Source organism: Saccharicrinis sp. GN24d3, assembly GCF_052400645.1.
Classification (GTDB): Bacteria; Bacteroidota; Bacteroidia; order Bacteroidales; family Marinilabiliaceae; genus Saccharicrinis.
This window is the reverse complement of the sequence record NZ_JBQTGI010000015.1, coordinates 1-56,908: the sequence shown is the minus strand read 5'-3', so window position 1 is coordinate 56,908 and position 56,908 is coordinate 1. Positions and strand designations below refer to the sequence as shown.

Genomic DNA, 56,908 nt, shown 5'->3' with positions numbered 1-56,908 from the left:
TCATGGAGTTGGCAACTGTATTGTATTTAATCAATTGGAGAAATATTATCCGGATGGTTACAAACTGTTTAAAGAAATGCAGATTTTACAGGGTGTTGAAATTCCAAGTGGAATAACAGCAGGGTGTTCCGATGATCAATTCGACCAAATGGTTGAAGTGGCTTGGGCGAATGAGCACATGTGGAATAATGCCTTCGGTCCTGAGTGGGAAAAGCATATTTCAAAAGCAGAGTTAAAAGCGTTGTATAAGAAGATGTAAATTTTGGATTAGAGAACTTCAGACATTAGAAAATAGACTTTTTTAGTATCTTATTCTTGTCCCTTATCTCTTATCTCTTATCTAATAATCGAAAATGAACATAGTAGGAATCATTCCAAGTCGTTATGCATCGAGCCGCCTGCCTGGCAAACCATTAGCTATGATTGGTGATAAGCCAATGGTGCAGTGGGTGTACGAAAATTGCCTAAAAGGGCTGGAGCATGTGTTTGTGGCCACCGATGACCAACGTATTGTTGATGCGGTGGAGGCTTTTGGTGGCAAAGCAGTGATGACAAGAGAAGATCATACCAGTGGTACTGATAGATGTGCTGAAGCTGCCGCAAATATTGAAGAGAAGTACGGCGTGAAGGCCGACGTGGTAGTTAATATACAGGGTGACGAACCATTTTTTGAGGCAGCTCAATTGAATGATATCAAATCGGCCTTTGAAAATCCGGATACGCAAATAGCTACCTTGGTGCAAGAAGCAAAAAATTTGGATCAGGTGTTAAGTCAGAGTGAGGTGAAGGTGGTGTTGAATAACTGGGGCGAGGGTATTTATTTTAGTCGTGCTCCTATCCCTTTTTTACGTAATGTGCAACAAAATGAGTGGATGGAGCATCAGACCTTCTATCGTCATTTAGGTATTTATGCTTATCGCATGGATGTTTTAAAGGAGATTGTTAAGCTGGAGCAGTCGACCCTGGAAAAAGCCGAATCGTTGGAGCAGTTGCGATGGATCGAAAATGGTTTCCCGGTTACCTGCGTTATCACCGAACTAGAAGAGACCATGTGTATTGATACGCCTGAGGATTTAGAAAAAGCAAATGAACTGGTAAGAGGCAAGTGATTTGCTAAAAATTGTAAGTATGCTCTGTAACGCCTGTCTCGAATTCATTTTGGGAGGCAAAAGATAACAGCCTAAGGTAACGTCCTGGGTATATTGATGAAATAAATCGGCGCAATTATAAAGTTGTTATTTGTAATAACTTGTCTTGCGCCGAAATTGTATTCGTTTGAATTTAATAACATTTTGTATACGATGAACATTCAAAACCAATTTGAAGATATTGGAGGAACATTTATAACTCCTGTTGATGAGTTAAAACAAAAGCTATCAAAAATAAAAGCTTATATCTTTGATTGGGATGGCGTGTTTAATAATGGTTCAAAGGTAGGTGACGAAGGAAGTAGTTTTGCCGAGCCGGATGCTATGGGTGTTAATATGCTCAAATTGGATTATTGGTTGCGTAATGGTGAATTGCCTGCTACCTTTGTTGTTACGGGTGAGGAAAATCGTAGTGCTCAGTTTCTGGCTAAGCGTGAACATATGAATGCAGCTTTCTATAAGTGTAAATTTAAAGTTCGGGCTTTAGATAGAATTTGTATAGAAAATAACTTGAAGCCAGAAGAGATTGCCTTTTTCTTTGATGATATATTGGATGTTGAGTTGGCCCGTACAGTAGGGGCTAGCTTTCAAATTAATCGTAAAGCCAATCCTATTTTTAATCAATACCTGGTTGATAATAAAAGCTGCGATTACAGAACAGGAAGCACCGGTGGTAATGGTGGAGTTCGAGAAGCATGTGAGTTGATTGTTGGCTTAATAGGTAGTCTGCCCAATGCCATCGAAACCCGGATTGAGTTCACGGGTGATTATACAAAGTATTTAAACGACCGTAATCTTATAGAAACAGTTTGTGAACCGGTGGAGTGATGCACGCCAAAATATAGAAGAAAGTCCTCTTTCGTTTTTTTTGAAAGAGGACTTTCTTGTTGATATATATGTCATTAATAGATGATAGTCTGAATACCGAGGGCATGTTTTTCCAGTTATGTTCCATACTCGCCACAAACATTTTGTATGATATATTTTCCTGGGAGTCATTCATTGTAGCAGTCGCCATTTTACCGTATTCATTCAGAAATGATGGGCCGACCAGGTGACTTCTGCTGGCGGAGGTGCTTACTCTTTTGGCTCCGATGCGGATCAACTTTGAGAAATGACCCATGTAATAATAGGAGGGAGTGTAAATCAAAGAGCCTCGGGCCTGGTGTCGACATGAATAGGAGAGAAGCAGCAATAGCCCCGGTGATTGGGGCCGCCGGTATGATTCAGTAGAATATTCCAGATTGTCCACCTTGCGGTACCGCAGTTAAAATCGGTAATCAATGCTTTGCCATAGCGCTCTCCATTGGACCAGCGTTGTTATTCGGTTTCGTTGAATGTTTGAATACATCCAACTGTGAAAAGAAGGTTTTTGTCCGGGAAAGATTCTTTGATATTGCGTAGGTTGTCCCACATTGACTGGCTGCCTGCCTATCTTTCGTGCCATTGAAAGCCTATGCTCCGGGCGTTTTTTGCTGCTTCTTGATCCCCAAAAATGGTGTTGCCCGCGTGGGAAATCAAATCACGATTATGATCCCATGCCACGATGTTCTTGTCTCCTGATCCCTCACATTTGTAATGTTGGCCCTAAATAGTTTTATCCTGATGATTGAATTTTGTAATCGATCGTAAGTGGAAAGGTAAAACGAAACCTGCGATTCTTCCGGGGTTAAGGGAGGTGGGCTTAGCGTATTACCTGAGTCATCAGAACATTGAATTCCTAATAGACAGGAGATTGTAAATATTACTGAAAAAAATATATCTATTAAAATGTGACGAAAAAAAACAAAAGGCAAAATCCTCATTTATCCAATTATAATTACGCAATTTTAATAATATAGAAACGATGAAGATTGCAACAGGTATAACTATCGTTTGGCAGGAAAGGATTCTACTAACAATTTGTATTCTAGCAACAAGTACTTAAAAGATTCGAAAAAATATTGCAATAAATTGTTCGTTTTTCGTTGAAAATTAGTACTTTTGCATCGCTTTTTTGTCTAAAAATATGAAAAGGTACTGTAAATCAGTGTGTTTTAGTAGAGGAAAAGCGATAGTTATAAGCGGTTTTAAAAGAATTTTATTTAAACAATTTTAGTTATATGCCAACGATTCAACAGTTAGTTCGTAAAGGACGCACCACAATGGTTGAGAAAAGTAAGTCTAGAGCACTAGATTCTTGTCCTCAGCGAAGAGGTGTATGTGTGAGGGTGTACACGACTACACCAAAGAAGCCGAACTCGGCCATGAGAAAGGTAGCAAGGGTTCGTCTAACTAACGGGAAAGAGGTGAATGCCTATATCCCAGGAGAAGGACACAATCTTCAGGAGCACTCTATTGTACTTGTGCGCGGAGGAAGGGTAAAAGATCTTCCAGGTGTACGTTACCACTTAGTACGTGGAGCTTTAGATGCATCAGGAGTTGAAGGACGTACTCAACGTCGTTCTAAATATGGAACTAAGCGTCCTAAGAAGTAATTTAAACAAGTGTTTAACTGATAGTTTTGTTTATTGGTAGTTAAAACAGAAGGTTGAGTAAAAGGCAATACCTTGCATTTGAAGACACAGAAACATTGACAGCCAATAATAAACTGATAAACAAGAAGAAATGAGAAAAGGTAAACCAAAGAAGCGAATATTGCTTCCAGATCCAAAGTTCAACGATACTTTGGTAACACAATTCATCAACAACCTGATGCTCGACGGTAAAAAATCAACTGCTTACGGTATTTTTTATGATGCATTGGACCGCATGGCTGATAAAGCAGAAAAAGAAGGGAAACCAGCTTTGGAAATGTGGAAAAAAGGGTTGGAAAACATCACTCCTGCAGTAGAAGTAAAGAGTCGTAGAGTAGGTGGGGCAACTTTTCAGGTTCCAACCGAAATTCGTCCTTCAAGAAAAGTTTCTGTAGCTATGAAGAACTTGATACTTTTTGCGCGCAAAAGAAGTGGTAAATCAATGGCAGAAAAACTATCTGCTGAAATTGTTGCGGCTTATAACAACGAAGGCGGTGCCTTCAAGAAAAAAGAAGATATGCACAGGATGGCGGAGGCTAACCGAGCATTTGCTCACTTTAGGTTCTAATCATCTAATCTTTTAAGGGAAAAAATAAAATGGGAAATTCAGATTTAAAACACACCAGAAATATCGGTATCATGGCGCATATCGATGCAGGGAAAACCACTACAACAGAGCGTATTCTGTTTTATACTGGTATTACCCATAAAATTGGTGAGGTTCACGATGGTGCTGCTACCATGGACTGGATGGAGCAAGAGCAAGAAAGAGGTATTACCATTACTTCTGCTGCTGTTACAACCAACTGGAACTATAATAACGAATCGTACAAGATAAACATTATCGATACCCCGGGTCACGTTGACTTTACCGTAGAGGTGGAGCGTTCTTTAAGGGTGTTAGATGGTACTGTTGCCTTATTCTGTGCTGTAAGTGGTGTGGAGCCACAGTCAGAAACTGTATGGAGACAAGCCGACAAATATGGTGTGCCCCGTATCGGTTTCGTCAATAAAATGGATCGTTCAGGTGCTAACTTCTTCGAAGTAGTCCGTCAGGTAAGGGAAATGTTAGGTGCCAATCCTATTCCCCTTCAAATTCCTATTGGAGCGGAAGATGATTTCGAAGGGGTTATCGACCTAATTGAAAATAAAGAGGTGGTTTGGTTCGATGATGCGCAAATGGGATCGCGTTACGAATTAAAAGAAATTCGTGAAAGCTTGAAAGCTGAAGCGCAAGAGTGGAGAGACAAGTTAGTGGAAGCTGTGGCCGAATCTGACGAGGAGCTGATGGAGCGTTATTTCGAGGATCCGGAATCGATCACCAAGGAGGAAATGATTGCGGTAATCCGTAAGGCTACCATCAACCAGACTATTACGCCTATGATGTGTGGCTCTGCCTTTAAAAACAAAGGTGTTCAGCGTTTGCTTGACTCTGTGGTGGCTTTCTTGCCTGCACCAACGGATATTCCTGATATTACCGGAATTAATCCAAATACTGGTAACGAAGATTCACGCCCTAACGATGTAAATGCTCCTTTCTCTGCGTTAGCGTTTAAAATTGCTACCGATCCGTTTGTAGGTCGTCTGGCATTTATGCGTATTTACTCAGGTAGATTAGAAGCAGGTTCTTATACTTTAAATACGCGTACAGGTAAAAAAGAACGTATCTCTCGCCTGTACCAAATGAAATCTAACAAGCAGTTACCGCAAGACGTGATCGAGGCAGGTGATATCTGTGCAGGTGTAGGTTTTAAGGATATTCGTACCGGAGATACATTATGTGATGAAAAACACCCAATTACCCTGGAATCTATGGATTTTCCGGATCCGGTAATCGGAGTGGCGGTAGAGCCTAAGTCACAAAAAGACATGGACAAGTTAGGGGTGGCTTTGGCTAAATTGGCCGAGGAAGATCCAACATTCCGTGTTCAAACCGACGAAGATAGCGGGCAGACGGTAATTAGCGGTATGGGTGAACTTCACCTTGAAATTATCGTTGACCGTTTAAAACGTGAGTTTAAAGTAGAATGTAACCAGGGACGTCCTCAGGTAACCTACAAAGAAGCGATCACGCAAACCGTGGATCACAGAGAAGTGTTTAAGAAACAATCTGGAGGTCGCGGTAAGTTTGCCGATGTAATCCTCACTGTTGGTCCTAGAGAAGACGGAAAAGAAGGCCTTGAGTTTATCAACGCGGTAAAAGGTGGTAATATCCCTAAAGAATTTATCCCTTCAGTTGAAAAAGGTATCAAGGATGCTATGCAAAACGGAGTGTTGGCAGGATTTGTTGTCGACAGTCTAAAAGTTGTACTTAATGACGGTTCTTTCCACCCTGTGGATTCTGACCAGTTGTCTTTTGAGATCGCGGGTCGTCAGGCTTTTAAAGCAGCAAGTGCCAAAGCAAAACCGGTTCTTCTGGAGCCTATCATGAAAGTTGAAGTGGTTACTCCCGAAGAATATATGGGAGACATTATCGGTGACTTCAATAAGCGTCGTGGTCAGGTTGAAGGAATGGAATCTAAAGCTGGTGCTCGCGTGGTAAAAGCTAAGGTGCCTCTTGCCGAAATGTTCGGATATGTAACAGTTTTACGTACTATTTCTTCCGGTCGTGCAACTTCTTCTATGGTGTTCTCGCACTTCGAAGAGGTTTCTAAAGCGATTGCTGTGGAAGTAGTAAAAGAAGCTGAAGGTAAAGTAGAATTATTATAATAAGATCTCAAGATGAGTCAGAAAATAAGAATCAAATTAAAATCTTACGATCACAACTTGGTTGACAAGTCAGCCGAGAAAATCGTTAAGACGGTAAAGACAACAGGAGCTGTAGTAAGCGGTCCTATTCCTCTTCCAACTCACAAAAGGGTATTTACAGTGTTGCGTTCAACATTCGTAAACAAGAAGTCGAGAGAGCAATTCCAGCTTTCATCCTACAAGCGCTTGATCGATATCTATAGCTCAACAGCTAAAACTATCGATGCGCTGATGAAGTTAGAATTGCCTAGCGGAGTAGAAGTGGAAATCAAAGTTTGATAAAAGAAAAATAAGTTCACATGGCCCGTAGGTCGAAGCACGGGCGGTGTGAATCGATTATTTAATATTTAATTTTTGTAACAATGCCAGGATTAATTGGAAAAAAAATCGGAATGACTTCCGTTTTCAGTGCCGATGGAAAAAACATTCCATGCACTGTTATCGAAGCTGGCCCATGCTTGGTTACGCAGGTGAAAACTGTGGATACCGACGGTTATGAGGCTGTACAGCTGGCGTTCGACGACAAGAAGGAAAAGAACACTACTAAGGCAGAGCTAGGCCACTTTAAAAAAGCAGGCGTAACTCCCAAAAGAAGTGTTGTTGAGTTCAAAGGGTTCGAACAAGAATTGAGCTTAGGTGATGAGGTAAAAGTTGACATCTTCAAAGAAGATATTTTTGTTGACGTTACCGGAATCTCTAAAGGTAAAGGATTTCAAGGTGTGGTTAAGCGTCATGGTTTTGGTGGTGTAGGTGGTTCAACCCACGGACAGCACAACCGTTTGAGAGCCCCAGGTTCTATCGGTGCAGCATCTTACCCTGCTCGTGTTTTTAAAGGTATGCGCATGGCTGGGCGTACTGGCGGAAACAGAGTGATGGTAGAAAGCCTTAGAGTATTAAAAGTGATTCCTGAAAGCAACCTTATTATTGTGAAAGGTTCGGTTCCAGGAGCTAAAGGTTCATATCTAATTGTTGAAATGTAATGGAACTTAAAGTATTAAGCATAACAGGAGAAGAGACCGGAAAAACTGTTGAGTTAGAAGATGCAGTTTTCGGTATTGAGCCCAACGATCATGCTATTTATCTTGATGTAAAACAGTTCCTAGCAAATCAACGTCAGGGAACCCATAAGTCAAAGGAAAGAGCAGAAATCGTAGGTAGTACACGTAAGATCAAAAAGCAAAAAGGTACCGGTACAGCCCGTGCTGGTAGCATCAAGTCGCCTGTATTCAGAGGTGGTGGTCGTATTTTTGGTCCGCGTCCGCGTAACTACGGATTTAAATTGAACAAAAAGTTAAAAGAGCTTGCCCGCAAGTCGGCTTTATCATATAAAGCTAAAAGCGGAAGCATCATCATTGTTGAAGATTTCAACATGGAAGCTCCAAAAACCAAAGAGTTCGCTCAAATTCGTAAGAGCCTTAAAGTAGAGGGAAAACGTTCATTGGTGGTTTTAAACGAAGCTGACAAAAACGTATACCTTGCTTCAAGAAATATTCCAAAATCGGAAGTAGTAACATTAGCTGAATTGAATACTTATAGTATTATGAAAGCCGGAGCTTTGGTTCTAGTGGAAAGTTCAGTTGAAGGATTAGGTAATCTTTAATTTAAAGCTTAAGGAGATTTTAAAATGCAAATATTAATTAAGCCAATAGTTACTGAAAAACTCAACGAGATAAGTGAAAAGCTAAACCGTTTCGGTTTTGTTGTGAACAAAGACGCTAACAAACTACAGATTAAGAAGGCGGTTGAGGAAATGTACAATGTAACAGTTGAAAAAGTAAACACCATGAATTATGCCGGTAAAGTGAAAAGCCGTTATACAAAAAGTGGTGTGCAAGTAGGTAAAACTGCTGCTTACAAAAAGGCAATTGTTACTTTGACAGAAGGAGATAAGATTGATTTTTATAGCAATATTTAAGTAAAATGGCAGTAAGAAAGCTAAAGCCCACAACACCGGGGCAGAGACACAAAGTTATTGGTGCATTTGATACGATTACCTCAAGTACACCAGAGAAGTCCTTACTGAAACCCATCAAAAAATCCGGCGGTAGAAATAACACTGGAAAAATGACCATGCGTTATAAGGGTGGGGGTCATAAGAGACGTTACAGGGTAATCGATTTCAAGAGAAATAAAGACGGTGTTGCTGCTACAGTTGAGTCTATACAATACGACCCAAACCGTAGTGCACGTATCGCATTGTTGGCGTATGCCGATGGCGAAAAGCGTTACATTCTCGCTCCTAATGGATTAGAAGTCGGTCAAACAGTGAATTCCGGAGAAGGCGTAAGCCCGGATCTAGGAAACACGTTAACCCTAAAAGAGATCCCTCTGGGAACGATCATCCACAATATTGAGTTACGCCCGGGACAGGGTGGAATTATGGCACGTAGTGCTGGTACTTTTGCTCAATTGGCTGCTCGTGACGGAAAATTTGCCGTGATTAAATTACCTTCTGGTGAAACTAGAATGATCCTGACTACTTGTCGTGCCACAATCGGTGCGGTTGGTAACTCAGACCACGCGCTTGAAAGATCTGGTAAAGCAGGTCGCTCACGTTGGTTAGGTCGTCGTCCTCGCGTTCGTGGTGTGGCCATGAACCCGGTAGATCACCCAATGGGTGGTGGTGAAGGACGTCAGTCTGGAGGTCATCCAAGATCACGTACAGGTGTATTAGCTAAAGGCTTTAAAACTCGTGACAAGAAAAAAGCGACAAGCAAGTACATTATTGAAAGACGTAAAAAATAACGTGTAATCAGAAGAAATTATGAGCAGATCATTAAAAAAAGGCCCATTTATCGATTATAAGCTTGAAGCTAAAGTTCTTAAGATGAACGATTCAGGTAAAAAGACGGTAATTAAAACCTGGGCAAGAGCATCGATGATATCTCCTGATTTTGTGGGACATACTATCGCAGTGCACAACGGAAATAAATTTATTCCTGTTTACGTGACCGAAAATATGGTAGGTCACAAGTTAGGCGAGTTTTCACCAACACGTACCTACAGAGGTCACGGAGGTAATAAGAAAAGGTAACCTAACGGTAAAGTAACTTAATAAAGAGAATTAAAATGGGTGCTAGAAAAAGACTCAGAGCAGAACAAAATAAGGAAGCAAATAAGCAAGTAAGCTTTGCTTCACTTCGCAATGTGCCTACTTCTCCACGTAAAATGCGCCTGGTTGCAGATATGATCAGAGGTAAAGAGGTGAACTTAGCTCTTGACCTGTTGAAGTATTCATCTAAAGAAGCTTCGCGCAGGGTAGAGAAATTACTTCTTTCCGCTATTGCAAACTGGAAAGAGAAGAACGAAGGGGTACGCATGGAAGATGCAAATCTTGTCGTGAAATCAATTAACGTTGATTCAGCAAGGATTTTGAAAAGATTGAGACCGGCTCCGCAAGGGCGTGCTCACCGCATCAGAAAAAGATCGAACCATGTAACCATTTATATTGATAGCAACGTGAATAAACAAGAAGAAATAAAAGTTAGCTAGATGGGACAAAAAGTAAATCCAATAAGTAACAGGTTGGGTATCATCAGAGGATGGGACTCTAACTGGTTTGGCGGAAAGAATTACGGCGACAAGTTATTAGAAGATACTAAAATCCGTAAATATCTTAACGTGCGTCTAGCTAAAGCTAGTATTTCGAGAATTATTATTGAACGTACACTAAAGCTGATAACGATTACTGTACACACGGCTCGTCCGGGTATCATTATCGGTAAAGGCGGCCAGGAGGTTGACAAACTGAAAGAGGAGTTGAAGAAAATCACCGACAAGGAGGTTCAAATCAACATTTTTGAGGTGAAAAGACCCGAATTGGATGCTATTATTGTAGCCAATAACATAGCTCGTCAGTTGGAAGGCCGTATCGCTTTCCGTCGTGCAGTTAAAATGGCTATTGCTTCAACCATGAGAATGGGAGCGGAAGGTATCAAAATTCAAGTTTCAGGTCGTTTGAACGGTGCAGAAATGGCCAGATCGGAAATGTACAAAGAAGGAAGAACCCCGCTACACACATTCCGTGCAAATATCGATTACGCTCAGGCGGAAGCTCTTACCAAAACAGGTTTGCTAGGTATCAAAGTTTGGATTTGTAAAGGAGAGATTTACGGGAAACCGGATCTATCACCAAACTTCGCTGCCAAAGATAGCGGCGGCCGCAAAGGTGGGAGTTTCAAGAAGAGAAGAAAGTAATCATCAGCTAATGTAAATGAGTTAGAAAGATGTTACAACCAAAGAAAGTAAAATACAGAAGAAGGCAAAAAGGCAGAATGAAGGGCGAAGCACAACGTGGTGCAGAGCTGGCATTCGGATCTTTTGGAATTAAATCCTTACAAAGTAAATGGCTTACCGGACGCCAGATTGAGGCGGCTCGTATTGCGGTAACCCGTTACATGCAACGTCAAGGACAAATCTGGATCAGGGTGTTTCCTGACAAACCAATTACCAAGAAACCTGCAGAGGTACGTATGGGTAAAGGTAAAGGTAGCCCAGAAGGATTTGTAGCTCCTGTTACTCCGGGAAGAATCATTATTGAATGTGAAGGAGTACCCTACGAAACAGCAAAAGAAGCATTGCGTTTAGCAGCTCAAAAATTGCCTGTTACTACTAAATTCGTTGTAAGACGAGACTATGTTGAATCTAAAGCATAAGAAGTAAGATGAAAGTATCAGAAATTAATGAAATGGCGATCAGCGAGATCATCGAAAAGATTGATACCGAGCGTGCAGAGCTTATTCGTTTAGAACTCAATCATAGTATATCTCCATTGGAAAACCCTTTGCAGATAAGAGACTTACGTAGAAACATTGCACGATTGCAAACTATTTTGCGTCAAAGGCAATTAACCGAAAAATAGTTTAGTGATGGAAAAAAGAAACTTAAGAAAAGAACGTATCGGTATCGTTGCTAGCAGCAAAATGGATAAATCTATCGTGGTTGCTGTTGAGATTCGTGAAAAACACCCGGTTTACGGTAAATTCGTGAAAAAGACCAAGAAATTTCACGCTCACGATGAAAAAAATGACTGCAATGCTGGTGATACAGTAAAAATTATGGAAACTCGCCCGTTGAGCAAAACTAAACGCTGGCGATTAGTAGAAATTATCGATAGAGCTAAGTAATCATGATACAACAAGAATCCAGATTGGCTGTTGCCGATAATAGTGGTGCCAAAGAAGTACTCTGCATCAGGGTACTTGGCGGCACAAAAAAAAGATACGCCACCATCGGTGACCGTATCGTAGTAACCGTTAAAAGTTCAATGCCTTCTACAGAAATGAAGAAAGGCACAGTTACTAAGGCAGTAGTTGTTCGTACAAAAAAAGAGATCAGACGAGCCGACGGGTCATATATCCGTTTCGACGAAAATGCATGTGTGTTGTTGAACCAAGCAGGTGAAATGCGCGGTACTCGTATCTTTGGCCCTGTTGCCAGAGAATTACGCGACGGCTACATGAAAATCGTTTCATTGGCTCCTGAGGTGCTATAAATTTTTAATAAAAGATAGCAATGGGAAAGTTACATATTAAAAAAGGCGATACAGTAATTGTGAACGCCGGAGAATATAAAGGACAAGAAGGTAAGGTACTTGAAGTCCTTGTGAGTAAAAATAGAGCTATCGTGGAAGGAATCAATATGGTGTCTAAGCATGCCAAGCCAAACGCTGACAACCCGCAAGGGGGTATCGTTAAGCAAGAGGCTCCCATCCACATCTCTAACTTAAACCTTAAAGATCCTTCAAACGGAGAGGCTACCCGTATCGGACGCCGCAAAGACGATGAAGGTAAATTAGTAAGGTTTGCTAAAAAATCAGGGGAGGAGATCAAGTAATGAGCTATACACCTAGTTTAAAAACAATGTACAAGGAGCAAGTTGTTCCTGCATTGATGAAGGAATTTGAGTACAAAACTGTAATGCAGGTTCCGAAATTAGAGAAAATTGTGATCAACCAAGGTGTCGGTCAAGCAGTGGCCGATAAAAAAATGGTTGACATCGCAATTAAGGAGCTTACCGCCATCACCGGTCAAAAAGCTGTTCCTTGTCTTTCAAAGAAGGACGTTTCTAACTTTAAGTTGCGTAAAAAAATGCCTATCGGTGTTCGCGTAACACTTAGAAAAAACAACATGTACGAGTTCTTGGAAAGACTTATTCGTATTTCTTTGCCAAGTATTCGCGACTTTAAAGGGGTAAACAGCAAGCTTGACGGGCGTGGAAACTATACCTTAGGTATTGAGGAACAAATTATTTTTCCCGAAATAAATATTGACGAAGTTAGTAAGATTTTGGGTATGAATATTACCTTTGTGACCTCTGGAAATACCGATGAGGAAGCTTTTGCTTTATTAAAGGCTTTTGGTTTACCATTTAAAAACAAAAAATAGTTAGATATGGCCAAGGAATCAATGAAGGCTCGGGAAGTGAAAAGAGCCAAGCTTGTTGCCAAATACGCTGAAAAAAGAGCGGCATTGAAAGAAGCAGGTGATTATGAAGCATTACAAAAATTGCCTAAAAACGCTTCTCCTGTACGTTTGCACAACCGTTGCAAAATTACAGGTCGTCCAAAAGGATATATGAGACAATTCGGTTTGTCCAGGATTCAATTCCGCGAGATGGCTGCTGCAGGTCTAATACCTGGAGTGAAAAAAGCCAGCTGGTAGAAAATATTAGGTTTCAAGTATAAATATTGTCCCGTTATCGGGATTAATTTAAACTTTTTTAAAATGACAGATCCAATAGCAGATTTTCTGACTCGTATCAGAAATGCCATTATGGCAAAACACAAAGTTGTTGAAATTCCTGCATCAAACTTAAAAAAGGAAATGACCAAAGTTCTTTACGACAAAGGTTATATCCTTAACTTCAAGTTTGTGGAAGACAACAAGCAAGGAATAATTAAAATTGCACTTAAGTACGATACTCAATCGAAACTTTCTGCAATAAAGACGCTTAAGCGCGTAAGTACACCCGGTTTGCGTAAGTACGTTGGCTACAAAACAATGCCAAGGGTGTTAAATGGTTTAGGAATCGCCATCCTTTCTACTTCTAAAGGTGTTATGACCGATAAGGAAGCTAGATCGGCTCAAGTTGGTGGTGAGGTTTTATGTTACGTTTATTAATTAAGGAGGAAACAGTATGTCAAGGATAGGAAAACAACCCATCTCGATACCGGCCGGAGTTACAGTAACAGTTAAGGAAAACCTTGTTACCGTTAAAGGGCCAAAAGGAGAACTTTCGCAAGAAATTAATCCAGAAATGACAGTAGAGGTGAATGATGGGCAGGTTGAGGTGAAAAGACCTTCAGAGTCTAAAAATCACCGTTCTCAGCACGGTTTATGTCGTTCGCTTATCAACAATATGGTTGAAGGAGTATCAAATGGATTCGTTAAGAAAATGGAATTGGTGGGTGTAGGTTACAGAGCCACAAACCAGGGACAGATTCTTGAGCTATCTTTAGGATTCTCTCACCCCATTCATATTCAGTTGCCAGCCGAAATCAAAGTAGAGGCTGTAACCGACAGAAAGAGTAATCCGATTATTACCTTAGAATCTGCAGATAAGCAATTGCTGGGTCAGATTTGCGCTAAAATCCGTTCGCTTCGTAAGCCAGAGCCTTATAAAGGTAAAGGTGTTAAGTTTGTGGGAGAGCAAATCAGACGTAAAGCTGGTAAATCTGCTAAAGTTTAATCTGATTAAAATTTAAAATTATGGCTTTTTCTAAAATAGAGAGAAGACTAAAAATAAAGAAAAGTATCCGGGGTAAGATTTCGGGTACTTCAGAGAAGCCCCGAATGTCGGTTTTCAGAAGTAACAAGCAAATTTCTGTTCAACTAGTAGATGATGTAAACGGGAAAACTGTTTTGGCAGCCTCTTCGCTAGAGAAAGAGATCGCTGCACAAAAAGTTACTAAAACCGAGCAGGCCGCTAAAGTAGGCACATTGATCGCCGAAAAGGCAAAAAGTGCCGGAATAGAAGACGTGGTATTCGACCGTAACGGATTTTTGTACCATGGTAGAGTTAAACAATTAGCCGATGCTGCACGTGAAGCAGGTCTTAAATTTTAATAACTATGGCAGGAGATAATCAAAAAGTAAGAAGCAATAACGACCTTGATTTAAAGGATAGGTTAGTTGCCATTAACCGTGTAACCAAGGTTACAAAGGGTGGTAGAACTTTTAGTTTTTCTGCTATTGTTGTAGTTGGTAACGAAAATGGCATCGTAGGTTGGGGCTTAGGTAAAGCTAACGAAGTAACAACGGCAATCGCTAAAGGTGTTGAAGCCGCCAAGAAAAACCTGGTTAAGGTTCCTGTTTTAAACGGAACCATCCCTCACGAGCAGTATAGCAAGTATGGAGGAGCCAGCGTTTTCATGAAGCCAGCTTCACACGGTACCGGGGTAAAAGCCGGTGGTGCGATGCGTGCTGTACTCGAAAGTGTTGGTGTAACCGACGTTTTGGCAAAGTCGAAAGGTTCATCGAACCCTCACAACCTTGTAAAAGCTACCATTAATGCGCTCAAAGAATTAAGAGACGCACAGACTGTAGCCCAGCTCAGAGGTGTTACGTTAGACAAAGTATTTAACGGATAAGGATAGCAAAAATGGCTAAGATAAAAGTAACTCAAGTGAAGAGCAAAATCGGTTCTACCGAACGTCAAAAAAGAACTTTGACGGCTCTTGGACTAACAAAAATAAATGCAACTAAGGAATTTGAGGCAACTCCTCAAATTCTTGGTATGGTTGAAAAGGTGAGACACCTGGTTAGTGTAGAAAAATAATTGATAACGAATTAAGTTAAATTTAGATATGGACTTAAGTAATTTAAAACCTGCAGAAGGTTCTACCAAAAACAGAAAAAGAATTGGTAGAGGACAAGGTTCTGGCCACGGAGGTACATCCACCCGTGGACATAAGGGTGCCAAGTCCAGATCTGGTTATTCTAAAAAAATTGGTTTCGAGGGTGGTCAAATGCCTTTACAGAGACGTGTTCCTAAATTCGGGTTTAAAAACATCAACCGAGTAGAGTACAAGGCAATTAACATTGACTTGTTGCAACTGCTTGCCGAAAAGAACAATTTGTCTGTAATCGACGTTGACGTTCTTCGCGAAGCCGGGTTTATCAGCAAGAATGACCGGGTGAAGATTCTTGGTAACGGAAACATAACAGCCAAAATTGAAGTGAAAGCTCATGCCTTTTCTAAATCAGCGGTGAGCGCAATCGAAGCGGCTCAAGGAACCGTTGTAAAACTGTAAATCATAATGAAACTGATCGAAACAATTCGCAACATTTGGAAGATTGAGGATCTTAAATCCCGTATTCTTACAACAATCGGCCTGGTATTGATTTACCGCCTGGGCTCGTTTATTGTACTACCGGGAATCGATCCAACTCAATTAAGTGCATTAAAAGACCAAACTGCTGAAGGAGTTATGGGACTGTTAGATATGTTCTCAGGAGGTGCGTTCTCTAATGCATCTGTATTTGGGTTAGGTATTATGCCTTACATATCTGCTTCTATCGTTATTCAACTGTTAGGAATCGCTGTTCCTTATTTTCAAAGATTACAGCGCGAAGGTGAAAGCGGAAGACGTAAGATTAACCAAATTACACGTTATCTGACAGTTATCATACTATTGTTTCAATCACCGGCTTATTTGGCTAACCTTCCCGATGCAGCCATTTCTACTCCAGGATTGATGTTCAAAATTACATCAATCGTTATACTTACGGCAGGTACTATGTTTGTAATGTGGCTGGGAGAAAGAATAACTGAAAAAGGGATTGGTAATGGTATATCGTTGATTATTATGATCGGTATTATTGCGCGATTGCCGTTTGCCGCGGTGGCCGAATTCGTATCTCGTTTAGAAGAAGGTGGTGGATTGGTGATGTTGTTGATTGAGATCGTGGTTCTTTTCTTTGTGTTTGCAGGTACAATTTTGTTGGTACAGGGAACTCGCCGTATTCCGGTACAGTACGCTAAGCGCATTGTGGGAAATAAGCAATACGGAGGAGTTCGTCAATACATACCATTAAAAGTGAACGCTGCTGGTGTAATGCCTATCATTTTTGCCCAGGCAATTATGTTTGTGCCTATTACATTGGCCGGATATGTAGGAGACGGTGGAAATAGTTGGTTTACCGCAATGTTTGCCGATTTTACGGGAGTGGGTTACAATGTAACATTCGCCTTTTTAATCATTGCTTTTACCTATTTTTATACGGCTATTACTATCAATCCAACGCAAATGGCCGAGGATATGAAACGAAACGGTGGTTTTATACCGGGTGTTAAACCAGGTAAAAAAACAGTGGAGTTCTTAGATTCAGTAATGTCAAAGATCACTTTGCCGGGATCGGTATTTTTGGCTTTGGTAGCGATATTGCCTGCTTTTGCAATGATTGCAGGTGTAGATAGAATGTTTGCCCAGTTTTATGGAGGTACTTCTTTATTGATTCTTGTAGGCGTTGTTTTGGATACATTGCAACAAATTGAGAGTCACTTGTTGATGCGTCACTATGACGGATTAATGAAGTCGGGAAGAATCAAAGGTAGAACCGGTGGCGGACCTGCTGTTTACTAATTAATGAGAGGTCGTTCGTACAATGATATATCTTAAGACAGACGAGGAGATTGAGTTACTTCGACAAAGTAACATGTTGGTGGCTAAAACACTAGGTGAAGTTGCAAAACTGATTAAGCCTGGCGTTACCACCTTGGAGTTGGATAAAGTCGCCGAAGAGTTTATAAGGGATAACGGTGGTATTCCTGGTTTTCTTGATTACCAGGGATATCCTAATACCCTTTGTACTTCGGTAAATGAACAAGTTGTACACGGAATACCAAACAATAAACCGCTCGAAAACGGGGATATTGTTTCTGTTGACTGTGGTGTGTTGAAAAATGAATTTTATGGTGATTCTGCCTATACTTTCGAGGTAGGTGAAGTAAGTCAGGAAAAAAAAGATTTGCTGACCACTACCAAAGAATCGCTTTACAAAGGAATTGAAAATGCAGTAGCCGGTAAACGATTAGGTGATATTGGTTATGCGATACAGCAACACAGTGAGGCAAGAGGATATTCAGTGGTGCGCGAAATGGTAGGACATGGAGTGGGAAGAAACTTGCATGAAGCGCCGGAAGTGCCTAATTATGGCAGGAGAGGAAATGGTACATTGTTAAAGCCAGGAATGGTAATCGCCATTGAACCCATGATTAATTTAGGTAAGCGAAATATTGTTCAGGAAAATGATGGGTGGACCATCAGGACCATCGACAAAAAGGTATCTGCTCACTTCGAGCACTCTGTTGCCGTGGGAAAAAATGAAGCAGATATACTATCAAGTTTCAAATTTGTTGAAGAAATATTAACTTTGCAGTCTGAAATTTAAAAAAAGGTAACACATTATGGCTAAACAAGCCTCGATAGAACAAGACGGAACGATAATAGAAGCCCTTTCAAATGCCATGTTTAGAGTGGAATTGGAAAACGGGCATATCATTACAGCGCATATCTCGGGTAAAATGAGAATGCACTATATTAAAATTTTGCCGGGCGATAAAGTGAAGGTGGAGATGTCTCCATACGACCTTACCAAGGGTAGAATTTCATATAGGTATAAAAATTAATTCTATAATAAAATGAAGGTTAGAGCATCTGTTAAGAAGAGAAGCGCCGATTGCAAGATCGTAAAACGCAAAGGACGCTTATACGTGATTAACAAAAAGAATCCAAAGTTTAAACAACGTCAAGGATAATTATTAATATTATGGCTAGAATTGCTGGAGTTGATATACCAACCAACAAGCGTGGTGTGGTATCATTGACATATATTTACGGAATCGGGCAGAGCGCTGCCCAAGGTATCCTTGGCGCTGCTGGGATAGACGTTAACTTAAAAGTTAGCGAATGGACAGACGAACAAACAGCTAAAGTTCGTGAGATTATTGCTGAAGAGTACAAAATAGAAGGTGAACTTCGTTCTGAAATTCAGTTGAACATCAAACGTTTGATGGATATCGGTTGTTACCGTGGAATCCGTCATCGTATCGGTTTACCGTTACGTGGACAAAAAACGAAAAACAACGCTCGTACACGTAAAGGGAAGAAGAAAACTGTTGCAAACAAAAAGAAAGCAACTAAATAATAATTGAAATATGGCAAAGAAGACAGCGAGTCAGAAGAAAAGAGTCGTAAAAGTAGAGGCTCAGGGAGAAGCACATATTCACTCATCTTTCAATAACATTATTATTTCTTTGACCAATAAGAATGGTCAGGTAATTTCTTGGTCAAGTGCGGGTAAAATGGGATTCAGGGGTTCTAAAAAGAACACCCCTTACGCAGCTCAAACTGCAGCATCCGATTGCTCCAAAGTAGCATTTGATCTTGGATTGAGAAAGGTGAAGGTATACGTAAAAGGACCGGGTAACGGTCGCGAGTCTGCAATTCGTTCTATCCACTCCAGTGGAATAGAAGTAACAGAGATTGTGGACATCACGCCAATGCCTCATAATGGATGTCGTCCTCCAAAAAGACGAAGAGTATAATTAATTACTAGTTATTAACCATAAATTGAGCTTTTGGATTTTGAATTATGGATGATTATATATAGAACCTCCTCTCTATAATCTCGCGGCCTTCATATTCATAATTTGAAAACAAAAATTTAAAAACAAAAATTTAGAAGAATGGCTAGATACATTGGACCTAAAACAAGAATTGCCCGTAAATTTGGTGAGGCAATTTATGGTTCGGATAAAAGCTTTGAAAGAAAGAACTATCCTCCAGGACAGCACGGTAACAACCGTCGCAGAAAAACATCGGAATACGGTGTTCAGTTAAAAGAAAAACAAAAAGCTAAATATACTTACGGTGTATTAGAGAAGCAATTTAGTAACCTGTTTAAAAAAGCATCTCGCTCAAAGGGTATTACCGGTGAGGTTTTACTTGGTTTACTAGAGTGTCGATTAGACAACGTAGTATATCGTTTAGGTATTGCGCCTACAAGAGCTGCTGCTCGTCAGCTTGTATCTCACAAGCATATTACAGTGGACGGTGAAATCGTAAACATTCCGTCATACACTGTTAAAGCTGATCAAATCATCGGGGTTCGCCAAAAGTCTAAGTCACTTGAGGCAATCACGGAATCTTTGGCAGCATCTTCAGTGCATAACTTCTCTTGGTTAGAGTGGGACAACGACTCTGTAAGCGGTAAATTTTTAAATGTGCCGGAGAGGGAAGATATTCCTGAAAACATTAAAGAACAATTGATCGTTGAATTGTATTCTAAATAATTTATTCTTATGGCAATATTAGCATTCCAAAAACCAGATAAAGTAATTATGCTAGAGTCGGACAAGCAATTTGGCCGATTCGAATTTCGCCCGCTAGAGCCGGGATATGGTATTACAGTTGGAAATGCCTTAAGAAGAATTTTGTTATCCTCATTAGAAGGTTTCGCTATTACATCTGTAAAAATCGAAGGTGTTGATCATGAGTTTTCAACTATACCTGGCGTAATTAATGATGTAGCCGACATAATTCTTAATCTTAAGCAAATCAGATTCAAACAGATTGTTGAAGAGGTAGATAGTGAAAAAGTAACTATCAGCGTGTCGGGTAAAGATGAATTAAAAGCCGGCGAGTTGAGCAACTTCATGACAGGCTTTGAGGTATTGAATCCTGATAAAACCATCTGCTTGATGAACCCTGATGTAAACCTTAAAATGGAACTAACCATTAATAAGGGTAGGGGCTATATTCCCGCAGAGGAAAACCGTTCGGTAGATGCTGAGTTTGGCGTTATCGCGATCGACTCTATATATACTCCGGTCAGGAATGTAAAATATGCGATTGAAAACTATCGTGTAGAGCAGAAGACTGACTACGAGAAATTAATTATTGAAATAGAAACAGACGGTTCTATCCATCCCAAGGATGCTTTAAAAGAAGCCGCGAAAATTTTGATTTACCACTTTATGCTGTTTTCCGACGAAAGAATCACGCTGGATTCGGACGAGAAGTTTGGTAACGAAGAATTTGATGAAGAAGTACTTCATATGCGTCAGCTTCTTAAAACCAAATTGGTTGATCTGGACCTTTCGGTACGTGCACTTAATTGCCTAAAAGCAGCTGATGTGGAAACACTGGGAGAGTTGGTGCAGTTTAACCGTAACGATTTATTGAAGTTCCGTAACTTCGGTAAAAAGTCATTAACAGAGCTTGATGATTTGTTACAGGTGATGAACTTAACCTTTGGCATGGATATTACTAAGTATAAATTAGACAAGGAATAATTGCGATGAGACATAGAAAAAAGTTCAATCACTTAGGTAGAAAGAGCGCTCACCGTAAGGCAATGCTTGCAAACATGGCTAATTCTCTTATCATGCATAAGAGAATTAAAACCACGGTGGCGAAAGCAAAAGCATTGCGTATGTACGTTGAGCCGCTTATTACTAAATCTAAAGATGATTCAACTGCACAACGAAGAGTTGTTTTTAGTTACCTAAAAAATAAAGAGGCCGTTTCCGAGCTGTTCAGAGAAGTAGCGGGCAAAATTGGCGAAAGACCTGGTGGTTATACCCGTATTTTAAAGTTGGGTAACCGTATTGGTGATAATGCAGATATGTGTTATATCGAGCTGGTAGATTACAACGAAAACATGTTGTCTGCAAGCAAAGCATCTTCTGAGAAGAAAACACGTCGTACACGTCGTAAGAAATCTTCTGATTCAGCAGCAGCAGTGGAAACTGCAGTTGTGGAAAAAGAAGATAAAGCTGCCTCCGCGGATGCGGCTGCCGAATCTGCTGCTCCTGAAGCGAAAGCTGCGGATGAATCGACTGAAGCACCTTCAGATGAAGAAAATGCAAAGGAATAGTGAATTTGTAGTTAAATACATGTATTCATGATAAAATAAAAGGATAATTGCCTCGTGCTATTATCCTTTTTTTATAGAATTGTAAACTCAATTTTTAAATAAGTCAATATTATGGGACAAATTTCAAATGTTCATGCTCGTGAGATTCTTGACTCACGTGGAAATCCTACTATCGAAGTAGAAGTAACACTAGAAAGTGGTTTTGTTGGTCGTGCTGCTGTTCCTTCGGGAGCGTCTACTGGTGAGCACGAAGCTTTAGAGCTTAGAGATGGCGACAAAGGCCGTTACTTAGGTAAAGGTGTTCAAAAAGCGGTTGCCAACGTAAACGATGTAATTGCTCCAGAATTAATCGGTTTTAGCGTGCTAGATCAAGTTGGTGTGGATAGCAAGATGCTTGAAATGGACGGAACTAAAACCAAGAGCAAATTAGGTGCTAACGCTATCTTAGGTGTTTCTTTAGCTACAGCCAGAGCTGCTGCTGAGTACCTGGGTATGCCCCTTTACCGCTACATCGGTGGTACAAACGCCTGTACACTTCCTGTTCCAATGATGAACATTATTAACGGAGGTTCTCACTCTGATGCGACGATCGCTTTCCAAGAGTTCATGATCCGCCCTATCGGCGCTCCTACTTTCAAAGAAGGATTACGTATGGGTGCTGAGGTATTTCATGCGCTTGCCAAAGTTCTTAAAGGAAAAGGTCTTTCTACCGCTGTTGGCGATGAAGGAGGTTTCGCTCCAATGTTAGGTGGTACCGAAGAGGCTATCGACTGTATCCTTACTGCTATTAAAAACGCGGGTTACAAGCCAGGACGTGCAGAAGATGGAGGTGATGTTTCTATCGCTATGGACTGTGCTTCTTCTGAGTTCTTCAAGGATGGTGTTTACGATTATAGCATTTTTGAGCCAAACGGAGTTAAAAGAACTTCTGAGGAGCAAGCTGCTTTCTTAGCTGAATTAGCCGAAAAATTCCCTATCGATTCTATCGAAGACGGAATGGACGAGAACGACTGGGACGGATGGGTTGCATTAAACAACAAAATTGGGGATAAGTGCCAATTGGTAGGTGATGACTTATTTGTAACTAACGTTGATTACCTGAAGAAAGGTATCGAATTAGGAGCTGCTAACTCAATCCTTATTAAAGTAAACCAAATTGGTACTTTAACTGAAACTTTAAATGCAATTGAAATGGCTCACAGAGCAGGTTATACTTCAGTTACTTCTCACCGTTCCGGTGAAACTGAGGATTCTACAATTGCTGACATCGCCGTTGCTACTAACTCAGGTCAAATCAAAACAGGTTCTTTGAGCCGTTCTGACCGTATGGCCAAGTACAACCAATTGCTTCGTATTGAAGAAGAATTAGGCGCAAGCGCTATCTATGGTTATGCTAAAGCGAAAAAAGCTTAACTGTATTTCGTATATAATGATTTAGAGGGTGTCCTGAGGGCACCCTTTTTTGTTTTTTTAAATTAACGAACAAAATTTAACAATGGCTGTTCTTATGATGTTGGGAAACATTCTTCAAATTAGGATAAATAACAATTGATGTTAAGCGGGGATTAATGGTCACTGAGAGAAGGATAGGCTTTGGAAATGTATTCTTTGGTACTTCTTCGTTGTGGCAGAAAAAATTAATTAAGGTGTTATTTGGCTAAGTATATGTTTCGTTATTTCGTATATTTATCAAACATCAAATAATTACTTATGGACTATATAAAACAAAAACTAATCGATATTGCTATCCCTAAGGCAAATATGGTTAAGGAACTTATTAAAGAGCATGGCGATAAAGTTATACAAGAAGTAACCGTTGGACAGGTGCTAACAGGTATGAAAGGCGTAGTTGGCTTATTGACCTGTACATCCAAGCTTGATGCAGAAGAGGGTATCCGATTTCGGGGATATTCAATTCCGGAACTAAAAGAAAAATTACCTAAGATACATGAGGATGGCGAGCCATTGCCCGAAGGCATTTTTTATTTGATGCTTACAGGCGAATTACCTAGCGATGAAGATGTTAAATATATTAGTGAGCAATGGGCATTGCGGGCACAAGGAATTCCCCCTCATGTGTACGATGTGATTGAAGCATTACCAAAGGATGCTCACCCAATGATTCAGTTTAATACGGCTATTTTGGCCATGTCGACAGAATCACAATTCCGCAAAGCTTATTTGGTGGGTATGGATAAAAAAGATTATTGGGACCCTACCTACGAAGGGGTAATGGACCTGATAGCACGATTGCCTATCATTGCAGCATACATTTATCGAAGGGTTTTCCATCAGGGAAGACATATCCCGGTTGATCCCGGTTTGGATTGGGCTGGTAATTTGGCACATATGATGGGGCATGATAGCGAAGAGGTAAAGAGGCTGATGCGCTTGTACATGCTGATCCATTCCGATCACGAAGGAGGCAATGTATCTGCACATGCCACCCATTTGGTGGGGTCAGCATTATCAAACCCATATTATAGTTTTTCGGCGGGTATGAATGGTTTGGCCGGGCCACTACATGGGATGGCCAATCAGGATGTGATGCACTGGTTAAATAAAATGAAGCGGGAGATTGGAAGCGAAGACCCAACGGAAGCTCAAATTAAAGCTTATGCCGAAGAAACATTAAGTAAGGGAAGAGTGATACCCGGATATGGTCATGCGGTATTACGAAAAACAGATCCTCGATTCCAGGTACAACTTGATTTTGCCAATAAATATATTCCGGATGCGCCATACGTTAAGCTGGTGAATAGGATATATAATGTGGTGCCCGATGTGTTGGCGGCAACCGGTAAGGTAAAAAATCCTTGGCCTAATGTGGATGCTATCTCAGGATCGTTACTTACCAGTTACGGAATAGTCGAGTATCCAATTTATACGGTTTTATTTGGAGTTTCAAGGGCACTTGGGGTGTTGACACAACTTATTTGGGACCGACTTTACGGATTGCCCATTGAAAGACCTAAGTCTCAGAATTTGCAATGGTTTATGGATAAGGTCAAATAAATATTTTTCCACAATTCTATCATTTGCCGTGTGTCTGTGTTAAACGGACGGACATGCTGGTTTCGATTAATCATATTTTACATGGTGGCCTCTTGTTATATTGTTAACAAGGGGCTTTTTGCTTCGATTAAGAAGTTATTAATCCCGGTTTTTCATGAAAATTATTTCTTTCGCCTAAAGCCAATAAGTCCCAGATAAGTTTGGATGGCCCAAATGGAGTTGATTCATGTTGGGGTTGATTGGAATTATGTTACATACGCTTTAATGGTGCAACATCATGACTTAATTTGTGTTTTTTTCCTAAACGAATATTAAAATAAAGACATTTTGCTAATTTAGCTGCGCGTATGAAATGTCAATTTTTTCAATGGAAACTTAAAATAATTAATCGGTGCACGTTGTTATTAGCATCTGTTATTCTGTGTGGTTTAGTATCTATGGATGTACTAAAAGCACAGGGAGATGTTAGTATAAGCTCATATTCGATTCATGAAGGGTTATCGGGTAATGGTATCACATCCATTTTTCAGGATAGCAAAGGATTTTTATGGGTGGGTACACAGGATGGTTTAAACAAGTACGATGGGTATTCGTTTAAAGTTTTTCGTCACAACCTTGAGGACAGTACTTCAATATCAGGTAACCATATACAATGTATAAGTGAGGATGTCGACGGTAACCTTTGGATTGGAACTATTGGCAACGGGCTGAACAAATGGGATCGAATAACGGGAACATTTACCTGTTATAATAGTAAATTGGAAGGGGCATATGAATTGCCGGAAGACAATATATATGGACTATCCTTTGATAAGGATTCTTCACTGTGGGTAAAAACAAATAATTATTTGTTGAATTTAAAAATTGATCCTCTTTTAAAATCAACGTATGGTTTATATAGTAGTATTTTCAAATATCAGGAAAAACTGAACATACCTATATTTTACAAAAATCCCCATATACTGTGGATTGGAACAAAAGATGGAATAGCGCAATTTAATACCAGGGAGAAGCTATACGAAAGGGTAATTGTTGATGATGAATATGGAACCTATTCAAACCAACTGGGGGCAATCACCGGGATACTGGAATTATCAGCAAAATCATTTATTCTGGCAGGATCGCAGGGTTTATATCACCTTAACCAACGAGATGAGTCCTATAGCAATAAAAAAATAAATTCACTATCCGGAAAAGAAAATGCTATTAATGCTGTTATCAGGCACTCTTCGGGATCAATTTGGCTTGGTACTAAAGCAGGTTTGCGAATAGCAGAGTATAGCCGTGGCAAGGATGTATTGGATTACAATAAGGATTCGTTTTATAATCAAAAACAAAATTTGATAACTGAGGACGAAGTTACCTTTTTGTTTGAAGATAATTCGGGTTTGTTATGGGTGGGTACACGATATAGCGGACTGTTAAAAGTGGATTTTAAGCCCAAAAAGTTTAAACGCATCATGCGTGGCGATAAAAAATACAGTGATCTGAACAGCTATGATATCAAGAGTATTTATATTGATGAACAAGAATTGATATGGTTGGGTACAGCTGATAAAGGATTAAAAATACTCGACCCTGAAAGAGGTGATGTATATAGTTATCCCGTGAACCGTTCCTTGAATAAAATTGGGGAAGACATGGTATTGGCTTTGTGCAGGGATTCGAAAGATCGGATATGGATTGGTACGGCTAAAGGTATTTATATCTTTTACCTGGAAAGAGGCACAATAAGTGAATTTACCTATACCCAAAGCAAAGAAGTAAAAGCATTGCTCGAGGAAAATAGAATCAATGCCATTGAAGAAGATGCCAGGGGAAATATCTGGTTCGGAACCCAGTTCGGGCTTTACAAATATGACGGCAATTCCATTAATAATTTTTTTGCTGAAAAAGGCAACGAAGAGAGTATATGTAGCGATGAGATTAACGACCTGTTACTCGATTCGGAAGGGATATTATGGATTGGAACCAGTGATGGTGTTAACTTTTTGGACAGTAATGACGATACGGTTAAAAAAATCGGCCATCTTAGAAATTCCGGGGATTCAATATCTGTATTGAGCAACAACTATATTTTGTCTATTGCCGAAGATGATCAGGACAGGATATGGTTCGGGACTAGATCGGGTATCAGCTTTTATAGTAAGAAAGAGGATGTGTCCGGCTTTTATACGCACTCTTCGGGATTAGCAAACGACATGGTTTATGGTGTAATTTGCGATAATAATTCAGGGGTATGGTTGAGTACCAATAAAGGAATATCTTTAATAAAGGCCAACAAACAAATCTATAACTTTGATATTGCCGACGGTTTACCTGGTTATGTATTTAATGTTGGAGCTGTTGAACAGTCTAATTCGGGCATGGCTTATTTTGGAGGTGTAGAAGGGGTGGCATTTATAAATCCTGATTCCATCCATTATAATTTGCATCGGCCGGAAGTCGTATTTACTTCGATCGAATTGTTTCATAAGGGTAAAATCAAAGGTAGTTTTAAGACGGATACCCCCCAGATTAAGCTTAAGTACAGAAAAAGCTCTATGCTTAAGGTAAGGTTTGCTGCGTTGGAATTTTCGGAATCAGCCAAAAACAAGTATCAAGTCTATTTGGAAGGTTTTGACGATGATTGGAGGCCGGTGACATCGGAGAACACGCTTGATATATCTGATTTGCCTGCGGGGGATTATACACTTCACGTTAAAGGGGCCAACAGCGATCATATTTGGACAGAGAAACCGGTTACCTTAGACATATCTGTAGTTCCCCCCATCTGGATGTCGAGCTATGCTTATGCATTTTATCTGATTGCACTGGTGTTTCTTATCCAATCCATTATTAATTTCCGTATCAGAAATTATAAATCAGCCTATAAATCCCTGGAAGAAAAAGCAGGTGACAAAAAGAAAATTGAGGCACAACGGGAATTGCTTTCAAAGATTAACCAAAGCCTGACGGACAGTATCTATTATGCCAAAAGAATTCAGGAATCCATTCTTCCGTCAGAACTTGAAATTAAGAAGGTGCTTCCCGAGTCCTTTGTGTATTATCGGCCTAAAGATTTGGTAAGTGGCGATTTTTACTGGAAACATGAGATCAATGGTAAAATATTTATTGCAGCGGTGGACTGCACGGGACATGGTGTTCCCGGTGCCTTTATGTCCATTATTGCCTACGATATGTTAAAGGGTATTATAAATTCGAAGATTGAGCACTGTCCGGCTTATATTTTAGAAAGGTTAAACAAGGAGGTAATCAATACTTTTAAAAAGAATTCCAGCCCCGAACGGAGCGATACCTTAAGCGTGAACGACGGAATGGACATAGCACTATGTATAATCGATAAAAGCGAAAGAAAACTATCTTTTGCCGGGGCTTACAATCCATTATATTTGATTAGGGATAATGAAATGTTTGTTTATAAAGGCAATCGTTTCCCAATTGGATATAACGGTGAAAAGGAAATGAGATTCTCAAAACATGAAATTGCTCTGGAAGAAAATGATGTTTTTTATATTTTCTCGGATGGGTATGCGGATCAGTTTGGCGGAGATGAAGGTAAGAAATTTAAATATAGGAGGTTCAGGCACCTGCTGTTGAACATCCATAGACTACCGGCAGAAGATCAAAAAGCTATCCTGCATCAAAAAATTGAAGAATGGATGGGTAATTTTGAACAGCTGGATGATATGATTGTGATGGGAATAAAACCTTTAGAAGAGTAGGTTAAATTCGTGTTGTTCAAAATTATAGCCTAAAAATAATATTATAACAATGCTTCATATAATATCTCTACAGGGTGTTTCGCTTCCCTGTCCGATCCATCTTTGATTTGATGCCGGCACGAAGTACCCGAAGCGGCCAACAAAGTACTCTGTTCGGTTTCCCTAATAGCTGGTAATAGCTTCATTTCAGCTATTTTCATGGAGATAGCATAAGAATCTTTTTCAAAACCGAAAGAACCTGCCATTCCGCAACATCCCGAATCGATTTCCTCGGCTTCATAGTTTTCGGGGAACGATAATGCTTGCCTGATGTATTTCGTGTTTGAAAGGGCTTTTTGATAGCAGTGTCCGTGAAAACGGATTTTTCGCTCCTCTGTTGTGAACTGATCCTTTCGTATTCTTCCCTTATTCATTTCATTCGCCAAGAATTCTTCAATGGTAAACGTGCACTTTTTTATTTTCTGTGCCTCGCTTAGCAATGCATCGGTTGCCAAATTCAGGTACTCATCCCTGAAAGTAAGAATGGCCGATGGCTCAATCCCCACGATAGGGCTTAATGACGAAACCATGGGAGCCAACATCTCAATATTTCTATTGGCAATTTTTTTAGCCTTCTTCAATAGGCCTTTTGAAATATAAGTTCTTCCGCTACTTAAGTGCTGAGGCACTACTACCCTATAACCTAACTTCTCCAATAGTAAAATTGCCTTTATGCCAATATCGCTATCCAAATAATTGGTGAACTCATCGGCAAAAAAATAGACCGTTTTTTGTTTTGGGTTTGCTTTTTTATGCCACTTGCTCCAAGTCTTTAGCGTAATATTGTTCATAGTTGGGATTGACCTTTTTGAGCTAAACCCTAACATTTTGGGCAATAATGATTTTAAGCCGGGAGTTGTTACGGCTGTATTATAAATCCAGGGAAAGGATGAGAACATACGATTAATGTCAGGCATGTGCCCAATCAACAGGGCTTTAACCGGAGTACCTTTTTGGCTGTAGTAATGTTGTAAAAACTCTGCCTTAAGCTTGGCAATATCAACGCCGGATGGACATTCGGACTTACAAGCCTTGCAAGAAAGGCAAAGGCTTAAAACCTCCTGCACGTCTTCGAGGTAAAGATTATCGGAATCTAACGTTCCCGTAAAATATTCCCTTAATATATTAGCCCTGCCACGTGTCGTATGTTTTTCGTCGCGGGTAGCCATGTAGCTTGGGCACATGGTGCCTCCAATAATTTCTGATTTTAAACAGTCGCCCGAACCAGAACATTTTTCGGTAGCCCTAACAATGCCTTCAGTATCCTCCCAGCTAAGTATGGTATTAAGGCTTTTTAGCGGATTGGGTTGTCTGTACCTCAATGAAGTATTCATTTGTGGTGTATTGACAATTTTATCAGGGTTAAGCAGACCTTCAGGATCGAATATTTGTTTGATACGTAAGAAGAGCTTGTAGTTTAAATCACCCACCATAAGCGGAATAAATTCTCCTCTTAGCCGGCCGTCGCCATGCTCGCCACTTAACGAACCGTTGTATTTTTTTACAATGAGGGCAGTTTCTTTTGCTATTTTGCGGAAGAGAATCACATCTTGTGGATCCTTTAGGTTTAATACGGGTCTAAGGTGTAATTCACCGCTACCGACGTGGGCGTAAAACACGCAATCCTTTCCAAATCCACCTAACAACTGTTTGATATCCCGTGCAAAAGCAGGTAAATCCTGTGGTCTTAGAGCCGTGTCTTCAATAACGCCAACGGGCAGGTTGTCTCCTTTCATATTCGAAAGAACACCGAGTCCTGCCTTGCGTAATGCCCAAACCCTGTTTATGTTTTTATCTTCAACAATCGGGTAAGCATAACCTAAGTCCTGGCCTTTAAAATCATTGATAAGTCCTTGTATTTTCTTGTCTAGGTTTTTAGAGCTATTTTCTGCAAATTCAATTACCAATAAGGCTTTTGGTTTGCCCGATATAAAAAAACGGTTACTTTGTTGAGCAGCGCTTTTCCCGGTCAGCTCTATTATTTTATCATCAATTAGCTCCACTGCTCTAGGCGAGTGCTTTAGCGCTTCGATGTTGGCATATAATGATTCATCCAATGAATGAAAATGAACACAGACTAATGCCTGTTGTTTTGGTGGAGTTGGAACAAGGTTAAGCTTTATTTTGCTGGCCATCATTAATGTGCCCTCGGAGCCAGCTATTAACTTACACATGTTAAAGTTTTCCCCGTCTTCCTTGAACGGGAGCATTTGCGACAAGTAATCTAAAGCATATCCTGTATTCCTGCGATGAATGTCTTTATGTGGGTATTCTTTCTCTATTTCTCGAATATGTTCCGGTTTGGAGAGAATATTATTGATTTCGCGATAGACATCCCCTTCCAAACCTTCTTGTTGACATTTTTTGTCGAATTCCCACTTCTGGAGTTCCTTAAATACTACTTCGTCCCCGTTGGACAGGAAACCATGAACTTCCAATAAATGGTCGCGGGTACTACCATAAACCAATGAATGTGATCCACATGAGTTGTTTCCAGTCATTCCTCCGATAGTGCAGCGGTTTGCAGTAGACGTCTCAGGTCCAAAAAATAATCCATGTGGAGCCAGATATTTGTTGAGCTCATCCAGCACAACACCAGGTTCTACCATCACCCATCTTTCCTCTGTGTTCAATTCAAGGATATTGTTCATGTATTTGGACATGTTGACCACAAGCCCGCTTCCTACCACTTGTCCCGCAAGCGATGTTCCTGCACCTCTTGGAATAATTTCGATTTTGTTTTTGTAGGCAAAGTCAACGATCAAATGCAAGTCGGAATTGTCCCGCGGCCAAACAACTCCTACGGGTTTTTCACGATAAGCAGAAGCGTCCGTTGCATGTTGGGCCCTATCCAGGTCTTTGAAAGATACTTCGCCTTTAAGTAAAGAAGAAAGTTGTCTGAGGGGTGATTGAGAATCGGGATTATTCATTGATATATTTTATTTAGTGTAAAAATATGAAAAAAAGCGGAATCCACCGAGGATGTCTTTATAAACGAAGTTTCTGGCGGACCAGGGCCTAAAAAAAGGGCATCTCCCAGACCGATACCCATGTTGGTAACTTCAAAACAATTCGTTATGAGCTGCCAGACCGGCTACTCATTACATACCTGCTGCTAGGGCAATAACCGTCAGGATATTTTCTTCAGTAGTGAAAATTACGGTATTTTTCAGGTTATTGCTTAAAGTGGAGCCCTGTGTAGGTCTTACTTTTTCTCGTATGCGTACCAGTATAACGTTCCCACAAAAAAGGCGCCTCCAACAATATTTCCCAGCGTTGCCGGAATCAAGTTGTCAATTACAAAGCTGGGCCACGTTATATCGGCTCCTTGGAAAATGGCCAACGGGATAAAAAACATGTTGGCAATGGAGTGTTCAAAACCCATGGTCACAAAAGCCATCACCGGCCACCAAATGCCCATTATTTTGCCTGTGGTATGTTGCGCCGACATTCCCATCCAAAGGGCCAGACAAACCAGCCAGTTGGCACCTATCCCTTTAAGGAAAGTTTTGTAGAACGGGTTCGAAGTTTTGTCTTCTGCAATTTTAAACACCATATCTAACCAGGGTTCGTGAGAAACTACTTCGGTTAGGTGAGTTAAAAAATAGGCAACAAATACAGAGCCGATGAAGTTGCCGAAATAAACAAATCCCCAGTTCCGTAAAGGAGCTTTCCAAGTTTGTTTCCTGCTTAAAACATTTGGCATAAAATAGGCATTGTTACCGGTGAATAGTTCGGCCCCGGCCATTACTACCATCATCAGTCCCACCGGGAATGCAGCACCGAAAACGAATTTGGTGATTCCCGGGTTTTTAGCAGATATTTCCGGCATTCCACCCGCTATCAGGATAGAAAGCAGCCCTCCGAAGGAAATATATGCCCCGGCCATAAAGCTTAGCGTAAGTATCTTTTTAGCTGAATATTTGTCTTTTGTGATGGCCGCATCACCGGCTATTTTAATTATTTCGGGAGGAGAGTATAAGGACATATCTTTAGTTGAAAGTTTATAACGTTGAAAGTTTATAAAGTCTGTAATGCCGTGGTTGAAAATAACTTTTAACTTTCAACTTTATGGACTTTTAACTTTACGAACTAATTAATTTTGACTTCTTTAAAGTAAGGTTGGAGAATGGTTTTGGCTTGTTCAATTTGTTCGGGAGTATTTTCAAGGGCATCTTTCAGTTGATATTCTTCACCTAAAGCTTCCCATTTGTGCGTGCCCAGTTTGTGATAAGGTTGAATTTCTATTTTTTCGATACATTCAAAGCTTTTGTACCGTTCGCCCATTTTTATTAACTCGTCGGGGTCATCTGTATAACCTGGAATTAGAACGTACCTTAACCATGCCGGCTTTCGGGTCTTTTCGCGGTGTTGAATAAGTTTTAGTGAAGAGCCAAATCCATCTACGCCTGTAAGTTGTTGATAGCCCAAAGCGTGCGTGTGTTTGATGTCAACCATGATTAAATCGGTATACTCGTCCAACAGTTCTTTTACAGAAGAAGTCAAAACAGAGCCGTTAGTATCCACATTGGTATGAATTCCTTTTTCTTTTAAAGCTTTAAAAAATGGAATTAAGGCCTTGCTTTGCAACAAGGGTTCACCACCGGAAACGGTGATACCTCCCAGTTTTCCAAAGTAAGTTTTCATATTTTCGGCTCGTTTTACCAAAGAATCTATCCCATGTTCTGTTCCGTCTTTTAAAGGAATGGTGTCAGGATTGTGACAGTACAAACACTTTAGGTTACAACCTTGTAAAAAGATAACCATTCTGATACCCGGACCGTCGTGAGTGCCAAAGGATTCTATAGAGTGGACTTTTAGTTTTGATGCTGTCATAATATATCCTGTTAGTAGGAAAAACAAAGACCTGTTTGCGCAAAGATACACAAACAAGTCAGTGTTTGAGTATGTGTTTACTTTCCGAAGAAGTGTTTTTACATAGAAAGCTTCAAATACAAGGGCTGGAAAAATAGGCAAAGCACAGTTTAACTTGTGTAAATGAGCATTCCCCTATTGAGCGTAACACAGTATTTGACGTTTTTGGGTAAAAAACTACATCGAATCGTGGAACGAACGAGACAGAACCTCTTGCTGTTGTTCGCGCGATAAACGTGTAAAGTTTACCGCATACCCCGAAACCCTAATGGTCAGCTGGGGATACTCTTCAGGATGTTCCATGGCATCTTTTAAAAGTTCCCTATTCAGAACATTTACGTTAAGGTGTTGGGCGTTTTTTCCAAAATAGCCATCCAAAGCGGCAACCAGGTTCGCAATTCTATCTTTCTCGTTTGAACCTAATGATTTAGGAACGATGGAGAAAGTATTTGAAATGCCATCCTGCGAATCTTCGTAATTTATTTTAGCCACTGAGTTTAACGAAGCTATAGCACCGTGTGTATCGCGTCCATGCATAGGGTTTGCTCCGGGAGCAAAAGCAATACCTTTGGCTCTACCGTCAGGCGTAGCACCTGTTTTTTTACCGTAAACAACATTTGATGTAATGGTTAAAACGGATAATGTTGGGTTGGCATTTTTGTAAACGGGTAACTTTTTCAACTCTTCGCTAAAATGATTTACCAGGCTACGGGCAATTAAATCTACACGGTCGTCATCGTTACCATATTTTGGGAATTCTCCTTCAATTTGGAAATCAACAGTTAATCCATCTTCGTTGCGGATAGGCTTCACCTTGGCATGTTTGATGGCTGAAAGTGAATCGGCTACAATTGATAGTCCTGCGATACCGTATGCCAGGTTAATTTTTGGATTGGTATCGATTAACGACATCTGAGCTTTTTCGTAATAGTATTTGTCGTGCATGTAGTGTATGATGTTCATCGACTCATTATAAACACGGGCAACTTCTCTCATGGCTATGTCAAAATTGGCCATTACCTTGTCAAAATCAAGATACTCGTCGCTGACTATAGAGGGAATGCCATCAACCATTTGGGTGCCTGTATTTTCGCAACGCCCACCATTTAAAGCTAACAACAATGTTTTGGCCAGATTGGTTCGTGCCCCGAAAAACTGAATGTGTTTTCCCAATTCCTGGAACGAAACACAACAAGCGATTCCATAATCGTCACTATCTCTATGGCAACGCATTAGGTCATCATTCTCGTACTGGATAGATGAAGTGTCGATAGAAACCTTTGCACAGAACTCTTTAAATCCTTGTGGCAAGCTGTTCGACCAAAGGATGGTGATGTTGGGCTCAGGGGAAGGTCCCAGGTTATAAAGGGTGTTCAGGAATCGGAACGAAGTTTTGGTTACCTTACTTCTTCCATCGACTAACATACCGCCTATTGATTCCGTTACCCAGGTTGGGTCACCGGCAAAGATCTGCTCGTAAGCTTCCATGCGCAGATGACGGACCATGCGGAGCTTCATCACAAACTGATCGATATATTCCTGGGCTTCCTGCTCGGTGATAATTCCGGCTTGTAGGTCACGCTCAATGAAAATATCCAGGAACGAAGAAACGCTACCCAATGACATGGCAGCACCATCTTGTTCTTTAACGGCAGCCAGATAAGCCATGTAAGTCCATTGCACAGCTTCCCTTCCGTTTTCGGCAGGACGGGATAAGTCTAAGCCGTAATGATTACCCATGTCAATCATTTGATTTAAGGCTTTCAACTGCTCTGCCACTTCTTCTCTCAAACGAATAGTATGGTCGCTCATTGGTCCTGTTATACCCTTTAGATCCTCTTTTTTAGCCTCGATTAATCGATGGATTCCATATAGGGCAACCCTTCTGTAATCGCCAATAATACGGCCGCGGGCGTAATTGTCAGGCAGTCCTGTTAGAAAACCTAACGAACGGAATTTTCTGATTTCGTCGGTATACGCATCAAAAACACCATCGTTGTGCGTTTTCGTATACTTACCAAATGCTTCGGTTACAATGTCGGATGGTTTTAGGCCATGCTCCGAAAGTGCTTTCTGTACCACTTTGAAACCGCCATAGGGTTTCATGGCTCTTTTGAGTAATTCGTCGGTTTGCAGACCAACAATCACTTCGTTATCCCTGTCGATATATCCTGCGGCAAACGAATTTACTGTTGAAACAATTTCAGTGTCAACATTTCTAAGTCCGTTGTTTGCTCTTTCTTCTTTAAGGGCTTGAAGACAAATGTCCCAAAGCTTTTTTGTTTTGGGGCTGGCTCCTTCCAGAAATGAGTAGTCTCCGGTGTATGGAGTTATGTTTTGTTTTACAAAGTCTCTAACGTCAATGGCGTTGTTCCAATTGCCGGGGGCAAAATCTTTCGTTTCCATAGTTGTTTTTAAAATTTGTGCAAAAGTATAGCTAATTTTTTTCATAGAAAATCCCAACTTGTTGTGACAGGGTGCTTTATCCTTCGGATTAATCGGGAGATTTGTTGTATGATATTATCAATCAGGTAAAACAGGTAATGAATTACTTAAAAACTAATGATTGTTAAAAACCGATTTGAACCATCAGTTCAATTGTTTTTCTGATATGTGCGTCAGATTTTTCATCATAAGAGATTCCTCTTCAGCAGTTTTGTATTCTTTCAGGAACATGGATATAAGTATTTTAAGCTCCTTTAAATCCACTTGCGACAATACCATTTTAATAGCAGTATTAGGGAAAGGGATGTGAATTTTTCTGTGATAAAGCGTGTTAAAGTTGATTTTTTCGAACTCATTACCTTCCAGCTTGTTCAGGTAATCGTAAAAGTTATCCAGGATATTTAAGGACGAAAAGTCAATAGCTAATTGATTAAACTCAAAATGAAATTTGTTGCACTTCTCGCAAGTAAATATATGTCCGTGTAATGTTTTAATATCTATCTTTTCCATATTTCTCCTCCTTTTGGGTAATGTTTCTAACTAAAACAGTCCAAACTTATGAAATGTTTTATTTTAATTTAGATTAATTCCATACTGCAAAAATGAGGATTGTAAAAAATACTGGCAATACCTAATTGTGGGGGTTCGCATAAAAAAAGCACCTTCGTTTCCGAAAGTGCTTTTGTGTCTTATTTAATGATTATTCTATCTGACTGAGCGGGTCTAGTCGTGCGGATCATCGGGCTTATAGCTTTCCACATGACGTTCGGTCTTCGTTTGATTAAAGTCTTTAATGGTGATAATGATGCCGGTTTCCTCAACATCACCAAAACGGTCGTTTACTGCTGTTCCAAAGGATCGCATCGAAGGAGATAGATTCATGTAGGCATTCACCAATGGCGGAATGGTTTCGCCAAGTTCTCTTACTCTCCTATTCAGTACTTTATAATCTTCAACAAATGTAGGGCCATGAAAAATCTCATCTATTTTTTCTTGAGAAAGACCTATTTTTACCTTAAAATCGTCTAAAGGATAAACCAATTTATCAGGATCGCTAAAGTATTTGTTCATAAAGCTCAAGATTAAATCACGAGCTTCCTGGTTAAAGTGGGTATACATCGTTACTTTCCCAAAAAAGTATTTCATCTGGGGATTGTTTACAATTAACGAACCCAAGCCATCCCATAGGTTGTCCAACGCAAAAAGACTTTTAGCGCCTTGCTTGCTCGATTGGTATTGAGGTTGAACAAATGATCTTCCCAGCTCTATGGTATACGGGAAAAAATCATTCAGAAACCGGTCGGAAAAATGAAAAAGTCGCGAGGTGGCCAATTTAACGTTGCCATCTTTATCTCGGGGAACTTGGTTGCCCATTATATAACGATAGCCGCCCAGTATCTCCTTTTCTTCAGGGTCCCAAACTATTAATTGGCGGTAAGGTACTTCTGCAGTATCGTAATCGTCAATATCCGCTTCTTTACCGGTTCCTCCCCCTGCCTGACGAAATGATTCCTCTCTTAAACGGCCTACTTCCAACATTAAATTAGGGGCTTCGTCCCCCCTAAAGTCGTATATTTTATTGCCGCCCTTGTTGGTGTGGCGAACAAATCTTTCTTTAGTTAATTCGGCCTCAAGCTTTTCCTTGGCTATTGGCGCAATTATGGGTTTGTTGTTGTCCATGAACTTATACATGTTAGCAAATGCAAAATTAAATTAATTTTGGTAAGCTGTAGACTGTTTCCTTTATTTTTTCGGCCCAAGTTTTCGGCGACTCTCCATTTTTTAGTTCATTCCAGCTTATGGGCGTCCCAAATCTTAGGGTAATATGTTTGTCCTTTTGCTTGAACATCTCATCTACGAGGTAAAGCATTTCAATGTTTGCCTTAAGTCCAAGAAATTTTCTCAAGCGAGCCAGATTATAGAAAAAGTTCGAGTTACGTCCTTCTATATGAACCGGAACAATAGTTCGATGGTGTTTGATTGCCTTTTTAATAAAGTTAGGTTTCCATTCCAGGTCCTTAATGCCTCCTTTTTGTTTGCGCGAAACCAATCCGGCAGGGAAAAACAGTACTTGATTTTCAGATTCAAATGCCTCTTCGATAAGTTTGGCGGCTTGTCGAGAGTGTCCGCCATGTTTATTAATAGGGACGAAAATATCGTTAAAGCGGCCAATTTGTAACAGGATGTCGTTTACGGGAAATTTTATGTTGTCAAAAACACGGCCTACTTCGTTCATGAATATTATTCCGTCCAGACCGCCCAAAGGGTGATTTGATACAAACAGATATCGCCCGTCTTTTGGAATGTTTTCCAATCCAAAACTTTTGCTTTTTACACCGAAATGACTCGTGCAAACTTTTCCGAATTCTACATTATAGCTATCGGGATATTTTTCTAACATCCAATTTAGGCTATCTTGATGAATTACCCTTTTTAGGTAAGAGATAACGAATTTAGGAATCCATTTTAAAATACCGGGGTTTTTATCCCTAAAAACCTTTTCGATATCGATTTTGGTGAATTGTTGTTTTGCTTTCTCCTCCATGTTTTATAAAATGAGGCTCAATTTTATAAAAAAAAAATTAAACATATAGCCCATATGTAAAAAAGTGAATATTTGATTAGACTGTTTTTTGATATGACCCTTAAATTATGGTCTAACAAAACCTGCTATTAAAAAGACCTCTTAATTCTTCGTCCATCCTATTTAATTTGTTATCTTTTAATAGTGAAAGATTTGGTATGGCCTGACTGGAGGATCTTATAAATACTTTTTATTATGAAAGATTTGTTTAAAAAACTTGAAAAGAAAAGAATTAGTCTGCCCGATGATGTTTATGTAGTTCTTGGCGGTTGCAAAACTTTTCAAACTTTTGATACCGTGAAGCAATTGGCGAAAGCTGCTGTGGGAGGCGACAATAGTTGTTACGAGGTGAAATATACAATACCGGGTAAGGGTGAAGTTACCGAAGCGATTGTTCATAGGGTTAGCAATGGCGTGTCGGCTAATTACGTAGAACCATATATGAGGCGCAGAGATCCCGATACCATGTTAATTGCTGATGACCTACCCACAGATAAAGAACGCTTTGAAGATCGGTTGGGGTACGGTTTTGATACTTTGCGTAAAGAAACTTTAGAATGGCTTCAGGACCAGGAATTAGCCATATTCTTTTACTTTGCAGGATTTGAAAATATCGGTTCAGGAGGTATTGCTATAGCGCCTAAAAATGCGGGTTTCTTCGCTATGGGGTTGGCCATGCTTCAGCGTATCATACCCGTTAATGAACTACCCTGGGATTTTGATGTAGAATCGGCTATTTATGTAGCACCTACCTTCCGGCATACGCATTTTGACGGAAAACAAATAGTGGTGCACAAAAGATCTGAGGATCTGCATGAGATATTTTCATACAATCTATATCCCGGGCCTAGTGCCAAAAAAGGACTGTATGGAGCTTTGCTGACAAAAGGCGAAAGGGAGGGTTGGGTTACGGCCCACTGTTCAACAGTGCAGGTGGTAAGTCCATACGATAATGTCACCACCTTTATGCACGAAGGCGCCAGTGGCGGAGGAAAAAGTGAGATGCACCAAAAAATTGTTAGGGAAGAAAACGGACAAGTTTTGATTGGTGAAAATTCCTTGACTGGTGAAAAAAAATTAATCAATATTCCTTTGTTCTGTTCTTTCAATCCAGTGACGGATGATATGGCCTTATGCCATCCATCTGTCCAAAAAAATAACGGTAAGTTAACTGTTTTAGATGCTGAAAATTCCTGGTTTATAAGGGTTGATAGTGTAAATGATTATGGAGACGACCCTTTTCTTGAGAAACTAACGATAAAGACCGAGGAGCCCTTGTTGTTTTTAAATATAAAATCGAACCCGGAATGCACTGCATTAATTTGGAACCATATCGAAGACAGTCCGGGCGTAAGATGCCCGAATCCAAGAGTAGTAGTTCCCAGAAATATTGTCCCCAATGTTATTAAAACGCCGGCAACGGTAGACATCAGGAGCTTTGGTGTCCGGACTCCGCCTTGTACAAAAGAAAATCCAACGTACGGGATTCTTGGGTTATTCCACATTCTGCCGCCTGCATTAGCGTGGCTGTGGAGGCTTGTGTCTCCTCGGGGACATGCTAACCCTAGCATTGTTGGAGGTGGAGGAATGGGAAGTGAAGGGGTTGGTTCCTACTGGCCATTTGCCGCAGGCAAAATGATAACACATGCCAATTTGTTATTGGAGCAAATCATCAATACCCCCCGAATGCGATACACGCTTGTGCCCAATCAGTACATTGGTGCCTGGAAGGTTGGGTTTAGACCCCAATTGTTAATGAGGGAATACTTAACAAGGCGGGGTAACGCCAAACTTAGGAGTGATCAATTTCAAAAAGCGCGCTGTTCGTTATTGGGTTTTGAGTTAAATTATATCACGATTGAGGGAGAAGAAATACCAAAAAGGTTTTTGCAGGTTCATAAACAAGCTGAGGTAGGAGAATCTGCTTTTGATGATGGAGCAGAAATACTTCATGAATTTTTCAGAAGTCAATTGCCAAAGTATTTAAAATCTGAAATATCCGTTACTGGAAAACGGATTATTGAGGCTTGTTTGTCCAACGCGACCGTTGATGAATATTTAGAAATTATGCCCATGGATTTTCAATATTCGTTTTTTAACAGCCACCAAGATTGAGTAATGCTTTCATGAACGGTTTCGATTAGCTAGGCAAAGTGATTAAAAAGAGACAATATAAACTCTCTTTTTATCAAACATATAGGCAGCTGCATTAGAATGTAGCTGTTTTTTTTATATCCGTTTCTCAACGCGGAGTACCCAACTGAATTCCGGCAGATTTCATCCTGAAAAATGATGTTTGCAAGGAAAAGGGAAAAAAGTTATCAACAAAGTGGATTAAAGTGGCGTAAAGTGGTTGATTGTGGTTTGAAAAATTCATACTTTTACCAAAAATAATTATCAATCCTAATGGCCACATTTATAGGTGATTTTGTTTGTAAAGCCGACGCAAAGGGACGCTTCGTGTTGCCTTCGCACTTTAAAAAAGTGATGAATGCCATGGAGGAGAACCGTTTTGTGGTTAGGAAAGATCTGCATACAAACTGCCTGTTTGTGTACCCGTATCCGGCCTGGGAGTTGCATATTGACGACATTCGATCAAAGCTGAATATGCATGACAGGTCTGATAGTTTAGCCTATCGTCAATATGTAAGAACTGCAGCCGAGGTATCTTTTGATGCAAATGGCAGAATGTTATTTCCCAAACGATTAATGCAAATTATTGAATCGCCCAAAGAGGTTGTGATGGCAGGGGTAGACGAGAAAATTGAAGTGTGGAATAGTGCGGATTATGGAGTAGGAGAAATGAGTGAAAGTGAATTGGATGCTTATCTTCAAGCTAAACTTGGAGGAAAGTCAAATAGCGAAGAAAAGGAGGGCGTGTAATGGAGAATGTATACCATGTGCCGGTTCTGTTAAAGGAGTGTGTCGAAGGTCTTAATTTGAAGGAAGGTGGGGTGTATGTTGATGTCACTTTTGGAGGTGGCGGACATACCAAGGAGATATTAAAACACCTGAAAGGCGGTCGTATTGTTGTGTTTGACCAAGATGAGGATGCTTATCTGAATAGACCTGAGGATGAGCGTTTGATTTTTGTCCGTCACAACTTTCGTTATTTAAAACACTTTCTCAGATATATTGGCATAGAAAAAGTGGATGGGATTTTAGCGGACCTGGGTGTTTCGTCTCACCATTTTGATACTCCGGAAAGAGGATTCTCATTTCGCTTTGAAGGCGCGCTGGATATGCGAATGAATAAGCAATCGGGTTTAACAGCTGCGGATGTGCTTAATAATTACGAAGAGGATGGTCTGTATCGGATATTTAAAAATTATGGCGAAATAAAGAATGCGGGTAAGTTAGTACGAGGTATTCTTTCAAAGCGGCAGGGCAGTCATTTTAAAATGATCTCGGATTTATTGGAGATAGCCGAAACCTGCGTTCCTTCCCGTGATAAAAATAAGTTTCTGGCCAAAGTGTTTCAAGCACTTCGGATTGAGGTAAATGGGGAAATGGAAGCATTAAAGGAAATGTTGATGCAGACCAAGGGTGTGTTGGCCGAGGAGGGGCGTTTGGTGGTGATTTCATATCATTCCCTGGAGGATAGGTTGGTGAAGAACTTTATGAAAACCGGTGATTGTGAGCAAACACAGCCCGAAAAGGACTTTTATGGTAAAAGTATTGTCCCGTTTAAGCCGATTAGTCGAAAACCTATTTTGCCATCGGAGGAAGAATTAAAAATCAATACTCGGTCAAGAAGTGCAAAGCTACGAATATGTGAAAAGTTGTAGTTATGGCTAAAAAGAAAAGGAAAGATAAAGAGTTTGTTGGTTCAGGCGACGTTGCTTTTAGAAAGATATCGCTCAGGGATTTTGTTTCGGGCAGGATTTTTACAAGGGAAGTAGTGGTACAGCAGCTGCCCTATTTCCTATTTCTAACAATGTTGGCCTTCGCGTATATATCCAATCATTTTAAAGTTGAAAAGTTGCTCAAGAGAGCGGCAGAATTAAATAAGGAGATTCAGGAATTGCAGATTGAAGCCATTACGACATCATCAGACTTGATGTATTTCAGTAAGCAGTCTGTTATTTTAAACAAGGTAAGAGAGGCGGGGGTAGAGCTGCAAGAGCTAACGGAGCCTCCAAGAAAAATTGTGGTAAAGAAAGCGGATTAGTGCATAGAGGATAATAAACTCCAAGTATTTGGTGCTTTGTTACAAAGACTAAGAGAATGACAATTAAAAGAGACATAACATGGAGAGTTGGTGTCATCTATCTGGCAGTGGTAGTATTGGCGGTCTTTGTCTTTGGTAAGGTGGTGCACTTGCAGGCGTTTGAAGGGGCTGAGTGGCGTGCCTTGGAAGAAAAAATGACCAATAAGGAACGTCAAATTGAAGCAAATAGAGGTAATATTTTAGCCAGTGATGGTCGCAAGCTGGCTTGTTCGGTGCCCAGTTATCGTTTGTATATGGATATGATGGCACACGGACTTACCAATGATATTTTTAATAAAAATATAGATAGTCTGAGCATTTGTTTGTCGAAGTTTTTTAAGGATCGCTCGGCAAATACCTACAAACGCAATCTGACTGCAGCCCGACAGGAGCATAAAAGGTATTACCGGATCCATCGCAGAAGGGTTTCGTTTACCGAACTGAAAAAAATAAAGGAATTTCCAATTTTCCGACTCGGCAAAAACGTCGGTGGCTTCATACCCGAGCAATTAGATCAGCGTAAAAAACCTTTTGGGATTTTGGCTTCCCGTACTATCGGAAAATTGTACGAGGAAAAAGAGAAAGGTGGCATGGTGGGTTTGGAGCGTGCTTTTAACGAAGATTTAAAAGGCAAGAACGGGGTGAGCACGTTTACCCGTATTTCGGGACGATGGGTGCCGGAGGAGGTAATGCCACCCCAGAACGGAATGGATATTCTTACTTCTATAGATATTGAAATTCAGGATGTCGCAGAAAATTCCTTGCGACAACAATTGGTAAAGCATAATGCGCATCATGGGGTGGCTATATTGATGGAGGTTCAAACCGGAGCTATCAAAGCTTTGGTGAATCTGCACAGGAAAAGTGAAGGGGTTTATATTGAGGATTATTTTAATTATGCCATAGGTGAGGCCACCGAACCGGGGTCAACATTTAAACTGGCCAGTATCATGGCTGCTTTGGAGGATGGATATATAAATCTGGATGATTCCATTGATACAGGGCGGGGAGTCCATCGCTTTTACGATCGTAATATGAAGGATAGCCATCATGGTGGCTATGGGAAAATTACATACCGACAGGTTTTTGAGAAATCGTCCAATGTTGGGATATCCAGGATGATATTTGAAAATTATAATTCAAATCCCAGACGATTTATAGATAGGCTTTATGCTATGGGTTTGAATAAGAAACACGGATTGGAAATTAAAGGTGAGGGGGAGCCAATGATTAAGTACCCGGGATCAAAAACTTGGTCTGGTGTTTCTTTGCCTTGGATTTCGATTGGTTATGAATCAAAATTGACGCCCTTGCAAATATTGGCCTTCTATAATGCAGTGGCCAATAACGGGAAAATGATGAAGCCCTATTTTGTGGAAGGGGTTTATCAACATGGTGAGGAAGTGAAATCGTATGAGCCCGTGGTGCTGAATCCGTCTATTTGTTCTTTGGGAACCATTGAAAAGGTTCATGAGTTATTGGTGGGTGTGGTTGAAAACGGCACGGGACGGAATATAAAAAACAAAAATTATAAGATAGCCGGAAAAACAGGTACGGCTCAAATTGCAAAGGGGAGTGGGGGCTACAAGAATGGCGGCGTGCAATATCAGGCTTCGTTTGCCGGATATTTCCCTGCGGATAGACCCCGGTATTCGTGTATCGTGGTAGTTAACGGACCATCGAATAATGTGTATTATGGGAATATCGTAGCCGGATCGGTGTTTAAGCAAATTTCTGACAGGGTGTATGCCTCGGGTTTTGATATGTTGGACGAACATCCGGTAGAGATTCCTGCAGAAGGCATTCTTCCCTATTCCAAAGGAGGAAAAAAAGAAGACCTGCTGGCCGTCTTTGAGGAATTGAATGTGACCATTGATGGTAAAGATGTTCAGTCGGAGTGGATTTCTACCAGTGCGCAGGAGCATAAAGTTAATTTTAGCAGAAAAACGTTTTCCAATGGGTTGGTGCCTAATGTTCAAGGAATGGGTGCTAAAGATGCTGTTGCCCTGCTGGAGAATTTGGGGATGAAGGTGATCGTATCGGGACGCGGAAGGGTGATTGGCCAATCGGTACGGGCGGGAACGAGATTGAGAAACGGAACAAAGGTATTTATTAAGCTAGGATAGAAATGACAAAGGTTTCGCAAATACAAGAATGGACACAGGTGAAAACGCTGGTCGGTAACAACGATGTTGTCTTTACCGGGATCACTTTTGATTCTCGGAAGGCTTCGGACGATACATTGTTTGTAGCGGTGCGGGGGGTGAATGTGGATGGTCATTCTTTTATTGCCAAGGCAATTGCCTCTGGTTGTTCTATTGTGGTTTGCGAAGAATTGCCCAAGGAGTGTTATGCTAATATCACCTTTGTGGTTGTTGAGGATAGCGCGTTGGCCTTGGGGGAAATCGCTTCGGGTTTTTACGGAAAACCATCGGAAGAGCTGGAGCTGATTGGAGTCACAGGAACCAATGGTAAAACAACCGTCGCCACCCTGTTGTACGAGCTTTTTCGCGATATGGGCTTTGAATCGGGGTTGTTTAGTACGGTGGCAAATTATATTGGCGACAAAAAATTGGCTTCTACGCATACTACACCCGATCCGGTTGCTCTGAATAAAATCATGCGCCAAATGGTGGATGCAGGATGTAGGTATTGTTTTATGGAAGTGAGTTCACATGCCATCGATCAAAAACGGATAGCAGGATTAAGATATAAGGGAGGTATTTTTACCAACCTAACGCATGATCACCTGGATTACCATAAGACATTCAGTGGTTATCTGAAAGCTAAAAAAACTTTCTTCGACGAATTGTCGAAGGATGCTTTTGCCATGATAAATGTGGACGATAAGAACGGCATGGTAATGGTGCAAAACTGCAAAGCCCGTATAAAAACGTACTCGATACGTGCAATGGCAGACTATAAGGCAAAAATTGTGGAGAGTATGTTCGAGGGGATGCAACTGTTAATTAATAATAATGAGGTATGGACCCCCTTTATAGGAAAGTTCAATGCACAGAATTTATTGGCGGTATATGGAACTGCGATGTCTTTAGGCAGAGATAAAGAAGAGGTGTTGTTGAGTTTAAGCCGCTTGCATTCGGTAGATGGGAGGTTTCAGACTATACGTTCCAGGTCGGGTATTACGGCGGTTGTGGATTATGCCCACACCCCGGATGCGTTAAAAAATGTGATAGAAACCATCAATCAAATCCGTCAGCTGGGACAGGAATTGGTTACAGTTGTAGGGGCCGGTGGCGACAGAGATAAATCTAAGCGGTCCGAGATGGCCAGGGTGGCTGTATTGGGAAGTAACAGGGTGATATTGACTTCGGATAATCCCAGATCGGAAAATCCGCAAGCTATTGTAGATGATATGATGGAAGGGGTGGATTTTGAAAATCGAATAAAAGTGGTGTCGATCATTGACAGAAAAGAGGCCATTAAAACGGCTTGCATGTTGTCGAAGCGTGGCGATATTATTTTGGTGGCGGGCAAAGGACATGAAGATTATCAGGAAATAGCAGGGGTGAAACATCATTTTGATGATAGAGAAGTGATTAAGGAAATTTTTAAAATGATATCATAAGTCGAGAGTCTTATTGTAATCGTGTTTTTATAGGTTAAGAAACAAAAGTATGTTGTACTATCTTTTTGAATACTTGGAGCAGATGGATATTCCCGGAGCAGGAATGTTTCAATATATTTCGTTCCGTTCGGGTTTGGCCGTGATTTTTTCCCTTTTGATAGGTACCATTTACGGTAAGCGCGTGATCAATCTGTTGCAGAAAAAGCAGATTGGGGAAGTCGTTCGTGATTTAAATCTCGAAGGGCAATATGCAAAAAAAGGGACGCCAACAATGGGCGGAGTCATCATAATTGCATCAATACTAATCCCAACCCTCCTGTTTGCCAAGCTGTCCAATGTTTATATTATCTTGATGCTGGTGTCTACCGTTTGGTTGGGGGTGATTGGTTTTTTAGATGACTATATTAAAGTATTTAAAAAGAATAAGGAAGGTCTCGCAGGGCGTTTCAAAATCATCGGTCAAATAGGACTGGGACTGATTGTTGGTTTGACTTTGTGGTCTAGTGATTCGGTTGTGGTGAGAGAGAAAATTCCCGGCGAAACAATTGTTGTGACCAACGACGCGGGTGAGCAGGTTGAACGTCCGGCAACCGTGGATATTAAAACTACCCAAACAACGATTCCATTCATGAAAAACAACCGGTTCGACTATGCCTGGTTTGTGAGTTTTATGGGGGAAAGTGCTGCCAAGTGGGGATGGGTGGTGTTTGTGCTGGCAGTTATTTTTGTCATCACTGCGGTGTCTAATGGCGCTAATATGACCGACGGTTTGGATGGCCTGGCAACGGGGACATCCGCCATCATTGGTACCACACTGGGTATACTTGCCTATGTTTCCAGTAACACCGTATTTGCCGAATATCTTAATATAATGTATATCCCGCAATCGGCGGAGCTGGTGATTTTTATGAGTGCCTTTATCGGTGCCACTATCGGATTTTTATGGTATAACTCTTTCCCGGCCCAGGTTTTTATGGGGGATACCGGTAGTTTGACACTGGGTGGTATAATTGCGGTTTTTGCCATTATCATTAAAACGGAATTGTTGATTCCTATCCTTTGTGGGATTTTCCTGGTGGAGAATATCTCAGTCATGATCCAGGTATCATGGTTTAAATACACTAAAAAGAGATATGGTGAAGGTCGTAGGGTTTTTAAAATGGCACCATTGCATCATCATTATCAAAAGATGGGATATACAGAATCTAAGATTGTGACCCGATTTTGGATTGTAGGAATTATTCTGGCGGTATTAACAATTGTAACACTTAAAGTAAGATAGGAATAGTGAGAAGGCGGATTGTCATATTAGGGGCCGGAGAAAGCGGTGTAGGTGCAGCGTTGTTGGCACAAAAGCAAGGATATGATGTTTTTGTGTCTGATAAGTCAACTATAAAAGAGGCTTTTAAAAAGGAGTTGGATGACAATCGGATAGTGTATGAGCAGGAACAGCATTCGAAAGATAAAATTTATAGGGCAGATGAAGTGGTGAAAAGTCCTGGAATTCCTGATTCAGTTCCAATAATAAAGGCGTTAAGGGAGCGGAAGATTCCTGTTGTTTCGGAGATAGAATTTGCAGCAAGACATACCGATGCAAAATTTGTGGCAATCACCGGAAGCAACGGAAAAACCACTACCGCCCTGCTGACTTATCATGTATTGACAGGTGCAGGATTAAAAGTTGGCTTGGCCGGGAATATTGGGCACAGCCTGGCCCGCCAAATAGCGGTTGAAAAGGCTAAGGATTGGTACGTGTTGGAGTTGAGTAGTTTTCAGCTAGATGGAATGTTTGATTTTAAAGCAGATATAGCTGTCTTGTTAAATATCACACCGGATCACCTGGACAGGTATGATTACAAAATGGAAAATTACATTGCTTCTAAATTTAAAATTATCCAAAACCAAACAGCGGATGACTATTTTATTTATTGTTTGGACGATGAAAATATTTCACGGGAGTTGCAAGTGCGTGATATAAAGGCGCAACAGTTACCGTTTTCAAATTTTAAAGAGATCCGTGAGGGAGCTTTTTTTCAAGATGACAAAATAGTGTTTAATCTAAAGGGGGATGCCATGAGTGTATTTATGGAGCAGCTGGCCATTCAGGGACAGCACAATCGTTATAATACGATGGCAGCGGGTATCGTTGCACATCTGTTTCAAATCCGAAAGCCTGGCATTCGCGAATGCCTCCTCAGCTTTAAGGGGGTAGAACATCGTTTGGAAAAGGTGCTGAAGGTTAGGGGCATGAATTTTATCAATGACTCCAAGGCTACCAATGTTAACTCGTCGTGGTATGCATTGGAGAGTATGGATACCAAGGTGATATGGATTGCAGGGGGAGTGGATAAAGGAAATGATTACTCCGACATAATAGAGCTGGCTAAAAAAAAGGTGAAAGCTTTGGTGTGTTTGGGCACTGATAATAAAAAACTGATGGAAAGCTTTAAGGGAGTCGTGCCAACTATTGTTGAAGTTTCCAGTATGGCCGAGGCTGTTAAGTCAGCTTATTATTTAGGGGATAAAGGTGATTCGGTATTGTTATCCCCGGCCTGTGCGAGTTTCGATTTGTTTGAGAATTACGAAGAGCGTGGTCGTTTGTTTAAAGAATGTGTTAGAAATCTGTAGTACTGTTTGTACTAATTGAATATAATTAAATGGGACTAAAGGCTACCTTACAAAAGTACTTTAAAGGAGACCCCATATTGTGGGGGGTGATAGCCATGTTGGCGGCTGTTTCGTTGTTGGCTGTATACAGTTCAACCGGTTCGTTGGCGTACAAGTACCAGGGAGGGAATACGTATTACTATATGCTCAAGCATTTTGTGTTTCTGTTGGTAGGGATTGCTGTAATTTGGGGGATTCACCAGATGGATTACCGGATGTTTGCCAAATATGCCACGGTGGCATTATGGGTTTCCATTGGGTTACTTCTTATAACCCTGGCTACTGGTATAAGCCTGAATCAGGCCTCGCGGTGGCTGACGGTTCCGGGTATCGGTATTTCGTTTCAGCCTTCCGAATTGGCAAAGTTAGCTTTGATCATGTACATCGCCCGAACGCTTGCCCGTAACCAGGACGATGAGCATGGGGCCAAAGGGGCGTTTAAACCCATCATGACTTATGTCGGAATCGTGTGCCTGCTCATTTTTACGGAAGATTTCTCTACGGCCTTTTTGATTGGATTTATCGCATTTTTACTGATGTTTATTGGTCGTGTGCCATTCAAATATTTGTTCGGAACAGTTGGGGTGGTAGTTATGTTGGTCACTATTTTGTTTTTGGCATCACCTTATTTGCCATTCTTACATAGGGCCGAAACCTGGAAAGCACGTATCGAAAGATTTGTAAACGATGAAGACCAGGAGTCGGAGGGGAGTTACCAATCCCGACAGGCACAAATGGCGGTCGCAACCGGCGGCTTGTTTGGCAAAGGTCCGGGGAACAGTAAGCAACGAAACTTTCTGCCTCACCCGTATAGCGATTTTATTTTTGCGATCATAGTTGAGGAATGGGGGACAATTGGGGCCTTCTTTGTAATCATGTGTTACGTAGTGTTCTTGTTTAGGGCAGGTGTGATTGTCCGTGGGAGCACACGTACGTTTCCGGCTTTTTTAGCCATCGGCTTGTCATACCTGCTGGTGTTCCAGGGCTTTTTTAATATGGGTGTAGCGGTAGGTATATTTCCGGTTACCGGACAACCGTTGCCATTGGTAAGCATGGGGGGTACGTCTATTATATTTACCTGTATTGCTATGGGCGCTATTTTGGCGGTCAGCAGAAATAATATGGAAGAAGCGCAGCGTTTAAAAGAAGAAGCGGAGGTAGCTGGTGTTTAATTTCTAATGCATATGGCGGGTTAAATCAGTCAATTGTCTCTAGTCTTGTAATATTAAGTCGAATAAGTTATGAAGGTGATAATAAGTGGAGGAGGAACCGGAGGACATATATTTCCGGCAGTTTCAATAGCGAATGCTTTAAAAGAATTGGATTCGTCAATACAAATATTATTTGTTGGGGCCGAAGGGAAGATGGAGATGGAAAAGGTACCGGCGGCAGGATATGAAATTGTGGGTTTACCTGTGGCGGGTTTCCAGCGTAGACTTACCTTGAAAAACGTGACCTTCTTTTTTAAATTGGCGGCAAGTATGATGAAGGCGCGACGGGTGGTGCGGCAGTTTAAACCGGATGTGGTGGTAGGTGTTGGTGGCTATGCGAGTGGCCCGGTTTTGCGGGTGGCGACCAATAGAAATATTCCTACCGTTATCCAGGAGCAGAATTCATATCCGGGTGTAACGAACAAGATATTGTCAAAAAAGGTGAGTAAAATATGTGTTGCCTATCCCGAAATGGAACGATTTTTTCCAAAGGATAAGATTATACGAACGGGTAATCCCATACGGCAAAACTTGTTGGGTAAAGTGAGCAGGAAAGAGGCCGCTGAATATTTCGGGCTTGACCCAAATAAAAAAGTGGTGTTTGTAACCGGAGGAAGCCTGGGAGCCAGGACAATCAACGAAGGGATTGAGGCAGGCTACGGGCGGCTGGAAAAAGAAGGCGTTCAGCTGATCTGGCAAACAGGTAAATATTATTACGGGAAGATAAAGGATGCCGTTCCCGAAAATGAGAACATAAAAATCATGGCTTTTGTAGATAGAATGGAAGCAGCATTTGCGTTGGCTGATGTGGTGGTTTCCAGGGCAGGCGCTTCGTCCATCTCGGAAATAGCCTTGCTGGGAAAAGCGGCGGTGTTTGTGCCGTCGCCTAACGTGTCGGAAGATCATCAGACCAAAAACGCCATGGCATTGGTGAAAGAGGGGGCGGCCGAAATAGTGGCGGATAAAAACGTGTCAGATGAACTGGTGGCAAAAGTGTTGGCGCTGTTAAATAATGACGAGGAACTTGAACGGTTGAAACGTAATGTTAAAAAATTTGCAATGCCCGATGCCGCTAAAGTAATTGTAGAAGAAATATGTAAGTTGGTTAAGAGATAAAAATGGATTTTAGTAGGGTAAATAGTGTTTATTTAATTGGAATTGGCGGGATTGGCATGAGTGCCCTGGCGCGTTACTTTAAGGCCAATGGATATGCGGTGGCTGGATACGACCGTACAGAAACTGTTTTGATTGGCGAGCTGCAGAAAGAAGGGATTGAAATTCATTTTGAGGATAAAGTGGAGTTGATAGCGGGTGATTATAAAAATCCGGTATACACATTGGTGGTATATACCCCGGCGGTGTCTCCCGACCATAAACAATTGACTTATTTTAAAGAACATTTGTTTACCGTGAAAAAGCGGTCCGAAGTGTTGGGGTTGCTAACCCATCAGCACAAAGGTATTTGTGTGGCCGGAACGCATGGGAAAACGACAATATCAACCATGATTGCACATTTGTTAAAGCAGTCAAATGTAGGCTGTAGTGCATTTTTGGGAGGGGTGTCCCAGAACTATAAAACAAATTTGTTGCTTTCGGATAAGTCCGACTTTGTGGTTTTGGAAGCAGATGAATTTGATCGCTCTTTTTTGAGGTTGAAGCCTTATTTGGCTTTGGTTTCAAGTGCAGATGCCGATCATTTGGATGTGTATGGCAACGATAGTTCGGTGAAAGAGTCGTTTCAGGAATTTGCCTATTTGGTGAAGCCGGGTGGTATTCTGCTTACCAAAAAGGAGATCGATCTGGCGTTTAAGGCAGGTGAAGGCGTGAAGCATATAACTTATTCCTTGGAAGATAAAGAAGCGGATTTTTTTGCCGAAAACATTCGTTTGGTGGATGGTCTTTATCATTTTGATTTGAATGCACAGGGCGTGTTGATTGAAGATATTACAGTAGGCGTTCCGGGCCTGGTCAATGTTGAAAATGCGGTGGGTGCTTGTTCGGTAGCCTATTGGGTTGGGGCTACGGGCATGGAGATAAGGTCGGCCTTGTCTGAATTTAAAGGAATCAGACGCAGGTTCGATTATCGGATTAAACGTGATGACCTGGTGCTGATTGATGATTATGCCCATCATCCCGAAGAGATAAAAGCCACGATTCGATCCGTTCGGGCGTTGTACCCGGATAGTAAGGTGACGGGTGTCTTTCAGCCCCATTTGTTTTCCAGAACGAATGACTTTTATAAAGAGTTTGCGCAAAGCCTGGGCAAATTGGATGAACTCATCATGCTTGATATTTATCCGGCACGGGAAAAACCAATGAAGGGGGTCACATCGAAGCTTATTTTGGATTTGGTAGACTTGCCGGTGAAAAGGTTGACGATTAAAAAAGAATTGATAAAGGAAATAAAGTCAATGAAGCCGGAAGTTTTGTTAATGATGGGTGCCGGTGATATCGATAAGGAAATTGATAAGGTTGTTGAGGTTCTAAAGTGAAATTTAAAATATATTGTTTTGTAACAATCAGAGTGAATGAATTGAATAGATTGTTTTTTATAGATATACAGAGGTTGAATCTACTGCGTTTTTAAAATAAAATCGAGGCGGGATTTTACCCGTAAATGCATTTCATGGAAACGCTTTCCCATATTTTGGAAAACTATATTCGTTAATCGTTAATAAAAACCTGCCGATTGTTTATAAAAAAGCAGGCTTTGATAGAAGTAAGTTTTGTTTATTCAAATATATTTAAACGGGTTGAAGTAGGTAAGAGGATAATGGTAGCTAAAGTTAAAAATATGATACTGTGGGGATTGGTGATAGCATACTTTCCCGTGCTTTTTGCTTTTGTTTCAAATGGTAAAAGTAAGGTGGTTTGCTCCGACATACATGTTGTGGTCAACGACAGCATCGAAGCTGGTTTTATTACCTCAACCCAAATGCGTAATGTGCTGCTCAATAAATATCCCAATGTTTTAGGTGGTAAGCTGGAAGCCATAGATTGTGAGGAGATTGAGCATTTCATAAAAAAGCATGAGGCAGTCAGCGAGTGTGAGGCCTATTACACTGTTGGAGGCCATTTGAATGTGAGGCTGGAGCAAAGGAAACCGTTATGTAGGGTGTTTTCAGGGCTCTCTTCGTATTACATTGATGAGGAAGGTGAAAAAATGCCTTTGTTTGATAGCTATGCTGCACATGTATTAGTGATAAGCGGACATGTTAACAAGTTGGATAGTCTGTTTGAGGTGATTGAATTTGCAAGATTCATCAAGTCAAATGAGTTCTGGAATGCGCAAATAGAGCAAGTATATGTTGAACAAAACGGAGAGTTCTCTTTGGCTCCCCGTGTTGGCGATCAAATTATTTATTTGGGGTCGCTCGAAAATTATCCGGTCAAGATGAGGAATCTATATGCACTGTATCGCAAAGGATTGCATCCCAGGGAGTGGAATAATTACAAAGAAATTAATTTACAGTTCGAAGGTCAAATAATTTGTACAAAAAAATAACATATGAGTGATACTTCCAATTTAATTGCTGCTATCGACATCGGTACCACAAAAATTGTAGCTGTTGTTGGACAAAAAACTGAGCACGGTAGAATGCACATTGTCGGTATAGAAAAAGTACCGTCGACAGGTGTGAAGAGGGGGGTTGTGCTTAATATTGAGGAAACGGTGAATGCTATCAAGGATTTGGTTTTTAATGTAGAGGCCAAATATGACGTTAAATTGCACGAGGTTTACGTGGGTATTGCCGGTCAGCATATTAAAAGCTTGCGAAACAGAGGTTACCGATATATAGAAACGAGTCACGAAATAACACAGTACGACGTGGATCAGTTATATAAGGATAACTTCAAGATTCCTTTGGAAGCGGGTGAAAATATTTTGCATGTTTTTTCGCAGGATTATGTGGTGGATAACGAAGCGGGAGTCAAAAATCCCATCGGCATGTCTGGCCGTCGTTTAGAGGGTAATTATCATATCGTTTTGGGAAGGATTGCTTCGGTTAATAACATCGAGAAGTGCATCAACCGTGTAGGTTTAAAGCTGAATCATCTGATCCTGGAACCAATGGCATCGGCACGGTCGGTGCTGACAGATGAGGAAAAAGAGGCCGGCGTGGTATTGGTGGATATTGGTGGTGGTACAACCGATGTGGCCGTATTTTACGATGGGGTCATTCAGCATACAGCCGTAATTCCGTTTGGAGGTAATGTGGTAACTTCAGATGTGAAAGAAGGTTGTGCGGTATTGCAAAAACAAGCTGAATCATTGAAAACTCAATTTGGTTCTGCCTTGGGCGACCTGGAACGTGAGGATATGGTGGTTACCATACCTGGAATTGAAGGTTGGGAGCCCAAGGAAATATCTTTTAAATCGCTGGCATACATTATCCAAGCTCGTATGGAAGAGATTGTGGATTATGTGATGTATCAAATAGAATCTTCTAAACTTTACGATAAGTTGGGTGCGGGGATTGTGATAACAGGTGGTGGCTCGTTGTTGAAAAACCTGCCGCAGCTGGTGAAGTTCCGCACAGGACTCGAGGTACGTATTGGTATACCTAACAAATATCTGGCAGAGAACAATGTGGAAGATGCCGGCAAACCAATGTATTCGACCAGTATCGGGCTGCTGTTGAGTGCCATGGATAATCCGGTTAAAAAGGTGGTTGAGCAAGAGTTGTTTTCCGATGAATTTCAAGATGCCGAAGTTCAAAGCAGAAAAGTGACATCCCAGCCGCGTAAAGAGAAAAAACGCAGAGAAAAACCCGAATATACGACAGGAGACCTGTTTGGAAGTTTTAAAAAGACCATAGCAGGAATATTTGACGAGAAAGATGTGGAGATGTAGCAAATAGCTGCTCGCCTAAGCCAACTGCTAAGCCAGCTGGCTCAGGCCTGAATATATTATAATAACATGTAGTTATGTGTCCTGTCTTTGTAGGGCAGGATATCTAAAAAACAAAAAACATGAGCGAGGAGTTAATGAATTTCGATATACCTCAAAACCGCGATTGTATTATTAAAGTAATTGGAGTTGGAGGTGGTGGTAGCAATGCGGTAAATCACATGTTCAATCAGGGTATTAAAGATGTGAACTTTATAGTATGCAATACGGATGAGCAAGCATTGGAAAATAGCTCGGTGCCTATAAAAATTCAATTGGGCGAGTCGCTCACCGAAGGACGCGGTGCAGGAAACAAACCGGAAAAAGGAAAGCAAGCGGCCATCGAGAATATCGGTGAGGTTGAAAAAGTATTGCAGGACAACACCAAAATGGTTTTTATCACCGCCGGTATGGGTGGTGGAACAGGAACTGGCGCTGCCCCGATTATCGCTAAGGCAGCCCGCGATATGGGTATTCTCACCGTCGGTATTGTTACCATTCCGTTTAAGTTCGAAGGGAAATTAAGAATAAACCAGGCTTTGGATGGAATAGCCGAAATGGAGAAGAACGTGGACTCGCTCCTGGTGATCAACAATGAGAAGCTGCGCGAGATGTACGGTGATCTAAAACTATCCAATGCCTTCTCCAAAGCGGATGACGTGCTGTCAACCGCAGCCAAGGGAATAGCTGAAATCATTACGGTTCACGGCTATATAAATGTCGACTTTGCCGATGTGGAAACCGTGATGAAAAATAGTGGAGTGGCCATTATGGGCAGTTCCTCTGCTTCCGGCGATAATAGAGCATTGCTGGCTATTCAGCAAGCGTTGGAGTCGCCATTGTTAAACAGCAATGATATCTGTGGAGCACAAAATATTTTACTTAACATTACTTCGGGCGTGGAAGAAATTACCATGGACGAGGTTGGTGAGGTCACCGATTTTGTGCAGGAAACAGTGGGGATGAGTGCCTCCATCATATGGGGAACGGGCACGAACGAAAAATTGGAGAATAATGTTAGCGTTACCATTATAGCTACCGGTTTCAACACCAAAAACATTGCCGAATTTTCCCAGAGAAACGAGCCGAAAGTTCAACGTTTTTCTTTAGCAGACGATGAGGGGGAGGTGAGTGAAGAAGAAGTGGTGGATATGGCAGATGAAGAACATGTAGTGCTCGATCTGGATGAGCCGGACGAAGGGACTTCAAGAGTCGTGGATTTTGATGCTATTGAGAAAGCGAAAGAAGAAAGAATTAATCTTTTTTATAAAGATACTGTCCGAAAAAAAACGGTAGAGGAAAAAGAACCTGATTTGACATTGGGGAATTTGCAAAGTAGGATATCGACAGGAATAGGAGAGCGTTTTTCTATCTCATCGGAGGAAATGGAGGATGACAGGTATATTGAACGTATTGAAAATGTGCCGGCATATAAGCGCAAAAAATCGAAGCAGGTCGATATTCCTGACGGAGATGATTCGCAGTATAAGGTTTCAAGATTTACAATCTCGGAAGGCAAGGATGGTAAAACTAAAATTATGCGCGATAATCCATATCTACACGATAATGTGGATTAGTGAGGAACTCAAATAAGACCGACACATCAACGATCTGTATAGTTTGACAGCGCTTTGTTGCGTCGGAAATAAGATAAATCCATTAAAAAACCAATTGCAAACGCTGATATGGTGGAGCGGGAATGGCAAGTATGCTAGTGGATGTCTATATTCAGTGGGTATTAAAATTAAATTAAAATAAGCGTGATGACATTACTGGAACAAATATCGCAAGAAATAAAAACAGCCATGAAAGCCAAGGATAAGGTTACCTTGGAGGCTTTGCGCGGAATAAAGAAAGAACTGATTGAAGCCAATACGGCTTCCAGTGAAGAGGTGACTGAAGAGGCAGGACTAAAAATCATGCAAAAAATGGTGAAGCAGCGTAAAGATGCCGCTGCCATTTTTGTGGATCAAGGTCGTGAGGATTTGGCAGAAAAGGAAACAGCCGAAGCAGAGGTGATTGCCAGGTTTTTGCCGGAGCAGATCACCGGGGCCGAACTGGAAAAGTTGGTGGCTGCTATCGTTGAAAAATCAGGAGCCGCATCCATAAAAGAGATGGGTAAAGTTATGGGGATGGCTTCCAAAGAATTGGGTGGTAAAGCCGACGGTAAAGAGATCGCTGACCTGGTTAAAAAAATACTGAATGCCTAGGTTTCCCGAAAACCGAAATGGATGTCATGAATTAAACGCAAGTCTCAGTTTTGGGATTTGCGTTTTTTTTGGTTTAAACCCGGATTATGTATTGGAGGTTCGTCATGAGCATTGCAAGTACAATAAAACAAGGCATTACCGAAACGAGGCATA

61 protein-coding genes (1 of these 61 cut by a window edge) are annotated in these 56,908 nt (G+C 40.9%); 54 read left to right on the top strand and 7 right to left on the bottom strand.

The genetic code is table 11. The annotated features are described in order from the left end of the window. The 39 genes from ACT29I_RS17625 to ACT29I_RS17435 all read left to right on the top strand — a co-directional run. Positions 1-259 carry the 3' portion of an iron-containing alcohol dehydrogenase family protein gene (locus tag ACT29I_RS17625; RefSeq protein ID WP_430934463.1) on the top strand. Its footprint begins 830 nt before the window's first position, so 259 of the gene's 1,089 nt are visible here — the last part of the coding sequence; its start codon lies off the left edge, out of view; the stop codon is at positions 257-259. A gap of 94 nt (positions 260-353) precedes the next feature. Further along, positions 354-1,109 (top strand): 3-deoxy-manno-octulosonate cytidylyltransferase, encoded by a 756-nt coding sequence (gene kdsB / locus ACT29I_RS17620; RefSeq protein WP_430934464.1) that lies wholly within the window; start codon positions 354-356, stop codon positions 1,107-1,109. A gap of 192 nt (positions 1,110-1,301) precedes the next feature. Further along, entirely contained in the window at positions 1,302-1,976 is a 675-nt protein-coding gene (locus tag ACT29I_RS17615; protein ID WP_444794028.1) for a hypothetical protein, read from the top strand. 1,274 nt (positions 1,977-3,250) lie between these two features. Further along, the gene (rpsL, locus tag ACT29I_RS17610) at positions 3,251-3,625 is read left to right on the top strand and encodes a 30S ribosomal protein S12 (RefSeq protein WP_430935175.1); all 375 of its coding nucleotides are present in this window, start codon (positions 3,251-3,253) and stop codon (positions 3,623-3,625) included. Between the two features lie 130 nt (positions 3,626-3,755). Then, a complete protein-coding gene (gene rpsG, locus ACT29I_RS17605) occupies positions 3,756-4,232 on the top strand; it encodes a 30S ribosomal protein S7 (RefSeq protein ID WP_430935177.1) in 477 nt (158 codons plus the stop codon). A gap of 29 nt (positions 4,233-4,261) precedes the next feature. Beyond that, entirely contained in the window at positions 4,262-6,373 is a 2,112-nt protein-coding gene (fusA, locus tag ACT29I_RS17600; RefSeq protein WP_430935179.1) for an elongation factor G, read from the top strand. Positions 6,374-6,385: 12 nt separating this feature from the next. Then, the gene (rpsJ, locus tag ACT29I_RS17595) at positions 6,386-6,691 is read left to right on the top strand and encodes a 30S ribosomal protein S10 (protein WP_027472457.1); all 306 of its coding nucleotides are present in this window, start codon (positions 6,386-6,388) and stop codon (positions 6,689-6,691) included. 83 nt (positions 6,692-6,774) lie between these two features. Beyond that, positions 6,775-7,392 (top strand): 50S ribosomal protein L3, encoded by a 618-nt coding sequence (rplC, locus tag ACT29I_RS17590; protein ID WP_430935182.1) that lies wholly within the window; start codon positions 6,775-6,777, stop codon positions 7,390-7,392. After that, positions 7,392-8,012 (top strand): 50S ribosomal protein L4, encoded by a 621-nt coding sequence (gene rplD, locus ACT29I_RS17585; RefSeq protein WP_430935184.1) that lies wholly within the window; start codon positions 7,392-7,394, stop codon positions 8,010-8,012. Before rplC ends, rplD begins: the two co-directional genes overlap by 1 nt. Positions 8,013-8,036: 24 nt before the next feature. Next, complete coding sequence (gene rplW, locus ACT29I_RS17580) at positions 8,037-8,327, top strand: 50S ribosomal protein L23 (protein WP_430935186.1); 291 nt, start codon at positions 8,037-8,039, stop codon at positions 8,325-8,327. A gap of 5 nt (positions 8,328-8,332) precedes the next feature. Beyond that, positions 8,333-9,157, top strand: a complete 825-nt coding sequence (gene rplB, locus ACT29I_RS17575; protein ID WP_430935188.1) for a 50S ribosomal protein L2 — start codon at positions 8,333-8,335, stop codon at positions 9,155-9,157. Positions 9,158-9,176: 19 nt separating this feature from the next. Next, complete coding sequence (gene rpsS, locus ACT29I_RS17570) at positions 9,177-9,446, top strand: 30S ribosomal protein S19 (protein WP_430935190.1); 270 nt, start codon at positions 9,177-9,179, stop codon at positions 9,444-9,446. Between the two features lie 35 nt (positions 9,447-9,481). Continuing rightward, on the top strand, positions 9,482-9,904 hold the full coding sequence (gene rplV / locus ACT29I_RS17565; protein ID WP_430935192.1) for a 50S ribosomal protein L22: 423 nt from the start codon (positions 9,482-9,484) through the stop codon (positions 9,902-9,904). Further along, positions 9,905-10,609: a 30S ribosomal protein S3 gene (rpsC, locus tag ACT29I_RS17560; protein WP_430935194.1), complete on the top strand. Its 705-nt coding sequence runs from the start codon at positions 9,905-9,907 to the stop codon at positions 10,607-10,609. Positions 10,610-10,638: 29 nt separating this feature from the next. Further along, positions 10,639-11,067 (top strand): 50S ribosomal protein L16, encoded by a 429-nt coding sequence (gene rplP / locus ACT29I_RS17555; protein ID WP_430935196.1) that lies wholly within the window; start codon positions 10,639-10,641, stop codon positions 11,065-11,067. Between the two features lie 8 nt (positions 11,068-11,075). Next, positions 11,076-11,273 carry a 50S ribosomal protein L29 gene (rpmC, locus tag ACT29I_RS17550; protein WP_430935198.1) on the top strand — a complete coding sequence of 66 codons (198 nt, stop codon included), beginning with the start codon at positions 11,076-11,078 and terminating at the stop codon, positions 11,271-11,273. A gap of 7 nt (positions 11,274-11,280) precedes the next feature. Continuing rightward, positions 11,281-11,538: a 30S ribosomal protein S17 gene (rpsQ, locus tag ACT29I_RS17545; RefSeq protein WP_430935200.1), complete on the top strand. Its 258-nt coding sequence runs from the start codon at positions 11,281-11,283 to the stop codon at positions 11,536-11,538. A 2-nt stretch (positions 11,539-11,540) separates the two neighbouring features. After that, complete coding sequence (gene rplN / locus ACT29I_RS17540; RefSeq protein ID WP_430935202.1) at positions 11,541-11,906, top strand: 50S ribosomal protein L14; 366 nt, start codon at positions 11,541-11,543, stop codon at positions 11,904-11,906. 20 nt (positions 11,907-11,926) lie between these two features. Continuing rightward, the gene (gene rplX, locus ACT29I_RS17535; RefSeq protein ID WP_430935204.1) at positions 11,927-12,247 is read left to right on the top strand and encodes a 50S ribosomal protein L24; all 321 of its coding nucleotides are present in this window, start codon (positions 11,927-11,929) and stop codon (positions 12,245-12,247) included. After that, positions 12,247-12,798 carry a 50S ribosomal protein L5 gene (rplE, locus tag ACT29I_RS17530; RefSeq protein ID WP_430935206.1) on the top strand — a complete coding sequence of 184 codons (552 nt, stop codon included), beginning with the start codon at positions 12,247-12,249 and terminating at the stop codon, positions 12,796-12,798. Before rplX ends, rplE begins: the two co-directional genes overlap by 1 nt. A gap of 6 nt (positions 12,799-12,804) precedes the next feature. Next, on the top strand, positions 12,805-13,074 hold the full coding sequence (gene rpsN / locus ACT29I_RS17525) for a 30S ribosomal protein S14 (RefSeq protein WP_430935208.1): 270 nt from the start codon (positions 12,805-12,807) through the stop codon (positions 13,072-13,074). Between the two features lie 63 nt (positions 13,075-13,137). Beyond that, entirely contained in the window at positions 13,138-13,533 is a 396-nt protein-coding gene (gene rpsH, locus ACT29I_RS17520) for a 30S ribosomal protein S8 (RefSeq protein ID WP_430935210.1), read from the top strand. Positions 13,534-13,549: 16 nt separating this feature from the next. Then, on the top strand, positions 13,550-14,101 hold the full coding sequence (rplF, locus tag ACT29I_RS17515; RefSeq protein ID WP_430935212.1) for a 50S ribosomal protein L6: 552 nt from the start codon (positions 13,550-13,552) through the stop codon (positions 14,099-14,101). A 20-nt stretch (positions 14,102-14,121) separates the two neighbouring features. Beyond that, complete coding sequence (gene rplR, locus ACT29I_RS17510) at positions 14,122-14,478, top strand: 50S ribosomal protein L18 (protein WP_430935214.1); 357 nt, start codon at positions 14,122-14,124, stop codon at positions 14,476-14,478. Between the two features lie 5 nt (positions 14,479-14,483). Continuing rightward, positions 14,484-15,002 (top strand): 30S ribosomal protein S5, encoded by a 519-nt coding sequence (gene rpsE / locus ACT29I_RS17505; RefSeq protein WP_430935216.1) that lies wholly within the window; start codon positions 14,484-14,486, stop codon positions 15,000-15,002. 11 nt (positions 15,003-15,013) lie between these two features. Further along, the gene (gene rpmD, locus ACT29I_RS17500) at positions 15,014-15,190 is read left to right on the top strand and encodes a 50S ribosomal protein L30 (protein WP_430935218.1); all 177 of its coding nucleotides are present in this window, start codon (positions 15,014-15,016) and stop codon (positions 15,188-15,190) included. A 28-nt stretch (positions 15,191-15,218) separates the two neighbouring features. Then, positions 15,219-15,665 (top strand): 50S ribosomal protein L15, encoded by a 447-nt coding sequence (gene rplO / locus ACT29I_RS17495; RefSeq protein ID WP_430935220.1) that lies wholly within the window; start codon positions 15,219-15,221, stop codon positions 15,663-15,665. Positions 15,666-15,671: 6 nt separating this feature from the next. Continuing rightward, complete coding sequence (gene secY, locus ACT29I_RS17490; protein WP_430935222.1) at positions 15,672-16,997, top strand: preprotein translocase subunit SecY; 1,326 nt, start codon at positions 15,672-15,674, stop codon at positions 16,995-16,997. A 22-nt stretch (positions 16,998-17,019) separates the two neighbouring features. Then, positions 17,020-17,805, top strand: a complete 786-nt coding sequence (map, locus tag ACT29I_RS17485; RefSeq protein WP_430935224.1) for a type I methionyl aminopeptidase — start codon at positions 17,020-17,022, stop codon at positions 17,803-17,805. A 16-nt stretch (positions 17,806-17,821) separates the two neighbouring features. After that, a complete protein-coding gene (gene infA / locus ACT29I_RS17480) occupies positions 17,822-18,043 on the top strand; it encodes a translation initiation factor IF-1 (RefSeq protein ID WP_027472434.1) in 222 nt (73 codons plus the stop codon). Positions 18,044-18,055: 12 nt separating this feature from the next. Beyond that, a complete protein-coding gene (ykgO, locus tag ACT29I_RS17475) occupies positions 18,056-18,172 on the top strand; it encodes a type B 50S ribosomal protein L36 (RefSeq protein ID WP_071792536.1) in 117 nt (38 codons plus the stop codon). An 11-nt stretch (positions 18,173-18,183) separates the two neighbouring features. Continuing rightward, complete coding sequence (rpsM, locus tag ACT29I_RS17470; protein ID WP_430935227.1) at positions 18,184-18,561, top strand: 30S ribosomal protein S13; 378 nt, start codon at positions 18,184-18,186, stop codon at positions 18,559-18,561. Positions 18,562-18,571: 10 nt separating this feature from the next. After that, entirely contained in the window at positions 18,572-18,961 is a 390-nt protein-coding gene (gene rpsK, locus ACT29I_RS17465; protein ID WP_066632644.1) for a 30S ribosomal protein S11, read from the top strand. 141 nt (positions 18,962-19,102) lie between these two features. Beyond that, positions 19,103-19,708 carry a 30S ribosomal protein S4 gene (gene rpsD / locus ACT29I_RS17460; protein ID WP_430935230.1) on the top strand — a complete coding sequence of 202 codons (606 nt, stop codon included), beginning with the start codon at positions 19,103-19,105 and terminating at the stop codon, positions 19,706-19,708. Positions 19,709-19,717: 9 nt separating this feature from the next. Next, entirely contained in the window at positions 19,718-20,710 is a 993-nt protein-coding gene (locus ACT29I_RS17455; protein WP_430935232.1) for a DNA-directed RNA polymerase subunit alpha, read from the top strand. A gap of 5 nt (positions 20,711-20,715) precedes the next feature. Beyond that, positions 20,716-21,294, top strand: a complete 579-nt coding sequence (rplQ, locus tag ACT29I_RS17450; protein WP_444794027.1) for a 50S ribosomal protein L17 — start codon at positions 20,716-20,718, stop codon at positions 21,292-21,294. A gap of 111 nt (positions 21,295-21,405) precedes the next feature. After that, positions 21,406-22,707, top strand: coding sequence for a phosphopyruvate hydratase (gene eno / locus ACT29I_RS17445; RefSeq protein ID WP_430935236.1), 1,302 nt, complete (start codon positions 21,406-21,408; stop codon positions 22,705-22,707). Positions 22,708-23,004: 297 nt separating this feature from the next. Next, entirely contained in the window at positions 23,005-24,309 is a 1,305-nt protein-coding gene (locus tag ACT29I_RS17440; protein WP_430935238.1) for a citrate (Si)-synthase, read from the top strand. A gap of 437 nt (positions 24,310-24,746) precedes the next feature. Then, positions 24,747-28,034 carry a two-component regulator propeller domain-containing protein gene (locus ACT29I_RS17435; protein ID WP_444794026.1) on the top strand — a complete coding sequence of 1,096 codons (3,288 nt, stop codon included), beginning with the start codon at positions 24,747-24,749 and terminating at the stop codon, positions 28,032-28,034. Between the two features lie 41 nt (positions 28,035-28,075). Here the strand turns inward: ACT29I_RS17435 and ACT29I_RS17430 are convergent, their stop codons facing one another. The 7 genes from ACT29I_RS17430 to ACT29I_RS17400 all read right to left on the bottom strand — a co-directional run bounded on the left by ACT29I_RS17430 (position 28,076) and on the right by ACT29I_RS17400 (position 37,938). Continuing rightward, the gene (locus ACT29I_RS17430) at positions 28,076-31,003 is read right to left on the bottom strand and encodes an FAD-binding and (Fe-S)-binding domain-containing protein (protein WP_430935242.1); all 2,928 of its coding nucleotides are present in this window, start codon (positions 31,001-31,003) and stop codon (positions 28,076-28,078) included. A 275-nt stretch (positions 31,004-31,278) separates the two neighbouring features. Continuing rightward, on the bottom strand, positions 31,279-32,061 hold the full coding sequence (locus ACT29I_RS17425; RefSeq protein WP_444794025.1) for a formate/nitrite transporter family protein: 783 nt from the start codon (positions 32,059-32,061) through the stop codon (positions 31,279-31,281). A 104-nt stretch (positions 32,062-32,165) separates the two neighbouring features. Beyond that, a complete protein-coding gene (gene pflA / locus ACT29I_RS17420) occupies positions 32,166-32,909 on the bottom strand; it encodes a pyruvate formate-lyase-activating protein (protein WP_444794024.1) in 744 nt (247 codons plus the stop codon). A 216-nt stretch (positions 32,910-33,125) separates the two neighbouring features. After that, positions 33,126-35,354, bottom strand: coding sequence for a formate C-acetyltransferase (gene pflB / locus ACT29I_RS17415; protein ID WP_430935248.1), 2,229 nt, complete (start codon positions 35,352-35,354; stop codon positions 33,126-33,128). A 183-nt stretch (positions 35,355-35,537) separates the two neighbouring features. Beyond that, positions 35,538-35,903 (bottom strand): DUF6686 family protein, encoded by a 366-nt coding sequence (locus ACT29I_RS17410; RefSeq protein WP_430935250.1) that lies wholly within the window; start codon positions 35,901-35,903, stop codon positions 35,538-35,540. Positions 35,904-36,116: 213 nt separating this feature from the next. Then, positions 36,117-37,073, bottom strand: coding sequence for a GNAT family N-acetyltransferase (locus ACT29I_RS17405; protein ID WP_444794023.1), 957 nt, complete (start codon positions 37,071-37,073; stop codon positions 36,117-36,119). A 28-nt stretch (positions 37,074-37,101) separates the two neighbouring features. Continuing rightward, positions 37,102-37,938: a 1-acyl-sn-glycerol-3-phosphate acyltransferase gene (locus tag ACT29I_RS17400; RefSeq protein ID WP_430935254.1), complete on the bottom strand. Its 837-nt coding sequence runs from the start codon at positions 37,936-37,938 to the stop codon at positions 37,102-37,104. Positions 37,939-38,172: 234 nt separating this feature from the next. On the opposite strand from ACT29I_RS17400, the gene ACT29I_RS17395 reads away from it, so the two are divergent. The 15 genes from ACT29I_RS17395 (at position 38,173) to ACT29I_RS17325 (ending at position 56,755) form a co-directional block, all read left to right on the top strand. Further along, positions 38,173-40,092: a DUF4914 family protein gene (locus tag ACT29I_RS17395; RefSeq protein WP_430935256.1), complete on the top strand. Its 1,920-nt coding sequence runs from the start codon at positions 38,173-38,175 to the stop codon at positions 40,090-40,092. Positions 40,093-40,383: 291 nt separating this feature from the next. Beyond that, positions 40,384-40,860 (top strand): division/cell wall cluster transcriptional repressor MraZ, encoded by a 477-nt coding sequence (locus ACT29I_RS17390; RefSeq protein ID WP_444794022.1) that lies wholly within the window; start codon positions 40,384-40,386, stop codon positions 40,858-40,860. Then, positions 40,860-41,765, top strand: a complete 906-nt coding sequence (gene rsmH / locus ACT29I_RS17385) for a 16S rRNA (cytosine(1402)-N(4))-methyltransferase RsmH (protein WP_444794021.1) — start codon at positions 40,860-40,862, stop codon at positions 41,763-41,765. The genes ACT29I_RS17390 and rsmH overlap by 1 nt, the downstream gene beginning before the upstream one ends. A gap of 2 nt (positions 41,766-41,767) precedes the next feature. Continuing rightward, the gene (locus ACT29I_RS17380) at positions 41,768-42,148 is read left to right on the top strand and encodes an FtsL-like putative cell division protein (protein WP_444794020.1); all 381 of its coding nucleotides are present in this window, start codon (positions 41,768-41,770) and stop codon (positions 42,146-42,148) included. Between the two features lie 56 nt (positions 42,149-42,204). Then, positions 42,205-44,313, top strand: coding sequence for a penicillin-binding protein (locus ACT29I_RS17375; RefSeq protein WP_444794019.1), 2,109 nt, complete (start codon positions 42,205-42,207; stop codon positions 44,311-44,313). Between the two features lie 2 nt (positions 44,314-44,315). Beyond that, positions 44,316-45,776 carry a UDP-N-acetylmuramoyl-L-alanyl-D-glutamate--2,6-diaminopimelate ligase gene (locus ACT29I_RS17370; RefSeq protein ID WP_444794018.1) on the top strand — a complete coding sequence of 487 codons (1,461 nt, stop codon included), beginning with the start codon at positions 44,316-44,318 and terminating at the stop codon, positions 45,774-45,776. 49 nt (positions 45,777-45,825) lie between these two features. Then, positions 45,826-47,058 (top strand): phospho-N-acetylmuramoyl-pentapeptide-transferase, encoded by a 1,233-nt coding sequence (gene mraY / locus ACT29I_RS17365; RefSeq protein WP_430935268.1) that lies wholly within the window; start codon positions 45,826-45,828, stop codon positions 47,056-47,058. A gap of 5 nt (positions 47,059-47,063) precedes the next feature. After that, positions 47,064-48,404, top strand: coding sequence for a UDP-N-acetylmuramoyl-L-alanine--D-glutamate ligase (gene murD, locus ACT29I_RS17360; RefSeq protein WP_444794017.1), 1,341 nt, complete (start codon positions 47,064-47,066; stop codon positions 48,402-48,404). A gap of 29 nt (positions 48,405-48,433) precedes the next feature. After that, positions 48,434-49,615 (top strand): FtsW/RodA/SpoVE family cell cycle protein, encoded by a 1,182-nt coding sequence (locus tag ACT29I_RS17355; protein ID WP_430935272.1) that lies wholly within the window; start codon positions 48,434-48,436, stop codon positions 49,613-49,615. Between the two features lie 69 nt (positions 49,616-49,684). After that, on the top strand, positions 49,685-50,770 hold the full coding sequence (gene murG / locus ACT29I_RS17350; RefSeq protein WP_430935274.1) for an undecaprenyldiphospho-muramoylpentapeptide beta-N-acetylglucosaminyltransferase: 1,086 nt from the start codon (positions 49,685-49,687) through the stop codon (positions 50,768-50,770). A gap of 2 nt (positions 50,771-50,772) precedes the next feature. Further along, positions 50,773-52,146 carry a UDP-N-acetylmuramate--L-alanine ligase gene (gene murC / locus ACT29I_RS17345; RefSeq protein WP_444794016.1) on the top strand — a complete coding sequence of 458 codons (1,374 nt, stop codon included), beginning with the start codon at positions 50,773-50,775 and terminating at the stop codon, positions 52,144-52,146. Between the two features lie 218 nt (positions 52,147-52,364). Then, positions 52,365-53,159, top strand: coding sequence for a cell division protein FtsQ/DivIB (locus ACT29I_RS17340; protein ID WP_444794015.1), 795 nt, complete (start codon positions 52,365-52,367; stop codon positions 53,157-53,159). A gap of 3 nt (positions 53,160-53,162) precedes the next feature. Next, positions 53,163-54,509: a cell division protein FtsA gene (gene ftsA / locus ACT29I_RS17335; RefSeq protein ID WP_430935280.1), complete on the top strand. Its 1,347-nt coding sequence runs from the start codon at positions 53,163-53,165 to the stop codon at positions 54,507-54,509. A gap of 119 nt (positions 54,510-54,628) precedes the next feature. Further along, positions 54,629-56,122 (top strand): cell division protein FtsZ, encoded by a 1,494-nt coding sequence (gene ftsZ, locus ACT29I_RS17330; protein WP_430935282.1) that lies wholly within the window; start codon positions 54,629-54,631, stop codon positions 56,120-56,122. Positions 56,123-56,308: 186 nt separating this feature from the next. Next, positions 56,309-56,755: a GatB/YqeY domain-containing protein gene (locus ACT29I_RS17325; RefSeq protein ID WP_430935284.1), complete on the top strand. Its 447-nt coding sequence runs from the start codon at positions 56,309-56,311 to the stop codon at positions 56,753-56,755. Positions 56,756-56,908 lie beyond the last annotated feature (153 nt).

What these genes read in the sequence shown, in the direction of transcription:
- kdsB (WP_430934464.1), top strand. Translation starts at nt 354, where the DNA reads ATGAACATAGTAGGAATCATTCCAAGTCGTTATGCATCGAGCCGCCTG.
- ACT29I_RS17615 (WP_444794028.1), top strand. Translation starts at nt 1,302, where the DNA reads ATGAACATTCAAAACCAATTTGAAGATATTGGAGGAACATTTATAACT.
- rpsL (WP_430935175.1), top strand. Translation starts at nt 3,251, where the DNA reads ATGCCAACGATTCAACAGTTAGTTCGTAAAGGACGCACCACAATGGTT.
- rpsG (WP_430935177.1), top strand. Translation starts at nt 3,756, where the DNA reads ATGAGAAAAGGTAAACCAAAGAAGCGAATATTGCTTCCAGATCCAAAG.
- fusA (WP_430935179.1), top strand. Translation starts at nt 4,262, where the DNA reads ATGGGAAATTCAGATTTAAAACACACCAGAAATATCGGTATCATGGCG.
- rpsJ (WP_027472457.1), top strand. Translation starts at nt 6,386, where the DNA reads ATGAGTCAGAAAATAAGAATCAAATTAAAATCTTACGATCACAACTTG.
- rplC (WP_430935182.1), top strand. Translation starts at nt 6,775, where the DNA reads ATGCCAGGATTAATTGGAAAAAAAATCGGAATGACTTCCGTTTTCAGT.
- rplD (WP_430935184.1), top strand. Translation starts at nt 7,392, where the DNA reads ATGGAACTTAAAGTATTAAGCATAACAGGAGAAGAGACCGGAAAAACT.
- rplW (WP_430935186.1), top strand. Translation starts at nt 8,037, where the DNA reads ATGCAAATATTAATTAAGCCAATAGTTACTGAAAAACTCAACGAGATA.
- rplB (WP_430935188.1), top strand. Translation starts at nt 8,333, where the DNA reads ATGGCAGTAAGAAAGCTAAAGCCCACAACACCGGGGCAGAGACACAAA.
- rpsS (WP_430935190.1), top strand. Translation starts at nt 9,177, where the DNA reads ATGAGCAGATCATTAAAAAAAGGCCCATTTATCGATTATAAGCTTGAA.
- rplV (WP_430935192.1), top strand. Translation starts at nt 9,482, where the DNA reads ATGGGTGCTAGAAAAAGACTCAGAGCAGAACAAAATAAGGAAGCAAAT.
- rpsC (WP_430935194.1), top strand. Translation starts at nt 9,905, where the DNA reads ATGGGACAAAAAGTAAATCCAATAAGTAACAGGTTGGGTATCATCAGA.
- rplP (WP_430935196.1), top strand. Translation starts at nt 10,639, where the DNA reads ATGTTACAACCAAAGAAAGTAAAATACAGAAGAAGGCAAAAAGGCAGA.
- rpmC (WP_430935198.1), top strand. Translation starts at nt 11,076, where the DNA reads ATGAAAGTATCAGAAATTAATGAAATGGCGATCAGCGAGATCATCGAA.
- rpsQ (WP_430935200.1), top strand. Translation starts at nt 11,281, where the DNA reads ATGGAAAAAAGAAACTTAAGAAAAGAACGTATCGGTATCGTTGCTAGC.
- rplN (WP_430935202.1), top strand. Translation starts at nt 11,541, where the DNA reads ATGATACAACAAGAATCCAGATTGGCTGTTGCCGATAATAGTGGTGCC.
- rplX (WP_430935204.1), top strand. Translation starts at nt 11,927, where the DNA reads ATGGGAAAGTTACATATTAAAAAAGGCGATACAGTAATTGTGAACGCC.
- rplE (WP_430935206.1), top strand. Translation starts at nt 12,247, where the DNA reads ATGAGCTATACACCTAGTTTAAAAACAATGTACAAGGAGCAAGTTGTT.
- rpsN (WP_430935208.1), top strand. Translation starts at nt 12,805, where the DNA reads ATGGCCAAGGAATCAATGAAGGCTCGGGAAGTGAAAAGAGCCAAGCTT.
- rpsH (WP_430935210.1), top strand. Translation starts at nt 13,138, where the DNA reads ATGACAGATCCAATAGCAGATTTTCTGACTCGTATCAGAAATGCCATT.
- rplF (WP_430935212.1), top strand. Translation starts at nt 13,550, where the DNA reads ATGTCAAGGATAGGAAAACAACCCATCTCGATACCGGCCGGAGTTACA.
- rplR (WP_430935214.1), top strand. Translation starts at nt 14,122, where the DNA reads ATGGCTTTTTCTAAAATAGAGAGAAGACTAAAAATAAAGAAAAGTATC.
- rpsE (WP_430935216.1), top strand. Translation starts at nt 14,484, where the DNA reads ATGGCAGGAGATAATCAAAAAGTAAGAAGCAATAACGACCTTGATTTA.
- rpmD (WP_430935218.1), top strand. Translation starts at nt 15,014, where the DNA reads ATGGCTAAGATAAAAGTAACTCAAGTGAAGAGCAAAATCGGTTCTACC.
- rplO (WP_430935220.1), top strand. Translation starts at nt 15,219, where the DNA reads ATGGACTTAAGTAATTTAAAACCTGCAGAAGGTTCTACCAAAAACAGA.
- secY (WP_430935222.1), top strand. Translation starts at nt 15,672, where the DNA reads ATGAAACTGATCGAAACAATTCGCAACATTTGGAAGATTGAGGATCTT.
- map (WP_430935224.1), top strand. Translation starts at nt 17,020, where the DNA reads ATGATATATCTTAAGACAGACGAGGAGATTGAGTTACTTCGACAAAGT.
- infA (WP_027472434.1), top strand. Translation starts at nt 17,822, where the DNA reads ATGGCTAAACAAGCCTCGATAGAACAAGACGGAACGATAATAGAAGCC.
- ykgO (WP_071792536.1), top strand. Translation starts at nt 18,056, where the DNA reads ATGAAGGTTAGAGCATCTGTTAAGAAGAGAAGCGCCGATTGCAAGATC.
- rpsM (WP_430935227.1), top strand. Translation starts at nt 18,184, where the DNA reads ATGGCTAGAATTGCTGGAGTTGATATACCAACCAACAAGCGTGGTGTG.
- rpsK (WP_066632644.1), top strand. Translation starts at nt 18,572, where the DNA reads ATGGCAAAGAAGACAGCGAGTCAGAAGAAAAGAGTCGTAAAAGTAGAG.
- rpsD (WP_430935230.1), top strand. Translation starts at nt 19,103, where the DNA reads ATGGCTAGATACATTGGACCTAAAACAAGAATTGCCCGTAAATTTGGT.
- ACT29I_RS17455 (WP_430935232.1), top strand. Translation starts at nt 19,718, where the DNA reads ATGGCAATATTAGCATTCCAAAAACCAGATAAAGTAATTATGCTAGAG.
- rplQ (WP_444794027.1), top strand. Translation starts at nt 20,716, where the DNA reads ATGAGACATAGAAAAAAGTTCAATCACTTAGGTAGAAAGAGCGCTCAC.
- eno (WP_430935236.1), top strand. Translation starts at nt 21,406, where the DNA reads ATGGGACAAATTTCAAATGTTCATGCTCGTGAGATTCTTGACTCACGT.
- ACT29I_RS17440 (WP_430935238.1), top strand. Translation starts at nt 23,005, where the DNA reads ATGGACTATATAAAACAAAAACTAATCGATATTGCTATCCCTAAGGCA.
- ACT29I_RS17435 (WP_444794026.1), top strand. Translation starts at nt 24,747, where the DNA reads ATGGATGTACTAAAAGCACAGGGAGATGTTAGTATAAGCTCATATTCG.
- ACT29I_RS17430 (WP_430935242.1), bottom strand. Translation starts at nt 31,003, where the DNA reads ATGAATAATCCCGATTCTCAATCACCCCTCAGACAACTTTCTTCTTTA.
- ACT29I_RS17425 (WP_444794025.1), bottom strand. Translation starts at nt 32,061, where the DNA reads ATGTCCTTATACTCTCCTCCCGAAATAATTAAAATAGCCGGTGATGCG.
- pflA (WP_444794024.1), bottom strand. Translation starts at nt 32,909, where the DNA reads ATGACAGCATCAAAACTAAAAGTCCACTCTATAGAATCCTTTGGCACT.
- pflB (WP_430935248.1), bottom strand. Translation starts at nt 35,354, where the DNA reads ATGGAAACGAAAGATTTTGCCCCCGGCAATTGGAACAACGCCATTGAC.
- ACT29I_RS17410 (WP_430935250.1), bottom strand. Translation starts at nt 35,903, where the DNA reads ATGGAAAAGATAGATATTAAAACATTACACGGACATATATTTACTTGC.
- ACT29I_RS17405 (WP_444794023.1), bottom strand. Translation starts at nt 37,073, where the DNA reads ATGGACAACAACAAACCCATAATTGCGCCAATAGCCAAGGAAAAGCTT.
- ACT29I_RS17400 (WP_430935254.1), bottom strand. Translation starts at nt 37,938, where the DNA reads ATGGAGGAGAAAGCAAAACAACAATTCACCAAAATCGATATCGAAAAG.
- ACT29I_RS17395 (WP_430935256.1), top strand. Translation starts at nt 38,173, where the DNA reads ATGAAAGATTTGTTTAAAAAACTTGAAAAGAAAAGAATTAGTCTGCCC.
- ACT29I_RS17390 (WP_444794022.1), top strand. Translation starts at nt 40,384, where the DNA reads ATGGCCACATTTATAGGTGATTTTGTTTGTAAAGCCGACGCAAAGGGA.
- rsmH (WP_444794021.1), top strand. Translation starts at nt 40,860, where the DNA reads ATGGAGAATGTATACCATGTGCCGGTTCTGTTAAAGGAGTGTGTCGAA.
- ACT29I_RS17380 (WP_444794020.1), top strand. Translation starts at nt 41,768, where the DNA reads ATGGCTAAAAAGAAAAGGAAAGATAAAGAGTTTGTTGGTTCAGGCGAC.
- ACT29I_RS17375 (WP_444794019.1), top strand. Translation starts at nt 42,205, where the DNA reads ATGACAATTAAAAGAGACATAACATGGAGAGTTGGTGTCATCTATCTG.
- ACT29I_RS17370 (WP_444794018.1), top strand. Translation starts at nt 44,316, where the DNA reads ATGACAAAGGTTTCGCAAATACAAGAATGGACACAGGTGAAAACGCTG.
- mraY (WP_430935268.1), top strand. Translation starts at nt 45,826, where the DNA reads ATGTTGTACTATCTTTTTGAATACTTGGAGCAGATGGATATTCCCGGA.
- ACT29I_RS17355 (WP_430935272.1), top strand. Translation starts at nt 48,434, where the DNA reads ATGGGACTAAAGGCTACCTTACAAAAGTACTTTAAAGGAGACCCCATA.
- murG (WP_430935274.1), top strand. Translation starts at nt 49,685, where the DNA reads ATGAAGGTGATAATAAGTGGAGGAGGAACCGGAGGACATATATTTCCG.
- murC (WP_444794016.1), top strand. Translation starts at nt 50,773, where the DNA reads ATGGATTTTAGTAGGGTAAATAGTGTTTATTTAATTGGAATTGGCGGG.
- ftsA (WP_430935280.1), top strand. Translation starts at nt 53,163, where the DNA reads ATGAGTGATACTTCCAATTTAATTGCTGCTATCGACATCGGTACCACA.
- ftsZ (WP_430935282.1), top strand. Translation starts at nt 54,629, where the DNA reads ATGAGCGAGGAGTTAATGAATTTCGATATACCTCAAAACCGCGATTGT.
- ACT29I_RS17325 (WP_430935284.1), top strand. Translation starts at nt 56,309, where the DNA reads ATGACATTACTGGAACAAATATCGCAAGAAATAAAAACAGCCATGAAA.